Origin of the sequence: Streptomyces axinellae (genome assembly GCF_039532135.1) — a bacterium.
GTDB classification, from domain to species: Bacteria; Actinomycetota; Actinomycetes; order Streptomycetales; family Streptomycetaceae; genus Streptomyces; species Streptomyces axinellae.
The window spans coordinates 113,237-168,936 of sequence record NZ_BAAARJ010000019.1; the positions used below are offsets into that span (position 1 = coordinate 113,237).

General features: G+C 72.5%; 51 protein-coding genes, 2 pseudogenes and 1 riboswitch (2 of these 54 running past the window's edge). Of the genes and pseudogenes, 28 read left to right on the forward strand and 25 right to left on the reverse strand.

The features are described from left to right. The 10 genes from ABD339_RS26045 to ABD339_RS26090 form a co-directional block, all read right to left on the reverse strand. Positions 1 to 842 carry the 5' portion of an alpha/beta fold hydrolase gene (locus ABD339_RS26045; RefSeq protein WP_344569172.1) on the reverse strand. 475 nt of this gene lie to the left of the window's left edge, so only the first 842 of its 1,317 coding nucleotides appear in the window; the start codon lies at positions 840 to 842; the stop codon falls past the left edge of the window. A 130-nt stretch (positions 843 to 972) separates the two neighbouring features. Then, positions 973 to 2,091, reverse strand: a complete 1,119-nt coding sequence (cobC, locus tag ABD339_RS26050) for an Rv2231c family histidinol phosphate aminotransferase CobC (protein ID WP_344569173.1) — start codon at positions 2,089 to 2,091, stop codon at positions 973 to 975. Further along, positions 2,088 to 2,624: a cobalamin biosynthesis protein gene (locus tag ABD339_RS26055; protein ID WP_344569174.1), complete on the reverse strand. Its 537-nt coding sequence runs from the start codon at positions 2,622 to 2,624 to the stop codon at positions 2,088 to 2,090. The genes cobC and ABD339_RS26055 overlap by 4 nt, the downstream gene beginning before the upstream one ends. Continuing rightward, on the reverse strand, positions 2,621 to 4,102 hold the full coding sequence (locus ABD339_RS26060) for a cobyrinic acid a,c-diamide synthase CobB (RefSeq protein ID WP_344569291.1): 1,482 nt from the start codon (positions 4,100 to 4,102) through the stop codon (positions 2,621 to 2,623). The genes ABD339_RS26055 and ABD339_RS26060 overlap by 4 nt, the downstream gene beginning before the upstream one ends. A gap of 16 nt (positions 4,103 to 4,118) precedes the next feature. Beyond that, positions 4,119 to 4,724: a cob(I)yrinic acid a,c-diamide adenosyltransferase gene (cobO, locus tag ABD339_RS26065; protein WP_344569176.1), complete on the reverse strand. Its 606-nt coding sequence runs from the start codon at positions 4,722 to 4,724 to the stop codon at positions 4,119 to 4,121. Further along, entirely contained in the window at positions 4,724 to 6,874 is a 2,151-nt protein-coding gene (locus ABD339_RS26070; protein WP_344569178.1) for a putative cobaltochelatase, read from the reverse strand. Before ABD339_RS26070 ends, cobO begins: the two co-directional genes overlap by 1 nt. Before the next feature lie 301 nt (positions 6,875 to 7,175). Next, positions 7,176 to 8,798 (reverse strand): cobyric acid synthase, encoded by a 1,623-nt coding sequence (locus ABD339_RS26075; protein ID WP_344569180.1) that lies wholly within the window; start codon positions 8,796 to 8,798, stop codon positions 7,176 to 7,178. Continuing rightward, the gene (locus ABD339_RS26080) at positions 8,795 to 9,862 is read right to left on the reverse strand and encodes a cobalamin biosynthesis protein (RefSeq protein ID WP_344569182.1); all 1,068 of its coding nucleotides are present in this window, start codon (positions 9,860 to 9,862) and stop codon (positions 8,795 to 8,797) included. The genes ABD339_RS26075 and ABD339_RS26080 overlap by 4 nt, the downstream gene beginning before the upstream one ends. Before the next feature lie 183 nt (positions 9,863 to 10,045). Then, a riboswitch (cobalamin riboswitch) is annotated at positions 10,046 to 10,221 on the reverse strand. 164 nt (positions 10,222 to 10,385) lie between these two features. Continuing rightward, the gene (locus ABD339_RS26085) at positions 10,386 to 10,832 is read right to left on the reverse strand and encodes a (Fe-S)-binding protein (protein WP_344569183.1); all 447 of its coding nucleotides are present in this window, start codon (positions 10,830 to 10,832) and stop codon (positions 10,386 to 10,388) included. After that, positions 10,768 to 11,850, reverse strand: coding sequence for an enolase C-terminal domain-like protein (locus ABD339_RS26090; RefSeq protein ID WP_344569293.1), 1,083 nt, complete (start codon positions 11,848 to 11,850; stop codon positions 10,768 to 10,770). The genes ABD339_RS26085 and ABD339_RS26090 overlap by 65 nt, the downstream gene beginning before the upstream one ends. A 211-nt stretch (positions 11,851 to 12,061) precedes the next feature. Here ABD339_RS26090 and ABD339_RS26095 point away from each other — a divergent pair, with 211 nt between their 5' ends. Beyond that, a complete protein-coding gene (locus ABD339_RS26095) occupies positions 12,062 to 13,867 on the forward strand; it encodes a thiamine pyrophosphate-requiring protein (protein ID WP_344569184.1) in 1,806 nt (601 codons plus the stop codon). 101 nt (positions 13,868 to 13,968) lie between these two features. Here the strand turns inward: ABD339_RS26095 and ABD339_RS26100 are convergent, their stop codons facing one another. From ABD339_RS26100 to ABD339_RS26110, 3 genes and pseudogenes are all read right to left on the reverse strand, one after another. Then, positions 13,969 to 14,184 carry a hypothetical protein gene (locus tag ABD339_RS26100; RefSeq protein ID WP_344569185.1) on the reverse strand — a complete coding sequence of 72 codons (216 nt, stop codon included), beginning with the start codon at positions 14,182 to 14,184 and terminating at the stop codon, positions 13,969 to 13,971. 179 nt (positions 14,185 to 14,363) lie between these two features. Then, positions 14,364 to 15,710, reverse strand: a complete 1,347-nt coding sequence (locus ABD339_RS26105) for an inorganic phosphate transporter (protein WP_344569187.1) — start codon at positions 15,708 to 15,710, stop codon at positions 14,364 to 14,366. Positions 15,711 to 15,869: 159 nt separating this feature from the next. Next, positions 15,870 to 16,634, reverse strand: a pseudogene (locus tag ABD339_RS26110) (GH25 family lysozyme). Between the two features lie 528 nt (positions 16,635 to 17,162). Here ABD339_RS26110 and ABD339_RS26115 point away from each other — a divergent pair. The 5 genes from ABD339_RS26115 (at position 17,163) to ABD339_RS26135 (ending at position 23,279) form a co-directional block, all read left to right on the forward strand. Continuing rightward, positions 17,163 to 18,317 carry an alpha/beta hydrolase gene (locus tag ABD339_RS26115; protein WP_344569189.1) on the forward strand — a complete coding sequence of 385 codons (1,155 nt, stop codon included), beginning with the start codon at positions 17,163 to 17,165 and terminating at the stop codon, positions 18,315 to 18,317. Between the two features lie 390 nt (positions 18,318 to 18,707). Next, positions 18,708 to 19,961, forward strand: a complete 1,254-nt coding sequence (locus tag ABD339_RS26120) for a hypothetical protein (protein ID WP_344569295.1) — start codon at positions 18,708 to 18,710, stop codon at positions 19,959 to 19,961. Positions 19,962 to 20,247: 286 nt separating this feature from the next. Continuing rightward, on the forward strand, positions 20,248 to 21,846 hold the full coding sequence (locus ABD339_RS26125) for an ABC-F family ATP-binding cassette domain-containing protein (protein WP_344569191.1): 1,599 nt from the start codon (positions 20,248 to 20,250) through the stop codon (positions 21,844 to 21,846). 345 nt (positions 21,847 to 22,191) lie between these two features. Then, entirely contained in the window at positions 22,192 to 22,416 is a 225-nt protein-coding gene (locus ABD339_RS26130; RefSeq protein WP_344569193.1) for a helix-turn-helix domain-containing protein, read from the forward strand. Positions 22,417 to 22,499: 83 nt separating this feature from the next. Beyond that, on the forward strand, positions 22,500 to 23,279 hold the full coding sequence (locus ABD339_RS26135; RefSeq protein WP_344569195.1) for an enoyl-CoA hydratase/isomerase family protein: 780 nt from the start codon (positions 22,500 to 22,502) through the stop codon (positions 23,277 to 23,279). A 48-nt stretch (positions 23,280 to 23,327) separates the two neighbouring features. Here ABD339_RS26135 and ABD339_RS26140 read toward each other — a convergent pair whose 3' ends face one another. Continuing rightward, positions 23,328 to 24,284, reverse strand: coding sequence for a nucleopolyhedrovirus P10 family protein (locus ABD339_RS26140; RefSeq protein ID WP_344569197.1), 957 nt, complete (start codon positions 24,282 to 24,284; stop codon positions 23,328 to 23,330). Between the two features lie 185 nt (positions 24,285 to 24,469). On the opposite strand from ABD339_RS26140, the gene ABD339_RS26145 reads away from it, so the two are divergent. The 5 genes from ABD339_RS26145 (at position 24,470) to amaP (ending at position 27,105) form a co-directional block, all read left to right on the forward strand. Beyond that, positions 24,470 to 24,964, forward strand: a complete 495-nt coding sequence (locus tag ABD339_RS26145) for an Asp23/Gls24 family envelope stress response protein (protein ID WP_344569199.1) — start codon at positions 24,470 to 24,472, stop codon at positions 24,962 to 24,964. Between the two features lie 148 nt (positions 24,965 to 25,112). Beyond that, on the forward strand, positions 25,113 to 25,301 hold the full coding sequence (locus ABD339_RS26150) for a hypothetical protein (protein WP_344569200.1): 189 nt from the start codon (positions 25,113 to 25,115) through the stop codon (positions 25,299 to 25,301). Between the two features lie 4 nt (positions 25,302 to 25,305). After that, positions 25,306 to 25,752 (forward strand): Asp23/Gls24 family envelope stress response protein, encoded by a 447-nt coding sequence (locus tag ABD339_RS26155; RefSeq protein ID WP_344569201.1) that lies wholly within the window; start codon positions 25,306 to 25,308, stop codon positions 25,750 to 25,752. Then, positions 25,749 to 26,498, forward strand: a complete 750-nt coding sequence (locus ABD339_RS26160) for a DUF6286 domain-containing protein (RefSeq protein WP_425576096.1) — start codon at positions 25,749 to 25,751, stop codon at positions 26,496 to 26,498. The genes ABD339_RS26155 and ABD339_RS26160 overlap by 4 nt, the downstream gene beginning before the upstream one ends. Positions 26,499 to 26,508: 10 nt before the next feature. Then, entirely contained in the window at positions 26,509 to 27,105 is a 597-nt protein-coding gene (gene amaP / locus ABD339_RS26165; RefSeq protein ID WP_344569202.1) for an alkaline shock response membrane anchor protein AmaP, read from the forward strand. Between the two features lie 58 nt (positions 27,106 to 27,163). Here the strand turns inward: amaP and ABD339_RS26170 are convergent, their stop codons facing one another. From ABD339_RS26170 to ABD339_RS26185, 4 genes are all read right to left on the reverse strand, one after another. Continuing rightward, positions 27,164 to 27,943: an SDR family oxidoreductase gene (locus tag ABD339_RS26170; protein WP_344569203.1), complete on the reverse strand. Its 780-nt coding sequence runs from the start codon at positions 27,941 to 27,943 to the stop codon at positions 27,164 to 27,166. Positions 27,944 to 28,033: 90 nt separating this feature from the next. Continuing rightward, positions 28,034 to 28,996, reverse strand: a complete 963-nt coding sequence (locus tag ABD339_RS26175; RefSeq protein WP_344569205.1) for an SURF1 family cytochrome oxidase biogenesis protein — start codon at positions 28,994 to 28,996, stop codon at positions 28,034 to 28,036. Between the two features lie 25 nt (positions 28,997 to 29,021). Next, on the reverse strand, positions 29,022 to 30,074 hold the full coding sequence (locus ABD339_RS26180; RefSeq protein WP_344569207.1) for a DEDDh family exonuclease: 1,053 nt from the start codon (positions 30,072 to 30,074) through the stop codon (positions 29,022 to 29,024). A gap of 630 nt (positions 30,075 to 30,704) precedes the next feature. Beyond that, positions 30,705 to 31,799 (reverse strand): helix-turn-helix transcriptional regulator, encoded by a 1,095-nt coding sequence (locus tag ABD339_RS26185; protein ID WP_344569209.1) that lies wholly within the window; start codon positions 31,797 to 31,799, stop codon positions 30,705 to 30,707. Positions 31,800 to 32,087: 288 nt separating this feature from the next. Between ABD339_RS26185 and ABD339_RS26190 the strand changes: the two genes are divergently transcribed. After that, positions 32,088 to 33,215, forward strand: coding sequence for a winged helix DNA-binding domain-containing protein (locus tag ABD339_RS26190; protein ID WP_344569211.1), 1,128 nt, complete (start codon positions 32,088 to 32,090; stop codon positions 33,213 to 33,215). A gap of 121 nt (positions 33,216 to 33,336) precedes the next feature. After that, on the forward strand, positions 33,337 to 34,314 hold the full coding sequence (locus ABD339_RS26195; protein ID WP_344569213.1) for a sterol desaturase family protein: 978 nt from the start codon (positions 33,337 to 33,339) through the stop codon (positions 34,312 to 34,314). Positions 34,315 to 34,424: 110 nt separating this feature from the next. Here ABD339_RS26195 and ABD339_RS26200 read toward each other — a convergent pair whose 3' ends face one another. Then, a complete protein-coding gene (locus tag ABD339_RS26200; RefSeq protein ID WP_344569214.1) occupies positions 34,425 to 35,963 on the reverse strand; it encodes a S8 family peptidase in 1,539 nt (512 codons plus the stop codon). Between the two features lie 242 nt (positions 35,964 to 36,205). Here ABD339_RS26200 and ABD339_RS26205 point away from each other — a divergent pair. The 3 genes and pseudogenes from ABD339_RS26205 to moaA all read left to right on the forward strand — a co-directional run. Beyond that, a pseudogene (locus tag ABD339_RS26205) lies at positions 36,206 to 36,541 on the forward strand (DUF485 domain-containing protein); the annotation flags it as partial. Positions 36,542 to 36,618: 77 nt separating this feature from the next. Then, a complete protein-coding gene (locus ABD339_RS26210) occupies positions 36,619 to 38,265 on the forward strand; it encodes a solute symporter family protein (RefSeq protein WP_344569216.1) in 1,647 nt (548 codons plus the stop codon). A gap of 202 nt (positions 38,266 to 38,467) precedes the next feature. Then, positions 38,468 to 39,457, forward strand: coding sequence for a GTP 3',8-cyclase MoaA (gene moaA, locus ABD339_RS26215; protein WP_344569218.1), 990 nt, complete (start codon positions 38,468 to 38,470; stop codon positions 39,455 to 39,457). Here moaA and ABD339_RS26220 read toward each other — a convergent pair. The 3 genes from ABD339_RS26220 to tyrS all read right to left on the reverse strand — a co-directional run bounded on the left by ABD339_RS26220 (position 39,440) and on the right by tyrS (position 41,871). Then, positions 39,440 to 39,685, reverse strand: coding sequence for a hypothetical protein (locus ABD339_RS26220; protein WP_344569220.1), 246 nt, complete (start codon positions 39,683 to 39,685; stop codon positions 39,440 to 39,442). The two genes, moaA and ABD339_RS26220, sit on opposite strands and share 18 nt — an antisense overlap. 192 nt (positions 39,686 to 39,877) lie before the next feature. Next, positions 39,878 to 40,234 (reverse strand): DUF3099 domain-containing protein, encoded by a 357-nt coding sequence (locus ABD339_RS26225; protein WP_344569222.1) that lies wholly within the window; start codon positions 40,232 to 40,234, stop codon positions 39,878 to 39,880. Positions 40,235 to 40,452: 218 nt separating this feature from the next. Beyond that, positions 40,453 to 41,871, reverse strand: coding sequence for a tyrosine--tRNA ligase (tyrS, locus tag ABD339_RS26230; RefSeq protein WP_344569224.1), 1,419 nt, complete (start codon positions 41,869 to 41,871; stop codon positions 40,453 to 40,455). A gap of 203 nt (positions 41,872 to 42,074) precedes the next feature. Between tyrS and fabG the strand changes: the two genes are divergently transcribed. Together fabG and fabI are read left to right on the forward strand one after the other, a co-directional pair. Then, positions 42,075 to 42,779: a 3-oxoacyl-[acyl-carrier-protein] reductase gene (gene fabG / locus ABD339_RS26235; protein WP_344569225.1), complete on the forward strand. Its 705-nt coding sequence runs from the start codon at positions 42,075 to 42,077 to the stop codon at positions 42,777 to 42,779. Between the two features lie 2 nt (positions 42,780 to 42,781). Then, the gene (fabI, locus tag ABD339_RS26240; RefSeq protein ID WP_344569228.1) at positions 42,782 to 43,552 is read left to right on the forward strand and encodes an enoyl-ACP reductase FabI; all 771 of its coding nucleotides are present in this window, start codon (positions 42,782 to 42,784) and stop codon (positions 43,550 to 43,552) included. Between the two features lie 62 nt (positions 43,553 to 43,614). Here the strand turns inward: fabI and ABD339_RS26245 are convergent, their stop codons facing one another. Then, positions 43,615 to 44,259, reverse strand: a complete 645-nt coding sequence (locus tag ABD339_RS26245; RefSeq protein WP_344569303.1) for a FadR/GntR family transcriptional regulator — start codon at positions 44,257 to 44,259, stop codon at positions 43,615 to 43,617. Between the two features lie 125 nt (positions 44,260 to 44,384). Between ABD339_RS26245 and ABD339_RS26250 the strand changes: the two genes are divergently transcribed. The 4 genes from ABD339_RS26250 to ABD339_RS26265 all read left to right on the forward strand — a co-directional run bounded on the left by ABD339_RS26250 (position 44,385) and on the right by ABD339_RS26265 (position 47,028). After that, positions 44,385 to 45,779 (forward strand): CynX/NimT family MFS transporter, encoded by a 1,395-nt coding sequence (locus tag ABD339_RS26250; RefSeq protein WP_344569230.1) that lies wholly within the window; start codon positions 44,385 to 44,387, stop codon positions 45,777 to 45,779. 17 nt (positions 45,780 to 45,796) lie between these two features. Further along, a complete protein-coding gene (locus ABD339_RS26255) occupies positions 45,797 to 45,913 on the forward strand; it encodes an SGM_5486 family transporter-associated protein (protein WP_344569232.1) in 117 nt (38 codons plus the stop codon). A gap of 255 nt (positions 45,914 to 46,168) precedes the next feature. Continuing rightward, positions 46,169 to 46,393 (forward strand): hypothetical protein, encoded by a 225-nt coding sequence (locus ABD339_RS26260; RefSeq protein ID WP_344569234.1) that lies wholly within the window; start codon positions 46,169 to 46,171, stop codon positions 46,391 to 46,393. Between the two features lie 119 nt (positions 46,394 to 46,512). Further along, complete coding sequence (locus tag ABD339_RS26265; protein WP_344569236.1) at positions 46,513 to 47,028, forward strand: SixA phosphatase family protein; 516 nt, start codon at positions 46,513 to 46,515, stop codon at positions 47,026 to 47,028. A 287-nt stretch (positions 47,029 to 47,315) separates the two neighbouring features. Here ABD339_RS26265 and serB read toward each other — a convergent pair whose 3' ends face one another. Continuing rightward, positions 47,316 to 48,560, reverse strand: coding sequence for a phosphoserine phosphatase SerB (gene serB, locus ABD339_RS26270; protein ID WP_344569238.1), 1,245 nt, complete (start codon positions 48,558 to 48,560; stop codon positions 47,316 to 47,318). On the opposite strand from serB, the gene ABD339_RS26275 reads away from it, so the two are divergent. The 5 genes from ABD339_RS26275 to ABD339_RS26295 all read left to right on the forward strand — a co-directional run bounded on the left by ABD339_RS26275 (position 48,559) and on the right by ABD339_RS26295 (position 54,298). Continuing rightward, positions 48,559 to 48,690, forward strand: coding sequence for a hypothetical protein (locus ABD339_RS26275; RefSeq protein WP_344569240.1), 132 nt, complete (start codon positions 48,559 to 48,561; stop codon positions 48,688 to 48,690). The genes serB and ABD339_RS26275 overlap by 2 nt on opposite strands. Positions 48,691 to 48,928: 238 nt before the next feature. Next, complete coding sequence (locus tag ABD339_RS26280; RefSeq protein ID WP_344569242.1) at positions 48,929 to 51,733, forward strand: ABC transporter ATP-binding protein/permease; 2,805 nt, start codon at positions 48,929 to 48,931, stop codon at positions 51,731 to 51,733. A gap of 329 nt (positions 51,734 to 52,062) precedes the next feature. Next, the gene (locus ABD339_RS26285) at positions 52,063 to 53,265 is read left to right on the forward strand and encodes a GAF domain-containing sensor histidine kinase (protein WP_344569244.1); all 1,203 of its coding nucleotides are present in this window, start codon (positions 52,063 to 52,065) and stop codon (positions 53,263 to 53,265) included. Further along, positions 53,258 to 53,896, forward strand: a complete 639-nt coding sequence (locus ABD339_RS26290; protein ID WP_344569246.1) for a response regulator — start codon at positions 53,258 to 53,260, stop codon at positions 53,894 to 53,896. Before ABD339_RS26285 ends, ABD339_RS26290 begins: the two co-directional genes overlap by 8 nt. A 156-nt stretch (positions 53,897 to 54,052) precedes the next feature. Beyond that, positions 54,053 to 54,298, forward strand: a complete 246-nt coding sequence (locus tag ABD339_RS26295; protein ID WP_344569248.1) for a chaplin — start codon at positions 54,053 to 54,055, stop codon at positions 54,296 to 54,298. A 175-nt stretch (positions 54,299 to 54,473) separates the two neighbouring features. Here the strand turns inward: ABD339_RS26295 and ABD339_RS26300 are convergent, their stop codons facing one another. Further along, a complete protein-coding gene (locus ABD339_RS26300; protein ID WP_344569250.1) occupies positions 54,474 to 55,307 on the reverse strand; it encodes a hypothetical protein in 834 nt (277 codons plus the stop codon). Between the two features lie 105 nt (positions 55,308 to 55,412). Between ABD339_RS26300 and ABD339_RS26305 the strand changes: the two genes are divergently transcribed. Then, a protein-coding gene (locus ABD339_RS26305; protein ID WP_344569252.1) for an ABC transporter ATP-binding protein crosses the window boundary here: on the forward strand, positions 55,413 to 55,700 show its beginning. 504 nt of this gene lie beyond the right edge of the window; only the first 288 of its 792 coding nucleotides appear in the window; it begins with the start codon at positions 55,413 to 55,415; its stop codon lies off the right edge, out of view.

Below are 55,700 nucleotides of genomic sequence, written 5' to 3' on the forward strand. Positions count from 1 at the left end.
GCCAGGGAGACCTGGGCCCGCACCGCTTCCAGGAAGGTGTCGGACAGTTCGGGGCCCGAAGCGCCGCGGATCCAGGCGTCCTCCAGCAGATAGTGCAGGGCATCCGAGCCGCTGGTCTGGCCGAGCAGCATGCCCACGGTCTGGAACCGCTCGACGGTCAGCGGGCTGCCGTCCGGCAGCCGTACCTCGTGACCGGACAGATGCTCGACAATCCGGTGCACCGCTTCGACGTCCTGCGGATAGCGGACGTAGTGGGCGGTGTTCTTGGCGGCGACCCTCGGATACGCGGCGCGGTAGACGTCCTCGGCGCCGGCGCGCAGGCCGGGCAGGCCGCCGGTCACGAAGCACGCTTCGAGCCCCTCCGGCGCGTGGGAGAGGTAGGTGAGCGTGCAGAAGCCGCCGAAGCTCTGGCCCAGCGTCGACCACCTGTGCCCCTCGCCCAGCAGGCTGCGGCGCACCGCTTCCGCGTCCTGGACGATCGCGTCCGCGCGGAAGCGGGCGAGATAGGCGGCCTGTTCCGGGGCGCCGCCCCGCAGCGCGAGGGACTGGCGGTTCACGGGCGTGGAGCGGCCGGTGCCCCGCTGGTCCAGGAGCAGCACCCGGTAGTGCCGCAGCGCGGTCCCCAGCCAGGAGTCCGGGCCCACCGGCCGGGGTGCGCCGTGGCCGGGGCCGCCCTGGAGGAACAGCAGCCACGGCAGGTCGTCCTGGTGTTCTTTTCCGGCCGCCACGACCTCGCGCGCGTACACCTCGATCCGCTCGCCGTCGGGTCGGCCGTGGTCCAGGGGGACGGAGAAGACGTGGTCGGTCAGCACGGTGCCGGGGTGCCGCAGGGTGGCGGACACGGGTACCTCCTCGGTGGCGGACGGTGGCAATGGCGACGGGCGGGGATGAACAGGGCGAACGGCAACGAACGCGGGTGGGTGCCGGGACCCTTGGCCGAGCCGGAGGCGGTCGGAACGTGTCGGCAGGCGGTCAGGTTCGGTCGAGCACCTTGTGGAGCGCGTTGACGAACTTATCGGTCGTCGTCCGATCACGAACGGCCACCCGGAACCAGCGCGGCCCCAGCCCTGGGAAGGTGTCCCCGCGCCGCACGGCGAAGCCCCGCTCGCGCAGGCGTTCCCGTACTGCGTCCGCGTCCGGATGCCGCAGCAGCAGGAAGGGCCCCTCCGGTTCGGGGGTGGCCTCCCGCAGGCCCGCTTCCCGAAAGGCGGCCAGCCGGGCGCTCAGATACGCGCGGTCGTCGGCGAATCGCTTGGCCGCCTCCTCCGCCTCGGCCAGTGCCTCCGGGGCGCTGCACGCCTCGGCGGCCGTCAGCGCGGGCGCCGAGACCGGCCACAGCGGCTGATGGTGGGCCAGCGCGCGCACGGTGGCGGGGTCGCTCAGCGCGTAGCCGACGCGCAGCCCCGCCAGCCCCCACGTTTTGGTGAGGCTGCGCAGTACCACCGTCCGCCCCGGCAGCCGCTCCAGGAGGGGTACCAGTGAGGCGTGCTCGTCCGGTACGGCGTCCATGAACGCCTCGTCCACGACCAGCGTGCGCCCCTCCCGGGCGAGTCGGGCCAAGGCGGTGGCCGGATGGAGGACGGAAGTCGGGTTGGTGGGGTTGCCCACCACGACCAGATCCGCTTCCTCCGGTACAGCCTCCGGCGTCAGCCGGAACCCGTCCTCGGGGCCCAGCAGCACCCGGCCGACGGCGTGCCCGGCGTCGCGCAGGGCCGCTTCCGGTTCGGTGAACTGCGGGTGCACGACCACCGGATGCCGGGCCGGAAGCGCTCGTGCCACCAGGACGAACGCCTCGGCCGCACCCGCCGTCAACAGCACCCGGTCCGCCGCCAGCCCGTGCCGCCGGGCGACGGCCGTCAGCGCCGCGCCGTCCTCCGGGTACGCGGCCAGCGTCGCCAGCGAGGCGGCCAGCCGCGCCCGGAGCCATGCGGGCGGCGTGCCGGCGCGCACATTGACGGCGAGGTCCACGAGCCCCGCCCCGTCCCCCCGGACCTCCACGTCCCCGTGGTGCCGCAGGTCCGGGCCATGCGCGTCCGTGGCGTCGGCGTGCGCCTTCGTGGCGTCGGCGTGCGCGTGACCGGGCGCGTTCATGATGCCTCCGCGTGGTTCTGGTCCCCGGCGGCGCGTACGTCGGATGCGCCGAGCGCGGGGGCGTGTGCGAGGGCGGCCGTGGCCCGTGCCGGAGCGCCGTGCGGGGGGCGGGACTTGGTCTTCGGCGCGAGCAGTGCCGCCGCTGCCCCCGGGGGCCCTTCGGCCGCGTCCGTCCCCGCGCCCCGCGCGGCCAGCAGTGCCGCCGCCTCGGCGACCGAGGGGGTGCCCAGGGCCGAGTGGGAGAAGGCGGAGGGGTGGGGCACCCGGACGCGGGCCAGCTCCGTGGGCCCGTACGTCAGCAGCGGCACCGACAGCCGCGCGGCCAACGCCAGGAGGGCGGGCTCCCCGGCCCGTGCCGCGACGGTGGCCAGCGCCGTGACGTCCCGTTCCGCCCGCCCGGCGTCCGCGAGGAGGCGCCGTACGAGGTCCCGCACCTCCGCGGGCGGCACCCCCTGGCAGGCGCCCACGCCGACGGCGACTCGGCGGCCCGCGCTCCCGCGCGCGTCTCCACGCGCCTCCCCGGGCGCGTTCACGCGGCGCTCGCCGCGCTCGCCGCGAAGCGCCGTGCCAGCTGGGGCGCGGCGGCCCAGTGGACGTGCAGGTATGAGGCGTGCACCTGACCTTGGACGTACCCCTCGACGCGCCGCTCGGGGCGCACCAGCCCCCAGGCGGGCACCTCGCCGGTGCCCGGTTCCAAGGCCGTGCGGTGGAACTCGTGTCCCCGGACGCGCGTGCCGGCGGACGCCAGGACACTGTCGGCGACGGCCACCGCCTCCCGGTAGCCCAGCGTCAGCCGCTCCGTCATCCGTCCCGAGGCCGCCAGCACTCCGCACATGGGCGCTCCGTCCAACTCCCGTGCCAGATACAGCAATCCGGCGCACTCGGCTGCCACCGGGCCGGTGAAAGCGCCGATCTCCTTGCGCAGCGGCTCGTTCGCCGACAGCTCCGGCGCGTACACCTCGGGGAAGCCCCCGCCGATGACCAGGCCCGAGGTGCCGCGCGGCAGCGCCTCGTCGTGCAGCGGGTCGAAGCCGACGACCTCGGCGCCTGCCGCGCGCAGCAGTTCGGCGTGCTCGGCGTACGAGAAGGTGAAAGCGGGCCCGCTCGCCAGCGCGATGCGCGGCGCGGGGCCGCCGGCGCGCGGCGGCGGGGTCGCTGGGACGCCTCTCCCGTACGCCAGTTCCCCGGCCCCGGCGCTTCCAGGCGTGGCGCTTCCGGCCCCGGCACTTGCGGACGTGGCGGGGCCGGCAGCGGCAGTCCCGGCCGACAGCCCGCCCGCCTCGGACGTCTCGGCTACTGGATCCCACGCCGTATCGCCGAGCGGCGGCGCCTCGCGGGCCAGGGCCAGCAGCGCGTCCAGGTCGCAGCCCGCGCGCACCCGTTCGGCGAGCGCGGACACCGACTCGACGGCCTCGGCCCGCCGTTCGGCGACCGGCACCAGCCCCAGGTGCCGGGAGGGGGCGCGCACCACCTTCGTACGGCGCAACGCGCCCAGCACCGGCACGCCGGAGCCCTCCAGCGCCTCCCGCAGCAACTCCTCGTGCCGGTCGGAGCCCACCTTGTTCAGCACCACGCCCGCCACCCGCACCTCCGGATCCCAGGAGGCGAAGCCGTGCACCAGCGCTGCCACCGAGCGCGACTGCGAGGAGGCGTCCACGACCAGCACCACCGGCGCCCGCAGCAGCTTGGCCACATGCGCGGTGGACGCGGTCTCGCCCTGCCCGGCCGCGCCGTCGTAGAGGCCCATCACGCCCTCCACGACGGCCAGATCGGCACCGGCGGCGCCGTGCCCGAACAGCGGTGCGATCCGCTCGGGCCCGCACAGGTACGCGTCCAGGTTGCGGCCGGGACGCCCGGTGGCGAGCGTGTGGTAGCCCGGATCGATGTAGTCGGGGCCGACCTTGTGCGGGGAGACGGCCAGGCCCCGGGCGGCGAAGGCGGCCATCAGGCCCGTGGCCACCGTCGTCTTGCCGCTCCCGGAGGAGGGCGCGGCGATGACCAGGCGCGGCATACGGATCACGCGGGCCTCACCACTCGATTCCCCGCTGGCCCTTCTGGCCCGCGTCCATGGGGTGCTTGACCTTGGACATGTCGGTGACCAGATCGGCCGCGTCGATGAGCGCCTGCGGCGCGTTGCGACCGGTGATGACCACATGCTGCTGCCCCGGCCGGTCGTTCAGTACGGAGACGACCTCCGCCACATCGACCCAGCCCCAGTGCATCGGGTAGGCGAACTCGTCCAGCACCAGCAGCCGGTAGGTCTCCGCCGCCAGGTCCCGCTTGACCTGCTCCCAGCCCTCGCGGGCCGCCGCCTCGCTGTCCATCTCGTCCTGCGCGCCGCGCTGGATCCACGACCAGCCCTCGCCCATCTTGTGCCAGGCCACGGTGCCGCCCTCGCCCGAGTCGCCCAGCACCCGCAAGGCGCGCTCCTCGCCGACCTTCCACTTCGCCGACTTGACGAACTGGAACACCCCGATCGGCCACCCCTGGTTCCAGGCGCGCAGCGCCAGCCCGAACGCGGCCGTCGATTTGCCCTTGCCGACGCCGGTGTGCACGGCGACCAGCGGCCGGTTGCGGCGCTGTCGTGTGGTGAGGCCGTCCTGGGGTACGACGCTCGGCTGTCCCTTCGGCATTACGCGGCCCTCCGTGAGTCCGTGGTGTGGCGTACGAGTTCGGAGACGGTATCGGCGCGCAACTCCGCCAGGGTGACGGCGGTGCCGCCCAGCTCCCCGGCCAGCTCCCGCGCCAGGCCGAGCCGCACGTGCCCGGCCTCGCAGTCCACGACCACCGAGGCGACGCCCTCGGCGGCCAGCAGCCGTGCGGCCTGCCGGGAACGCGCCACGGGCTCGGGCCCGCCGGTGGCCCGGCCGTCGGTGACCGTCACCAGCAGCGGGCGGCGCGCCGGATCGCGCATCCGCTCGACGCGCAGCACCTCGCGAGCCCGCAGCAGCCCGGCGGCCAGCGGGGTGCGCCCGCCGGTCGGCAGCGACTCCAGCCGGGCCGCCGCCGCCTCGACAGAGGAGGTCGGCGGCAGCGCGACCGCCGCCTCGCCGCGCCGGAAGGTGACCATGCCGACCTTGTCGCGCCGCTGGTAGGCGTCCAGCAGGAGGGAGAGCACCGCGCCCTTGACGGCACCCATCCGCTGCCGCGCCGCCATCGAGCCGGAGGCGTCCACGACGAACAGCACGAGGTTGCCCTCCCTGCCCTCCCGGACGGCCTCGCGCAGATCGTCCCCGCGCAGCAGCAGTCCGCTGCCGGTGCGGCCCCGCGCCCGCTGGTGCGGGGCCGCCGCATGCACGGTCGCGGCGAGGTGCAGCTTGGTCAGCGTGCCGCGCGGACGCCGGGCGCCCGTCGTACGGCCGTGCGCGGTACGCGCCCGCGACCTGCGACCCGCCGCGCCCTCGCCCAGCCCGGGAACGGTGAGGGTGCGCGCCTTGAACGGCTCGCCCGCGCTGGTGGCGGCCTGCTCCCGCGCGGGTGCCCCGGCGGCGGACTCCGGCTCCCCACCGGGCTGTTCGGATGCCGGCTGTTCGGCGGGCGCCGGTTCCGCCGACGTCTGCTCGGGCAGGGAGGGTTCCCCGGCGGGCGGTTCGGCGGGGCCCTCCGGGAGGCCACCGCCATCGGGGCCACCATCCGGTCCGTCATCCGGTCCGCCTTGTTCCGGGCCACCATCCGGTCCGTCCGGTTCCGGGCCACCATCCGGTCCGTCCGGCTCCGGGCCACCATCCGGTCCGTCCGGCTCCGGATCGTCATCCGGGCCCTCGTCCGGTGTGCTGTTCTCCTCCAGCGTCCGGTCGAGCTTGTCCTCGTCCAGGCCCGGCGCGTCGAACGGGTTCCGCCGCCGCCGGTGCGGCAGCGCCAGCAGCGCCGCCTGGCGCACATCCTCGGCCGCCACCTCGGTGCGCCCCGCCCAGGCCGCCAGCGCGGTCGCCGTACGGGCCATCACCAGGTCGGCCCGCATGCCGTCCACCTCGAACGCGGCGCAGGTGGCCGCGATCTGCCGCAGCGCCGCGTCCTCCAGCCGCACCTTCGGCAGCAGGGCGCGCGCGGTGGCGATCCGTTCGCGCATCGTCTGCTCATCGCCCGCCCACAGCCCCGCGAACCCCTCCGGATCGTCGTCGTAGGCGAGCCGGCGGCGGACGACCTCCACCCGCTCGTCCGTCTCGCGCGAGGCCGCCACCTCGACGGTCAGTCCGAACCTGTCGAGCAACTGCGGACGCAGCTCGCCCTCTTCGGGATTCATCGTGCCGACGAGCAGGAAGCGGGCCGCGTGCCGGACGGAGACGCCCTCGCGCTCCACATACGAGGCGCCCATCGCGGCGGCGTCCAGCAGCAGGTCCACCAGGTGGTCGTGGAGCAGGTTGACCTCGTCCACGTAGAGCACGCCCCGGTGCGCGTCGGCGAGCAGGCCGGGCTCGAACGCCTTCACGCCCTCCGACAGCGCCCGTTCGATGTCGAGCGCCCCTACGAGCCGGTCCTCCGATGCGCCGACCGGCAGTTCCACCATCCGCGCGGGCCGCGCCTCACCCGGGCCCGCGCCCTCGTGCGGTCCGTCCGGGCAGCCGGGGTCAGGAGCGGCGGGGTCGCAGGAGAAGCGGCAGCCGGGCACGACATCGACGTGCGGCATCAGTGTCGCGAGCGCGCGCACCGCCGTGGACTTCGCGGTCCCTTTCTCGCCCCGCACGAGGACTCCGCCGACCTGCGGGGAGACCGCGTTGAGGAGCAGGGCGAGCTGGAGGTCCCGCATGCCCACAATGGCGGTGAACGGGTAGGGGGTGCTCACGCGGCTGTCCTTTCGTCGAGGTGTCGTCGAGGTGCGGTCGGAACGCGGGGGTTCGTGGCGCCTGGGGAGTTCGTGGGTCTGGCGGGGTCGGCAGGACCGACGGGGCGGACGGGGTCGGCCGGTCTGGTGGGATCGGCAGGGCAGGCCGGACCGGTGGTGCCGGCGGGGTGAGTGGGCCCCGGGGGGACCGGCGCGGCCTCGTGCCCCGGGGCCGCACCGGCCGGCGTCCCACCGGCCGGCGTCGCTCCGGCCAGCGTCCCACCGGCCGGCGTCGCTCCGGCCGCCGCCCCGCCCGGCGCTCTCACGGCGCCCCCGGCGGGATGAACGGCAGCCCCGCCGGGGCGCCCTTCTCGATGAGGCGCAGCAGCGCGTCCGTGTCCGCGTGCTCCTCGATCAAGTCGCCAAGCCTGTCGAGCTGTTCCTCGCGCAGCGCGGCGAAACCGGTGTCGGGCGCGGGTACGAAGGCGCGGCCCGCGTCGGCCGCGACACGGCGCAGGAAGGCGCGCCGGAAGCCGTCCGACTCCAGTGAGCCGTGCCAGTGCGTACCCCAGACCGAACCGGACCGGCAGCCGTCGAGGAAGGGCGTGCCGCCGCTCACCTCGGCCACCCCGTGGTGGATCTCGTAGCCCTCGGCCCGCTCGCCCAGCGCCGTGCCCTGCGGGCGGGCCAGCGTCTTCTCCCGGTGGAACCGGACCCGGACGGGCAGCAGGCCGAGCCCCTCGACGGTCCCGGCGCGCGATTCGACCTCGTCCTCGATGCGCTCGCCCAGCAGCTGGTAGCCGCCGCATATGCCCAGCACCGGGCGGCCCTCGGCGGCGCGCCGGGCCAGTGCGCCGGCCAGGCCGCGTTCACGCAGCCACCCCAGCGCCTTGACGGTGCCGCGCGTACCGGGCACCACCACCAGGTCGGCGTCGGCCAGTTCCTCGGGACGGTCGCTGAAGCGCACCACGACGCCGGGCTCGGCGGCCAGCGCGTCCACGTCCGTGAAGTTCGACATCAGCGGCACCGGAAGGACCGCGACCCGCAGCACATCGGCACCGTGCGGCGGCGCGCTCGCCGCCTCGCGCACGGCTGCGCGCAGTGACAGGCGCAGCCCGTCCTCCTCGTCGATGCCCAGCCCGTGCTGGAAGGGCAGGACGCCGAGGGACGGGCGTCCCGTCAGCTTCCGCAGCATCTCCAGGCCGGGCTCCAGCAGCCGCACGTCGCCCCGGAACTTGTTGACGAGGTAGCCGGCCAGCAGCGCCTGGTCCTCCTGCGCCAGCAGCGCCGTCGTCCCGAACAGGGAGGCGAAGACGCCGCCCCGGTCGATGTCGCCGACGACCAGCACGGGCAGCCCGGCCGCGCGGGCGAGGCCCATGTTGACGATGTCGCTGCGCCGCAGGTTGATCTCGGCGGGGCTGCCCGCGCCCTCGCAGATCACCGCGTCGTGCGTCCGGCGCAGCTCCTCCAGGGCCTCGACGACCGGCGCCAGCAGGTCCTCGCGGCGCCCGTACTCGCCGAAGTAGCCCGCCGCCGACATCTCGCCGACGGCCTTGCCCATCAGGACGACCTGGCTGGTGCGGTCGCCGCCGGGCTTGAGCAGGACGGGGTTCATCAGCGCGCTGGGCTCGACCCGGGCCGCCGCCGCCTGCATGGCCTGGGCGCGGCCGATCTCCGCGCCGTCGCGCGTGACAAAGGAGTTGAGGGACATGTTCTGCGCCTTGAACGGGGCGACACGGATGCCCTGGCGTGCCAGCCAGCGGCAGATGCCCGCCGTCACCACGCTCTTCCCGGCGTCCGAGGTCGTCCCGGCGACCAGCAGGCCGCCCCCGGTACGTCCACCCCCGGTACGGCCACCCCTGGTACGTCCGCTTCCGGAACGCGCGTCGCCGGTACGTCCGTCCCCTGGATGTCCGCTCTCGCCGCGTCCGCCCCCGGCGCTCATCGCGCACCCCTCTCGTACCTGTGGTGCCTCTCGTACCTCTCGTGTACGCGGCGCGCCATGGCTCCGGCGAACGCGGTGCTCGCGAGCGCCAGCAGTCCGACCCGGCGGGAGAGGCGCACCGCGCGGTCGATGTCCCCGGCGCGGACGGCGCGCCCGGGGGAGTTGAGCACCGGACGGTGTTCGGTACGGCCGCCGTAGGAGAGCGTCCCGCCCAGCCGCAGCCCCAGCGCCCCGGCGAACGAGGCTTCCACGGGGCCCGCGTTGGGGCTGGGGTGACGGTGCGCGTCGGCCCGCCATGCCCGTACGGCGCCGCGCGGGTCCGGACCGGCGAGCGCGGCCAGGGCGGCGGTCAGCCGCGCGCCGGGTCGCCCGGCCACATCGTCCAGGCGGGCCGCCGCCCAGCCGAATCTGCGGTGCCGCGAGGAGCGGTGGCCGACCATCGCGTCCAGCGTGTTCACCGCGCGGAACCCCGTCAGCCCCGGGACCCCGGCAAGCGCACCCCATACGAGGGCGCCCACCACTGCGTCCGAGGTGTTCTCCGCGACCGACTCGACTACGGCGCGCGCCACCGCCGCCTCGTCCAGCGTCTGCGGATCGCGCCCGCACAGCGCGGGCAACAGCTCGCGGGCCAGCTCCAGATCGCCCGCCTCCAGCGCGGAGCCGACGGCGCGCGCCGCGCGCGCGAGACCGCTCCCGCCGAGCACGGTCCAGGTCGCCAGAGCCGTCACCACGACGGGGGCCGCGCCGCGCGGCCTGGGCGCTGTGTCCCCGGCGCCCTCTGCATACCCGCTGTCCTCGCTGCTCTTGCTGCCCTCGCCGCCCCTGCCGTTCCCGACGCGTCCGGCGGCTGCGGCCAGGACGCCTCCGAGGGCCGTGGCGCCGCCCGCGCACAGCGCGGTGTAGAGCGCGCCCACCGCACGGTTGTCCCGCCACATCAGCCGCTCGGCAGCACCCGCCGCCCGGCCGAAGGCGGCCACCGGATGACCGCGCCGGGGGTCGCCGAACAGCGCGTCGGCCGCGAACCCGAGGGCAGCGCCCCACACCTGGGCATCGGAAGGCCGCATCGTCAGCGTGCCGTGGCGCCTCGGAGGGGACCGGCGGCGACGGCGCGTGGCCCGCCGCGCGAGCGCGCCCGGACAGGGGAGCGCGGCGCCGCACTCGCGGCACGAACGGGAACGGGAGCAGAGACGGGAACGGCGGCTGAGCCACGCATGGTGTGTGTCCTCACTCAGGGTCCGCGCCCTGGCTCGACTCGACCGGCGGCGAGAGTCTCCTGGCTCCCCGGATCCGCGCGGGCCCCGCCTTCCAGCCCCAGCGGGCCGTGGCTTTCTGGGTGCGCTCCCCGGTGACAGTGGCGGGACCGCGCCGGATTCGCACCGGCTTCCTCTCCATGCCGCCGTTTGGCACCGGAAGTCCACCATGCCCGTGTGAACCCGTCAACTCGCCCTTGACCTGCGGGGAGATTGTGTGAGCGGACACACCACGGGTCCCGCGCGCGGCGGCACACGCCACCGCGCGCGTCAGTCCGCCCCCGGCCTGCCACCGCCGCGCGTCAGTCCGCCGCCGCTACGGCGCCGGTGTGCCCGCTCACCTCCGCCGTCGGCGCGCTCCGTACCGCACGGCGGCGTACGCCGCGCCCAGGGCCGCGACGGCGGTCGCCACCCCGGCCGCTCCGGTGACGAGCGCTCGGGCGGACGGGGTGTGCCGGGTGGCCGTGCCGTCTGTGCCGCCCGAGTCGCCGTGCGCCGGGCCGTCCAGCCCCCGGGCGAGGGCCTCGGCCAGGTGGAGGGCCCGGCGGTCCGTATCGCCCTGCTCGATCTGGGTGCGGCAGCTGAAGCCGTCCGCGATGACCAGGGCTTCGTCGGCGGTCTCCCGGACGGCCGGCAGCACACCCTGTTCCGCCACGGTCATGGACAGCTCGTAGTGGTCCTTCTCGAAGCCGAAGTTGCCCGCCATTCCGCAGCAGCCCTCATCCAGCACTTCGGCGTCGATCCCGGCCCGCCGCATCAGTTCCCGGTCGGCGTCCGTCTTCATCACCGCGTGCTGGTGGCAGTGCGTCTGCACGGTGGCGGCCCGCTCCACCGCCGGCGGCTGCCAGTCGGGGGCGCGGTGCAGCAGGAGTTCGGCGAAGGTGTGGAACTGCCCGGCGAGGCGCTTGATGTCCTGGTCGTGGGGGAGCAGTTCGGGCGCGTCGGCGCGGAAGACGGCCGTGCACGAGGGCTCCAGGCCGACGATGGGGGTGCCCGCCTCCAGCCACGGCCGGAGGGCCCGGACGGTGCGGCGCAGCGCGCGCTTGGCGACATCGAGCTGGCCGGTGGAGATCCAGGTGAGCCCGCAGCACACAGCCGAACCACCGCACGTCCCAGTCCCCGGCCAGCCGCCGCGCCCAGTACAGGGCCTCTTTGCGGCCGAGCGCGCCGTTCGCGTCGGCGAACAGCTCCGTGTCGGCGCCGATCGCCTCCCGCACGGCGGTCAGCCGCCGCGGGTCCTCTTCGGGGCGTCGCGAGGTCTTGAGCTTCACCCGCGGGATGCCCTGCTCGACCCAGCCGGCGAGCTGCTCGGCGAGGCGGCCGGTGGGGTAGTTGGTGAACCCGCCGCTGCCGTAGACCGGCACCCGGTCATGGAAGGCGGGCAGGACCCGGAAGAGGGGCAGCTCCAGCAGCCGGGCCTTCAGATCCCACAGGGCCACATCCACGGCGGAGACGGCCATGGCGCCCACCCCCGAGCGGCCCGCGTTGCGCACGGCGGCGGACATCCGGTGCCAGGCGGCGCCGGGCGCGAGGGCGTCGCCGCCTGGCAGGACGGCGGCGAGCTGGGATTCCACGAAGGCGGCGACCGCCACGTCCCCGTAGGTGTAGCCGATGCCGGTGCGGCCCCCGGCGTGCGCCTCGACCACGATCACGGTCGTCGCGTCCCAGCGCAGCGTGCCGTCCTCCTCCCATCCGTCGGGCCCGTCGGTGGGCAGCCGGAAGGCGTGCACGTCCAGCCCCTCGATCGCCACCCCGCCCTTGGCGTCCGGCCCGCTCCGGGACGTCACCGCGTCCTCGCCCATCAGCTCGTCCAAGGCAGTCTCCGCTTGTTCACCGGCAGCCCGGTGGTTCCTCCCGCCTCGGGCCGGACACACCGCGTGCACCGCACATCAGTACCTCTCCAGGGCCGGCCGAAACAGCCTGCGGACGCGACGGCAGCCGCCGGTTTGCGCGGGCGTGTCCCGTGGGACCCGGGGCGAGACCCTCAGTCGATCGTGTGGATGGGGCAGAGCCATGGCACAGCAGGTAGCCGACTACGTTCTCGCACGGCTCCGCGAATGGGGCGTTCATCGCGTCTTCGGCTTTCCCGGTGACGGAATCAACGGCATGCTCGGGGCCTTCGACCGTGCCAAGGGTGATCCGGAGTTCATCCAGACCCGGCACGAGGAGATGGCCGCGTTCATGGCGTGCGGGCACGCCAAGTTCACCGGCGAGGTCGGCTGCTGTACGGCGACCTCGGGGCCGGGCGCCGTCCACCTGCTCAACGGGCTCTACGACGCGAAGCTGGACCATCAGCCGGTGGTGGCCGTGGTCGGCCAGCAGAAGCGGCTGGCGCAGGGCACCCACTACCAGCAGGAGATCGCCCTGGAACAGCTCTTCGCGGACGTGTCCGAGTACTGCCAGATCTGCATGGATCCCGGTCAGGTCCGGCATGTGATCGACCGGGCCTTCAAGACCGCGCTGACCACGCGCGGTGTGGCCACCATCATCCTGCCCGAGGACATCCAGGAAGCCGAGGCGCAGCCCTCACCGCCCAAGACCCACGGCTCGGTCTTCTCCAGCGTGGGCTGGAGCCGGCCGCGGATGCTGCCCGACAAGGAGGAGCTGCGCAAGGCGGCGGACGTCCTCAACGAGGGCGGCAAGGTCGCCATGCTCGTCGGTCAGGGGGCGGCGGGCGCCGAGGCCGAGGTGGTCGAGACGGCCGAACTCCTCGGTGCCGGCGTGGCCAAGGCGCTGCTGGGCCGGCAGGTCGTCTCCGACGACCTGCCCTTCGTCACCGGCCCCATCGGCCTGCTGGGGTCCAAGGCGAGTGACGAGATGATGCAGAACTGCGACACCCTGTTCATGATCGGCACCAGCTTCCCCTACGCCGAATGGCTGCCCGATGAAGGAAGCTGCAAGGGCGTCGAGATCGACATCGACGGCCGCATGATCGGTATCCGCTACCCCATGGACGCCCACCTCGTCGGTGACGCGAAGGAGACCCTGCGGGAACTGCTCCCGCTGCTGCGCCGCAAGGAGGACCGCTCCTGGCGCGAGAAGATCGAGGAGAACGTCCGCACCTGGAACACGGTGATGGAGAAGCGGGCGGGGCAGAGCTTCGACGGCAAGATCAACCCGCAGGCCGTGGCCCACGAGGTCTCGCCCCTCCTGCCGGACGGCGCCATCCTCACCGCCGACTCCGGCTCCGCCACCAACTGGTGGGCCCGCCACATCAAGCTCCGTGACGGCATGCAGGCGTCGCTGTCCGGGACGCTGGCCACGATGGGCCCGGGGGTGCCGTACGCGATCGCGGCGCGCTTCGCCTACCCGGACCGCCCGGTGATCGCCTTCATCGGAGACGGCGCGTTCCAGATGAACGGCATGAACGAGATGATCACCGTCAAACGGTACGCGGAGCGCATGGCCGGCTCCGCACCGCTGATCTTCTGCGTCCTCAACAACCAGGACCTCAACCAGGTGACCTGGGAACAGCGCGCCATGGGCGGCGATCCGAAGTATCCGGGCTCCCAGACCATCCCCGACTTCCCGTACGCGCAGTACGCGGAACTGGCCGGGCTCAAGGGCATCCGGTGCGAGGAGCCGGGCAAGGTCACCGGCGCCTGGCAGGAGGCCCTGGCGAGCGACCGGCCGGTCGTCCTGGAGTTCGTCGTGGACAACGAGATCGCGCCGATTCCCCCGCACATCATGAAGGAGCAGGCGAAGAAGGCCGTCAAGGCCGGGATCCGCGACCCGGAGCGGACCGGCATCGCCACCCGGGGGGTCCGGCAGAAGCTCAGCGAGGTCTACGAGAACCTCCCCGGCCGCAAGCAGGACTGAGCACCCGCCGCTTCGTACGGGGCGGGCAGTACAGCAGTCCGGCCGGGCCGCCAGTGGGGGCGGCCGGGCCGGACTCCTCGTTCCGTGCGGCGACGCGGCGGCTACGCCGCGATGATGTAGATCCCGAAGGCGACCGCCGCCAGGCACAGCGCGTAGCAGGCGTACGCGCCGGTACGGGCCAAGGCGGTGGGGCCGCCTCCCGCGGCGCCACGGGTGGCGTGTCCGACGATGCCGAGCGTGAAGACGCCGACGAGTCCGACGGTGGCGATCAGACTGACTCCGAAGACTTGGCCGAGTGCGGCCCAGTCGATGCTCATGCGGTCTTCCTTCCTGACCGGGGGGTGTCTGTCAGATGAGCGCGGGAGAAGGAGCGGCGTCCGGTGCGTGCGATCGCAAGGCGCCGGAGTGTCCTTGTGGCGGAGCTACTCGGGCGGTTCGGCAACGCCGCGAGGGCGCGTGCCAGGCGCCGCGACGCCGCGGGCATGTGCCAGACCCCCTAGGAGAGGCTCGTCGCGGAGGCGGGGCGGCTGCCGGACCGTGCGGCCTCCGGCTGCGCGCGCTCCTCGGCCCCCGCGGGCGCGCCCACTCCGGCGGGCGGCGGAGGCGGCGCCACCGCCTGCACGGCGGTGGTGACCACCCCGACGGGTTCGGGCTCGGCCACGGGCGGCGCCGAGGCGGTCGCCGGAGTGGCCGCACCGATTCCGCCGACGCCGCCGCTCACGCCGGCCTCGTTGACGTCGCTCACGTCGTTGACGTTGGTGTGATCGACCGGCTCGCGGCGCGAACGGGCCCAGATGGCGCCGCAGATCGCGAGCGTCAGCACGGCGACCACCGCCACGCCCCAGTCGCCCTGGTCGGCCAGGGCGGCGGCGCCCGCCGCGACCAGCGCGGCGGCCGGCAGCGTCAGCGCCCAGCCGACGACCATCCGGCCCGCCGTGGACCACCGCACCACGCCGCCCTTGCGGCCGAGCCCCGAGCCCATGACGGCACCCGAGCACACGTGTGTGGTGGAGAGGGAGAAGCCGATGTGCGAGGAGGCCAGGATGGTGGCCGCCGCGCTGGTCTGCGCGGCGAAGCCCTGCGGCGGCGTGATGTCGGTGATGCCCTTGCCCATGGTCCGGATGATGCGCCAGCCGCCGAGGTAGGTGCCCGCCGCGATGGCCAGGCCCGCCGAGCAGATGACCCACACGGGCGGGTCGGAGCCGGGGGCCAGGGCGCCGCCGGTGACCAGGGCCAGGGTGATGACGCCCATGGTCTTCTGCGCGTCGTTGGTGCCGTGCGCCAGGGAGACGAGCGCGGCGGAGGTGATCTGCCCCGCGCGGTATCCCTTGGCGGTCTGCCCCTCGTCGGCGTTCCGGGCGACGCGGTAGGTCAGCCGGGTGGCGCACAGGGAGGCGATTCCCGCGACGAGCGGTGCGGCGAGTGCCGGGATGAGCACCTTCATGACGACGACATCGCCGTTCACGGCCCCCATGCCGACCGAGGCGACCGTCGCGCCGATCAGGCCGCCCATCAGCGCGTGCGAGGAACTGGAGGGGAGGCCGGCCAGCCAGGTCAGCAGGTTCCAGATGATCGCGCCGACCAGCCCGGCGAAGATCACTTCGGGCCGGATCCCGGAGCCTTCATCGATGATTCCCGAGGAAATTGTCTTGGCCACCTCGACGGACAGGAAAGCGCCGACGAGGTTGAGGACCGCCGACATCGCCACCGCGATCCTCGGGGCCAGTGCCCCCGTGGAGATGGTGGTGGCCATGGCGTTGGCCGTGTCGTGGAAGCCGTTCGTGAAGTCGAACACCAAGGCCGTGACGATCACGATCCCGATGAGAAGCGTGATGTGTTCCATTCACCAGGCACAATCAGTTCGGAGGGCAGTGACGTCGTGAACGTAAAGACGGTGGATGAACGGAAGGTGAACTGGGGCGGGCTTCGAGGTGTCACCCCCCGATGCCTGTTGTGAGCGCCCGGAAGCTCTCCTTCCGAACCCGGCCGAGGAGCCAGTGTCTCAGCCCCGGGCGTACTTTCTGAGCTGGGACATCGTGCCGTTGAAGAGGTCCTGGTCGCCGGGCAGCCGGCCCTTCCCCGCGTACTGCCAGATGGTGCGCGTGCGCCATCCGCCGGGCAGGGGTCCGGCCCTGTTGCTCCAGTCGGCCAGCCACAGCGGGTGTTTCGCGGCGAACTCCGGACTGTTGCCGGTGCAGATCCGCCACCAGCGGGTCGAGGTGTACAGGGCGGGGTAACGCCCCGTCAGCCGTACCAACTCCTGGCTGAAGGAGCGGATCCAGGCCCGCATCCGAGCGGGGCCGAGCCCCTGACGGGTCTTGCCCTACGCGGCCTCCAGGTCGACGGCGGGCGGCAGTGTCTCGCCGTCGGCCTCCCAGTCGCCGCCGCGGCGTACGAAGTAGGCGGCCTGCTTCTCGCCTGACGAGGTGGCGGGGCGGGCGAAATGGTAGGCGCCGCGCAGGATGCCGGCGGACTCGGCGCCGTCGTACTGCTGCCTGAAGCGCGGATTGCGGTAGCCGGTGCCCTCGGTGGCCTTGACGTAGACGAAGCGTGCCCCTTTCGCGTGGGCGCTCCGCCAGTCCACGGCGCCCTGGTAAGAGGAGACGTCGTGTCCTCTGGGCTTGCCGGTGGCCTCGGCGGCTCCGGGTGCCTCGGCGAGCGCGGTCCCGGTGAGGGTGAGCGCGGCGGCGGTGAGCGTCAGCGCGCGCAGCCGGTGCGGCGGCGGCCGGCGGTACGGGTCAGGACGTCTCTCGATGGTGCAGTACATGACAAATCCCCTGCCGGTGATGCTGGGTGCGGTGAGTGTGATGGACTGCCCCTCTCCGGCTGAAGCTCTGAAGGCGGGCTATCCGGCCTATTCCCGCTGTTACGGCACTAAAGCTCCGTAATGCGGCGGCTCTGGTGGAGGTAGGGCATATGCAGAACGCCTCGCGCCACCCGAGGACACGGCTGACCGCCCGTCAGCGGCGCTTCGGTGCCGGAGGGTTCGGCGAACCCCGGGGGCCTCGTCACTCCTCGTGCTGGGGTTTATCGCACCGTTGCTACCGAAGTGCGAACCTGAGCCGCCCGCGAATCCCGTGCCGGCCCGCACCCCCTGCTCCGCCGCCTCTCGGCCCGTCACCCAGCGCCACCAGCTGGCGCACAGGCGCATACCCGGCGCCCGACCGACTGCCCACGCGCCGTACCCCGGCCCGGCCCGGTCCGGGGTACGGCACCGGCACTCCGGCGTGGCGTTCGTCACCCGGCGGGGATCTCCCGCTGGCCAGGGGATCCGATCGCATCGACACTGGAGGAGATGGGTCTGCGAACGGCGGCTGTGGCCGCCACCTCCGTGCTCGGTGCCGGTACGGCCGCCCTGGCGGCCGGACGGTACGCCGCCGACGCCGCGCTGCGGCCTCCGCGCCGCAGAGCCGACGGCACGGGGCCGCCCCCCGTCGGCTTCGAGGGCACGCGGCTGACGGTGCACTCCCACGGCGACGGCAAGATCGCCGTCACCCGCTCCCTGGCCGCCCACCTGCCCGGCGTCTACGGGCTCACCGGCCGGGGCACCCACGCCGTCGTCGGGCGGGTGCTGGACAGCGAGGCCGAGCAGGCGCATGTCCACGTCGTCGTCCGCGAGCTGGACAGCATCAGCCGCGGCCAGCTGACGACCGGCAGTACCGTCCGCCTCACCCCGCAGGTGTACATCGGCGACCCGGGCGAGGCCCTCGGGCTGGAGTACACCGAGGTCGAGATCCCCGGCGAACTCGGCACGCTGCCCGCCTGGTTCCTGCCCGGCGACCGGAGCACCTGGGTCATCACGGCACACGGCCTCGGCGCCACCCGCGAGCACCCCATGGTGATGCTCCCCTTCTACCGCCGTCAGCGCCTGCCCGTGCTCAACCTCGCCTACCGGGGCGACCCGGGGGCCCCGGAGCCGCTGGACGGCATCAGTCACCTCGGGGACACCGAGTGGCGCGATCTGGACGCCGCCATCCGGTACGCGGTGCGGTACGGCGCCCGCCGCGTCATCCTGCACGGCTGGTCCAGCGGTGCCACGATGGCCCTGCACGCGGCCCTCAACTCCTCGCTGCGCGAGCGCGTTTCGGGCCTCGTGCTCGACTCGCCCGTCCTCGACTGGCAGCGCACCCTGCGCGCCCTCGCCGGAACGCGCGGCACCCCCCGCGCACTGATGCCGTTGGTCATCCGCGCCGTCCAGGGACGCACGGGCCTGCCCGAGGGGCAGCTCGCCGCCATCGCCGACCCGGCCCGGCTGCATGTGCCGACTTTGCTTCTGCACGGCCCCGACGACACGATCGCCCCCTGGGACAGCTCCCGCGTGCTGGCCGACAGCCGGGAGGATCTGATCACCCTCCACCGGGTCACCAAAGCCCCGCACGCCGCCATGTGGAACGCCGACCCCGACGACTACGAGGAAAAGGTCCGCCGGTTCATCACCCCCCTCATGTGACCTTGCCCCAGGTCCCGCCGCAGGGTCCTCACGTCCCTGCCGGATCACAGCTGTGAACGGGTGGCACGCGCCTTCACAGGCGTGCCACCCCCGCCCCGCGGCCCCGCGACGAGCACGGCCGAAGGGCCCCGCGGCGGCCCCGAGATGCCGAGGCGCCGGGGACGAAACCCCCGTACACCGGGCACCGCACCGGGCGAACGCCCCGTGAACGACCGGAAACGGCACCCCAGGTTTGGGTTTCCCGAGCACACCGTGAAGACTGCTCCTGTGACGTCGTCCCGTACACCGCGAGACAACCGGCTCCGCCTCGTCCCCCGACAGCCTGTCGCCGCCGCCAGGCGCACTGTGAGCACCCGGCGCTCGCGCAGCACGCCCCCGCCCCCGGACGGAGTGCTCCCGCGCGAGCAGCTCGCCCGGCACGCGCGCGCCTCCCTCGCCGACGCCGTCCGCGTCGCCCGCTGGACCGCCCGTACGGGCCTGCCGCCCCAGACCGGCCCCGAGGCCGAACGGGCCGCGGCGGCGCTGCGGATGAGCGTGCCGCTGGTGCGCACCCACTGGGACCGCGCCCGGCTCGCCGGATTGATCGAACTGCACGGCGACGGCACAGCCCGCGCCGGCTGGCGGCTGCGGGCCTGGGACCGCGACGACAGCGCCGTACTGCGCGGCTGGGTCGCCCTCTTCGACGCCTGGTCGCTCGCCCACCCGCCGCCGCTGCCGCATGGACAGGGCCTGGTCGCCGAAATCGTCGAGGCGGCCCCGCAGTTCCTCTCCGTGATGCATCTGTCCGGAGGCCCGGTCACCTTCGCGCTGCTGCACGACCTGCTCGCCCAGCGCATCGCCGAACTGCGCGCCGAACGCGACCCCGAGGCCGGCCAGGACGTGGGAGTGGCCCTGCCGGGGCTGCTCGACTGGGCGCTGGACGGGCTGTCCGCCGTGGGCGCCCTCACCCGCTGCCCGGACGAGGAGACCGGCGTACGCCAGGGCTCGGCCGTACTCACCCCGCTCGGCAACTGGGCGGTGTGGACGAAGCTGGAGCAGATCTGCGTCGCCGCCCAGAGCCCGGCCGGCAACATCGAACGCTCTGCCGAGGAGATGCTGCGCGGCTGCGCCCGGATGACGCCAGGGCCGGCCCGCGACGAGTACCGCGCCTGGCTGGCGGCCCGCCCCACAGGCCCGGCCGTCACCGAACTGCTGGAGGCCGCACGGGGCGAGGACGCGCTCATCCGGGGCCTGGCCTTCGAGGCGCTGCGCGTGGTGGGCGCACCGGCCGAGGACGCGGTCACCGAGTCGGCGGGCGAGCCGACCCTGCGCCCCTACGCGCTGCTCTGGCTCGCCGAGCAGTCCGGCACCGACCCCGAGGACCTGGCGGGCGGGGCACCCGGAGTGCTCACCCGCGAGGAGGCCACCTGGCTGTGGGTGGACACCGCAGCCGCCGTCACCGACCACGGCGAGGAACAGCTCCTCGTCGATCACCTGGGCACCGCCGTACAAGGCTCGGTCCCCAGGCTGCTGGAGGACATCCGCGCCATCGGCCACCCCCGCACGGTGCAGGTCCTGGTCGCCCTCGCCGCCGCCCACCCCGACCCGGCGCTGGCCAAGGCCGTACGCCGGGCTGCCTTCCAGGTGCACACCGGAGGCGAGTAACCCTCCGGACTCCCGGCCCGCCGCGGGCGTGGACGTCCTCCTCCGGGGCGCCCCCCGGCGCGCGGCCGAGTGAGCCGGGTGGGAGGGCGGCCCCGGAGAGGCCGGGAAATCGGGTTGCGGCCCGCCGTTAGACTGGGTCGTATGCCTTACCTCCTTGTGCATTAGACGTGCGTACTTCTGCACGCTGTCGCCGCGCCGCACTCCGCGCGGCAGGTCCAGCGGTGCTCTCCGCCTCTTCGCCGCACCTTTCGTACGTACGTCCGCCGTCCCGCCTTGGAGTCTTCCAGTGATCACCGCCACCGGCCTTGAGCTGCGCGTAGGAGCCCGCGTCCTCATCGAGTCCGCCACCTTCCGGGTCGCCAAGGGCGACCGCGTCGGGCTCGTGGGCCGCAACGGCGCCGGCAAGACGACCCTCACCAAGTGCCTCGCGGGGGAGGGCACCCCCACGGCGGGCAGCATCACCCGGTCGGGCGAGGTCGGCTACCTCCCGCAGGACCCGCGTACCGGAGACCTCGACGTCCTCGCCCGCGACCGGATCCTGTCCGCGCGCGGCCTGGACGTGGTGCTCCGCAAGATGCACGAGAACGAGCAGCGCATCGCCAACGGCCAGGGCGCCACCCGCGAGAAGGCGATGAAGAAGTACGAGCGCCTGGAGACCGAGTTCCTCACCAAGGGCGGCTACGCCGCCGAGGCGGAGGCCGCGACCATCGCCGCCAGCCTCGGCCTGCCCGACCGCGTACTCGGCCAGCCGCTGCACACCCTCTCCGGCGGCCAGCGCCGCCGCGTCGAGCTGGCCCGCATCCTCTTCTCCGACGCCGACACGCTCCTGCTCGACGAGCCGACCAACCACCTCGATGCCGACTCGATCGCCTGGCTCCGCGACTTCCTCAAGACCTACCGCGGCGGCCTGATCGTGATCTCCCACGACGTCGATCTGATGGAGTCGGCGGTCAACAAGGTCTTCTACCTGGACGCCAACCGCTCCGCCATCGACATCTACAACATGGGCTGGAAGCAGTACCTCACCCAGCGCGAGGACGACGAGAAGCGCCGCAGGCGCGAGCGGGCCAACGCCGAGAAGAAGGCCGCCGCGCTCAACTCCCAGGCCGACAAGATGCGGGCCAAGGCCACCAAGGCCGTCGCCGCCAAGAACATGGCCCGCAGAGCGGAGCGGCTGCTGTCCGGGCTGGAGGGCGAGCGCCAGTCCGACAAGGTCGCCAAGCTGCGCTTCCCCGATCCCGCGCCCTGCGGCAGGACCCCCCTGATGGCGGAGGACCTGTCGAAGTCCTACGGCTCCCTGGAGATCTTCACCGGGGTCGATCTGGCCATCGACAAGGGCTCCCGCGTCGTCATCCTCGGTCTCAACGGCGCCGGGAAGACGACGCTGCTGCGGATGCTGGCCGGTGTCGAGGAACCGGATACGGGCAAGGTCGTACCCGGCCACGGGCTGAAGCTGGGCTATTACGCACAGGAGCACGAGACGCTGGATCCGGAGCGCACCGTCCTGGAGAACATGCGCTCCTCCGCGCCCGACATGGACCTGGTCGCCCTCCGCAAGACACTCGGCTCCTTCCTGTTCTCGGGCGACGACGTGGACAAGCCGGCCAAGGTGCTCTCCGGCGGCGAGAAGACCCGGCTGGCCCTGGCCACGCTCGTCGTCTCCTCGGCGAACGTCCTGCTGCTGGACGAGCCCACCAACAACCTCGACCCGGCCAGCCGCGAGGAGATCCTCGGCGCGCTGCACACCTTCACCGGCGCAGTCGTCCTTGTCACCCACGACGAGGGCGCGGTCGAGGCCCTGGAGCCCGAGCGCATCATCCTGCTGCCCGACGGCGTCGAGGATCTGTGGGGTCAGGGCTATGCCGACCTCGTCGCTCTTGCTTGATCCACCCCTTATGGATCATTCGGCCGACGGTTGATCCTTCATCTGAGTGAGTGCGGCTCGTACCCCGGCGCGGCCCGGCGCCGGGTGTGCCCTTTTGTGGCATGCGCCTCCCCTCTTCCGGCGCCCGGACCAGGCGTGGCCCTGACCTGGGCCTTCCCGGAGGGTGGTGCGCGCCGGGGGCGGGACAGCCGTGCCGGGGCCCGGCAAAGCGGTCTCCTCCCCGTCCATGACGAGCGCGTATGCACGTGCACTCTCTCCGTGAAGACCTTGCCGAATGGGTGGCCAGATGTGGGAGGAGGGGTGATCATGAGAGTCACAGAGCGCACTTCCCATGAGGAGGCACGGGTGGCCGAGACTCTGAAGAAGGGCAGCCGGGTGACCGGCGCCGCGCGCGAAAAGCTCGCGGCAGATCTCAAGAAAAAGTACGACTCCGGAGCGAGCATCAGGGCCCTGGCTGAAGAGACGGGCCGCTCCTACGGGTTCGTCCACCGGATGCTCAGTGAGTCCGGCGTGACCCTCCGTGGTCGCGGCGGAGCGACACGGGGCAAGAAGGCAGCCTCCTCCTCCTGAGCGGGGCGGAGGGTTCCGAGCGTACTCGCCGGTGGTTACTCTTCAGTTAACAAAACTGCGGAGTAGCCACCGGAGGAAGTTCGATGACCCTGCTCGACAAGGACGGCGTCCACGTCTCCGTCGATGGCGAGACGGCCACGGTCACGCTCGCCAACCCGGCCAAGCGCAACGCGCAGACGCCCGCGATGTGGCGGGCGCTGGCCGAGGCGGGCCGGGTGCTGACAGGCGGGATCAGGGTTGTCGTGCTGCGTGGCGAGGGCAAGTCGTTCTCCGCCGGGCTGGACCGGCAGGCGTTCGAGCCCGAGGGTTTCGAGGGCGAGCGGTCCTTCCTGGACCTCGCGCACGGCTCCGACGAGGAACTGGACGCCGCCATCGCCGAGTACCAGCGGGCCTTCACCTGGTGGCGGCGCCCCGACCTGATCAGCGTCGCCGCCGTGCAGGGGCACGCCATCGGCGCCGGATTCCAGCTGGCACTCGCCTGCGACCTGCGGGTGTGCGCGGAGGACGCGCAGTTCGCCATGCGCGAGACCAGCCTCGGGATCGTCCCCGACCTGGGCGGCACCCACCCCCTCGTGAGCCTCGTCGGATACGCCCGTGCGCTGGAGATATGCGCCACCGGCCGCTTCGTGCACGCCGCGGAGGCCGACCGGCTCGGCCTCGCCAACCTCGTCGTCGCCCCCGAGGAACTGGCGGGCGCCGTCGCCGACCTGACAGCGGCGCTCCTCGCGGCGCCGCGCGACGCCGCCGTGGAGACCAAGGCGCTGCTGGCGGGCGCCGGGGCACGTACCTACGACGAGCAGCGCGCCGCCGAGCGCGCGGCGCAGGCCCGGCGGCTGCGCGACCTGGCGGGCCTCGGCGACTGAGCCGGTTCAGCCGCCGCGCGCCGCGCCGCCGCTCTCCGTCTTGTGCTGTCAGGCGGGGCCGACCCCGGTGATCAGTACGGCTACGGTTGCCGGACCGTCGCCACCCTGGGCCAGAGCCAGGTGCGCCGCCGTTCGCACGGCCCGCGCCACCCCGATCGCGCGGTGGCCGGGAGCGAGCGCGAACTGGATCAGTACATGCCTGCCGCCATGACCGGAGCCCGCCTCCTGCGCGTTCCGGCCGGGGGCCGCGTCCGCCTCCGCCTCCGTTCCGGCTTCCGTTTCCGCCGCGCCGCCGGAGTCCGCCGGGGTGACGGTCACGGCGCGAGGGCGCGGCCCGCCCGAGGAGAGGGCGAGGGGCGGACCGAGTACCGGAGTCAGCCGGTCCACACCGTCCACCGCGAGCACCGCCGCTGCCACCTCCTCCGCGAGGCCCCCGGACCCGACGAACGCCCGCGGCGCACCGGATGGAGCAGCGGCGGCCCGCGCACCGGATGAAGTGTCATGCCCGTTCGCACCGGATGCCGCAGCGGCAGGCGGGTACGGCTCGTCCAGCAGCTCCGTCACCCGCAGGTCCACCGTCCTCAGCGGGAGGCCCCACTCGCGTTCCGCCGCCGCCAGCAGCGCGTGCCGCAGGTCGTCGGCGACCGCCGGCACCGGCCGGTCAGCGGGGACGGCCAGGTCGGCGGTGAGGGTGAGCGGCCCCGGGGGAAGCGCGCTGGGCGGCGGAGGAACCGCCGCGGGACCGGCCGTCTCCGCGTCGCTGAGGTCGAGACGTACCCCGCTCAGCCGTACGCCGGGCACCGCGCGGGCAGCCGCTCCGCCGAGCGCCGTGGCGGCTGCCGCCTCGGTCACCCACGCGCCGTCCTCGGCCTCGCCCAGCGGCAGCAGCCGTCCCAGGCCGAGTTGGTGGCGTACCGCCCGAGCCAGCCGGGTTGTCGCCCGTGCCGCGGCCGTCGTGCCTGTCGGCCCGGCCGATTCCGCCGCGCCCGCCGTCTCCGCTGTCATGGGCCCCACTTCCTCCGCGCCGCGGAAACCGTCTCTGCCTGACCTCCAGCCTTCCGCACCGCACGGGTGGCCCGCCCGTCAGTCACTCGTTCGGTCGGCATACGCGGGGCCGGTCCGCTCGGGCGCGCTTAATGTGGGCAACGGGAGCGGCAGGCCGCTCCGAACCTCCGAAAGGGGTGCGGGAGATGTCCGAGACCAGCACGTCCAACCGCTCCGAAGGCACTGGGCAGGACACGGACGCAGCCGGCAAGCCCGAGTCCCAGCGCCGTGGGGGAGGGGCGCCCGCCTCCCGTGGCCGCACCACCATCGCCGACGGTGTGGTGGAGAAGATCGCCGGCCTCGCGGCACGCGACGTGGTCGGGGTGCACGCGATGGGCGGCGGCATGGCGCGCACCTTCGGCGCCGTGCGCGATCGTGTCCCCGGCGGGGGAAAGGCCGTCGCCAGAGGGGTCAAGGCCGAGGTCGGCGAGGTGCAGACGGCGCTGGACCTGGAGATCGTCATCGAGTACGGCGTCTCCATCGCCGATGTGGCCCGCACCGTGCGGGAGAACGTGATCTCCGCGGTCGAGCGGATGACGGGCCTCGAAGTGGTCGAGGTCAATATCGCGGTGAGCGACGTCAAGCTGCCCGACGAGGAGGACGATGAGGACGAGGACCAGGACCGGCCGCGGTTGCAGTAGGCGCGGCAAGTGCGGCAGAGCAGATGCGGCAAGTGGCGGCAGGCGCAGTAAGCGCAGCGGGTCAGGTCAGGGCGGTGGAGACCGCTGATTCCGGCGGGGTGAACGCGCGCCGCGCGGGCCGGCGCGGTGCCGAGCGAAGGAGCGCACGATGAGCATGGCCCTGATCGGCTTGATCGCCGGTATGGCGCTCGGCTTCGCCGGGTATTTCGGCGGCTTCGGCGCCTTCTTGCTGGTCGCGGCGCTCGGCGCCGTCGGCTTCATCGCGGGGAGGTTCCTGGACGGGGATCTGGAGCCCGGGGACTTCTTCCGTGGCCGGAACGACGAACGCCGCAGGTGATCCGGTGACCGAAGAGGAGGTTCCGGCGGGCGCGCGCGGATCGACGAGTATCGCCGACCGCGTGGTCGCCAAGATCGCGGTCCAGGCGGCACGCGAGGCCCTGCGCGGCGACAGCCCGGAGGGGACCGGCGGGCCCCGGGAGGCTACCTGCCCCGAGGGCGCGGGGGAAGCGGACGGGGGGAGCGGCGGTGGGCGCGGCAGCGCGCTGCCGGACGGCACCCGCCCCGCGCCCCGGGCGACGGTCACGGTGCGCGAACAGTCGGCGCGGGTACGGGTCGCGCTGGAGCTGGGCTACCCCTCGGACATCGGTGCGCAGTGCGGTGCCGTACGCCGCCGCGTCGCGTTCCGGGTTCGCGAACTGGCCGGCATGGAGGTGCCCGACGTCGCCCTCGAAATCGAGCGGCTGCACTCGGTGCATCTCAAGGGCAAAGGTCCGCGGAGGGTGACGTGAGCGATCCACACGAGGATCCGGCCGGGCGCGGAAATCCTGCGGGGGCCGGGGCCGGGGCCGGGGCCGGTGCGGGTGCCGGTGCTGGCTCCGCTTCCGCTTCCGATACCGGTTCCGCTTCCGGTACGACCTTGGCGAAGGCGCCGCCTGGTGGGCCGGGGCCGGAGCACACGTCGCCCTCGTCGTCCGCCGGGGAGGGCCGTCGGGGCGGGGCGGGCAGGTTCTGGTCGGTGCGCCGTGCGCCCGCGTCCTTGGCCGCGGTGGTGCTGCTCGCCGGCCTCGCCGTACTGCTCTACGACGTGGTCTCCGTGCGGGCCGGACAGCCCGGCATGGCCTGGCGCCGTACCCTCTCCGACGAACTGGCCGGCACCCGTGTGGATGACACCGCCGTGCTCGCGGGCGCCGCCGTCGCCGCCCTCCTCGGGCTGTGGCTGCTCGTGCTGGCGCTCACTCCGGGTGAGCGCTCCGTGCTGACGATGCGGCCCGATGTGCCGCAGGTGCGCGCGGGGCTGGAGCGGTCGGCCGCCGCGCTGGTGCTGCGGGACCGGGCCATGGAGGTCCCGGGTGTGCGGTCCGTACGCGTCAAGGTCAAGCGGCACAAGGTCAAGGCGCACGCCCAAGCGCACTTCCGGGACCTGGACGAGGTGCGCTCCGACCTCGACGCCGCGCTGGAAGAGGGCATCGAACAGCTTGGCCTGGCCCGGCGGCCGGGCCTTTCCGTCCATGTGAGACGACCGGCGAAACGGTGAGGCGAGAGCGATGCTGCGGATCGTGAACCGGGTGGTGACCGCGCTGATCGGGCTCGTACTGCTGGCGCTGGGCCTGGCCGTGCTGTGCGGAGGGCTGGGCCTGCCCCGCAGCTGGGGCTTCTCCATGCCGTCCGGATGGCCGTGGACCCACGGTGCCGACGTGCTCCTGAGCGACCACAACCGCACCAAGTGGCAGGACCAGGGCTGGTGGTGGCCGGTCGTCATCGCCGTGCTCGCGGTGCTGCTCGTGCTCACGCTGTGGTGGCTGCTGGCGCAACTGCGGCGGCGCAGACTCCGCGAGGTGCTGATCGACAGCGGCGACGGCGGGGGAGCGCAGCTGCGGGGCCGCGCCATGGAGGACGTCATCGCGGCGGAGGCCGAGGCGCTGCCCGGGGTGGACCGGGCCAGGGTCACCCTGACCGGCCGGCGCACCCGGCCGCGGGCCCGTATCGGACTGCTGCTGGCGGCCCACGCGCAGCCGGGCCCCGAGGCACACCGGCTGCGCGCGGAGGCGATCGAACACGCCGTGGTCTCGGCCGGACTCGACGCGCTGCCCGCCGAGGTCAGGATGCGTTCGGCCCGGCACCGTGCCGAACGGGTCAGCTGAGACCGCAGCCTGACGCCCGGCGCCGACCTGCCCGGGCGGACCTCTTTCCGCCGGGCGCTCAGAAGCCGTGCAGGGCGCCGCCGTCCACCGGGAGCATCACGCCGGTGAGGTACGAGGCGGCGGGCGAGAGTACGAAGGCCGCCGTGCGGCCGAACTCCTCGGGCGTGCCGTAGCGGCGCAGCGGGATGCTGTGCGAGTTGCGCTCGCGTGCGGCCTCGCCGTCGCCCGAGAGCGAGTCGAGGTACTGCATCCGTTCCGTACCGATCCGGCCGGGCATCAGGCCCAGCACCCGGATGCCGCGCGGGCCCAGCTCGTTCGCCAGCGTCTTGGCGAAGCCGGCCAGGCCCGGTCGCAGCCCGTTGGAGAGGGTCAGCCCGGGGATCGGCTCGTGTACGGAGCCGGAGAGCACGAAGCCGATCACGCCGCCGTCCTCCAACTCGGCCGCCGCCGCGCGTGCCAGCCGTACGGCGCCGAGGAAGACACTGTCGAAGGCCGACTGCCACTGCTCGTCCGTCAGCTGGTCGGCGGGGACGCCCGCGGCCGGCCCGCCGACGCTGATCAGGAGGCCGTCGAAGCGGCCGAACCGCTCGCGGGACGCCTCGATGAGCCGGGCCGGGGTCTGCGGATCGGCGTTGTCGGCGGCGACGCCGACCGCGCGGCCCTCGCCGCCCGACGCCTCGACGCCGAGCTGGGCGGCGGCCTCCTCGGCGGACTTCTCGGTACGGCCCGAAATGACCACCTTCGCACCCTCGGCCAGCAGTTGGGAGGCGGTGGCGAAACCGAGGCCACGGGTGGCGCCGGTGATGACGTAGGCGCGGTCTGTCAGTCCAAGATCCATGGGTGCAGTCTGCCGCAGTGCGGCGCGCGGGTGCAGACCCGGTACCGGCCGGGAACGGCAGCGGGCGCGCGCGCACGCACCGGTACCGGCCTACTCGCTGACCGGCTCCGGCTCCTTCGCGGCGCGCCCTTCGGCAGCGTGCGCCGGGCTCTCCCCGGACGCCTTCGCGGCGCCCTCTTGTCCGGCGCCTTCTCGTCCGGCGCCCGCGCCATCGGCGGCGTGCCCGGTGTCGTTGTGCTCGCCGGATTCGGTGGGCTCGGTGGGCTCGCCAGGCTCTCTCGATGGGGGTGTTGTCGCCGCCCTCCGGCGCTCCTGCGCCTCGCGGCGTACCAGGATGATCCAGCCCACCGGGACGGCGCCGGTGAACAGCCACCACTGCACCGCGTAGGCCATGTGCGGGCCGATGCCGCTGTGGTCGGGCTCGGGGAGCAGTTCGGGCTGGTTGCCCTGCGGCTTGGGGACGGTGGCCGTGAGCTGGATGAAACCGCCGAGCAGGGGGCGGCCGAGCGCCTTGGCCTGCTGCTTGCTGTTGATCAGCATCACCTGGCGGTCGGGCAGGCCCTTGGTGTCCTTGATGCCGCTGGCCGCGGTCGTCTCGTCCGGCATGAGCCTGCCCTTGACGGTGACCTCGCCTTTGGGCGCCGCGGGGACGCTGGGGAAGGCGGTCAGATCGCGGTCGGCCTTGATCCAGCCCCGGTTGACGAGGAGCGGCGGACCGTCCTTGCGGATGAGGGGGGTGACGACGAAATAGCCGATGGTGTCGCCGTCGGAGCCCGTGCGGTGCCGGACGACGACCTCGTGCTTCTCGTCGTAGGTCCCCCGCGCGGTGACCGTACGGAACTTGTCGTCGTCGGCCGGCCCCTGCCGGGTGCTCGTGAGCTTGCCGACCGGCACGGTGGGTGCCGACAGGCTCGCGGCCACCTCCTCGTTGCGCGCGACCCGGCTCTCGTGGCGGTGGAGCTGCCAGAAGCCCAGCTTGATCATCGTGGGGATGAGCACGAGGCCGAGCAGGGTGAGGATCACCCACTGCCGGGTCAACAGGAAGCGGTACACGTCTACTGACGGTACTCGCAGGCCCTCAGCGGCCCGGCGCGGGGGCCACGTCCTGGAGGAGCTGGCTGAAGGCGGCCTCGTCGATGACCGGGGTGCCGAAGGAGCGGGCCTTGGCGACCTTGGACGTGGGAGAGTCCGGCTGGTTGGTGACCAGGACGCTGGTGAGGCGGGAGACGCTGGAGGCGATGTGCAGCCCCGCCGCGATCGCCCGGTCCTCCAGCAGCTCGCGGTCCACGGAGGTGTCTCCCGAGATCGCCACGCGCATCCCCTGCACCAGCCGCCCCTCCGGCTCGTACCGCCCCGGGTTGGGGTAGGGGCAGGCCGGGCGTTTGCGGGAAGGGCGCCAGGTGGGGGCGTAGCCACTGCCTGCGGACCGGTATCCGGCGCCGGCCCCGCCGCCCGGGCTGCGCGGCACCACGGCGTCCGACCACTCGCTGAGCGGCTGGCAGGCCAGCAGCGGCAGCCGCACCTCCTTCCGCGCCGCCAATTGGAGGCTGGGGCGGAACGCCTCGGCCAGCACCCGGGCGTCGTCCAGCGCGTGGTGGGCCTGCTGCTGGGTGACGCCGTAGTGCGCCGCGAGGGACTCCAGCTTGTAGTTGGGCAGGGGGAGGGCCAGCTCTTTGGACAGCGCGATGGTGCACAGACGCTGGCGGACCGGCGCCTCCCGGCTGCTCCTGGCGTACTCTCTGGCGATCATCGACCAGTCGAACAGGGCGTTGTGCGCGACCAGGACGCGGCCCGCCAGCCGGGCCGCGAACTCCTCGGCGATCTCCCCGAAGAGCGGCGCGTCGGCGAGGGCTTCGGCCGTCAGCCCGTGGATCCAGGTGGGGCCGGGGTCACGCTGGGGGTTGACCGGCGTGTACCAGTGGTCCTCGACCTCGCCTCTGGCATCCAGCCGGAAGACGGCGGCGGACACTATGCGGTCGTCGCGCGCGAGCCCCGTCGTCTCGACGTCCACCACCGCGTAACCGTCCGGATAGCCCGCCGGCCATGTCAGGGGCGGGTGGGCGTCGGCGGCGGGCTGAGCGGGGATGCGCTCCGACATCCCGTGGGGGTGTGCCGTCTGGTCTTCGAGCATGGTCACAGAGAATACGGGTCGGTACTGACAGTGCCGGAGGGGCGCCCGCTTCCCGGGCCCCGGGGAGCGCGTCCGTGAACGTGCCGAGGAGTGTGTCCGAAGGGCACGTCCGCGGGCCGTGCGCATGCCCCGCACGCCCCGCCGGCATGCGGGTCCAGGCGGGGGAGAAGGCTCGTGGAAAGCGTCAGGAGCTGTGCGGTACGGGGCGCTTCGGCTGTTGCCGACGGCCCGAACAGGCCCCAACTCCCCGACATCCACAGGCTTCTCGGCGCCTCCGCCGTTCCGTCGCCGCTTGTTCCCGACGGCTCCGCGGTTCGGGTTCACCGGCGCGCCGGGCGGGCGCGCGTTCGCCGTCGCGCTCCACCAGGACGTGACCGATGACGGGGTACTGGACGGGGCGCACGGGCTCAGCGGCCCGCGCTCGCGCGGACCAGCGGCGTGCACCTCCCGTGCGGGCGCCGGCCGCGCCGAGAGGAACACCCGCCCCGTCAGGCCCCGTTCGAGCACCATCGCGGTCAGACGCGGGCGGGCACGCAACCTTCGGTGCGGGGCGCGGGCGACGAGCCCCGCCCTGGCATCCGGTGGCCGCGTCCGCGTCCGGTGGGCGGGGCGGGGCCCGGGTCGCCGCTCTCAGTGGCCCGGGGACGGCGGTGCGGACCCGGCGGGGCCGCCTGCCGCCGCGTCGGCGTAACGGCGGGCCAGGCGGGCGCAGGCGGCCTTGAGTTCGGGCGGGCCGACGACCTCGATGGCGGCGTCGAATCTGCCGATCTCGGCGGCCAGACCGGTCCAGGACCACGAGCCCAGGACGAGTCGGCAGCGGTCCGGGCCGAGTTCCTCGACGACCCCGTCCGGGGCGAAGCGGGATACGAAGGCGGCCGGCAGGTCGAGGATCACCTCGCCCCGGCAGAGCCGGCCGCCCGCGCCGTCACTCGGACCATCCGGGCCGCCCGAACCGTCCGGACCCTTCGGCCGGTTCGGGCCGTTTGGATCGAACGAGCCCTGGAACCTGTCGGCGACGAAGGCGGCCACGTCGCCTCCCGGCACTTCGCGCGGGGCGAAGCGGGGGCCGGTGGGGGTGCGCGGGGTGATCCGGTCGGCGCGGAAGGTGCGCCAGTCGTCGCGGTCGAGGTCCCAGGCGACCAGATACCAGCGTCCGCCCCAGGTGACGAGGTGGTGCGGCTGCACCCGGCGCGGCGGAACCGGAACGCGGTCATCCGCGTCGGCTGCTGGCGGGTACGCGCGGGCGTAGTCGAAGCGCAGCACCTCGCGGGCGTGGACGGCGGCACTGAGCGCCATGAGCACGCCGCTGTCGGCCCGGGGCTTCGGCCGGACCGCGGGCCGCTCGACGGCGGTGACCTGGAAGGTGTCGATCCGGTGGCGCAGCCGGGCGGGCATGACCTGCCGGACGGTGGTCAGCGCGCGTGCCGCGGCCTCCTCGATACCCGCGCCGGTGGCGGCGCCACTCTGCAGTGCGAGGGCGAGGGCGACGGCCTGCTCGTCGTCGAACAGCAGCGGGGGCAGCTCCGTGCCGGCGCCGAGCCGGTATCCGCCCTCCGGCCCTTTGGCCGCCACGATCGGATAGCCGAGTTCGCGCAGGCGGTCGATGTCGCGGCGCACGGTGCGGCGGCTGATATCGAGCCGCTCGGCCAGCAGCGCGCCCGGCCAGTCCCGGCGGGTCTGGAGCAGGGAGAGTAGCGAGAGCAGTCGCGCCGAGGTCTTCTGCATGCGGCAATCCTGCCCGAAGAAGCGGCCAGATTCTGTCCGCTTCCCGTGCGACCGTGGATCACCGAGCGGTGCCGGGCGGACGCCGCCGGCCCGCTGAACCGCCGGTCCGCTGAACCGCCGGACCAGCGCCGGCCCGCTGAACCGCCGGACCAGATGACGCGAGAGGCCAGGAGCCAGCCATGCCCGTCGAGGCCGTGACCCACCTCAACACCCAGGACCCGCACGGCAGACCCTGCGCCCCACCGCCTCGCGGCGTCTCCTCCCGCGGCCCCGCGCGGCGGTGACCCGGTGACCGTCCTCGACGACCGCGCCCTCAACCGCGCGACGCTCGCCCGGCAGCTGCTGCTCGACCGCGCCGACCTTCCTGTCCTCGATGCCGTCGCGCACCTCGGCGGCCTCCAGGCGCAGGAACCGCAGGAGCCGTTCGCCGGGCTCTGGTCGCGGCTTCGCGCGTTCGGCCCCGCGGGCCTCTCGGATCTGCTGACCGGGCGGCGCGTGGTGCGGACTCACCTCATGCGCCGCACCGTCCACCTCGTCACCGCCGAGGACGCACTGGCCTGGCGGGCCCGGCACGGCGCCATGCTGCGGCAGCGGGTGCTCGGGGTCTACCGCCGCGAACTCGACGGGGTGGACCTCGACGAACTCGCGGCGGCCGGCCGGGAGGTGCTGGCCGACGGCGTGCCCCGCTCGATGTCCGAGCTGGCGCGGGCGGTCGCCGACCGCTGGCCGGAGCCGGGCGCCAGAGCGCTGGGCGAGATGCTGGTGGCCGCGCTCATCCCCATGGCACAGCTGCCCCCGCGCGGTCTCTGGCGCACGAAGGCAGGGGCGCGCAACCTTCCGCCGGCCATCTGGCTGGGGCGCGAGACGGATCCTCCGGAGCCGGATCCGGACGGCTCCGATCCGGTGGGGCAGGCCCTGGTACGGCGCTATCTGGCCGCGTTCGGCCCCGCCGCTTCGGCCGACCTGCGCGCCTGGTCAGGACTGGCCGGGCTCCCGGCGGCGGTCGCCGCGCTGCGCGGGGAACTGGTCACCTTCCGCGACGAGCGGGGCCGGGAACTGCTCGACCTGCCGGACGCCCCGCGCCCCGATCCCGCTGGCCCGGCGCCGGTGCGGTTCCTGCCGGCGTTCGACAACGCCCTGCTCGGCTACCACGACCGCCGCCGGATCGTCGATGACGCCCATCGCGGCCTCTCCGTCGCCGGAGCGCGCGTCGTGCTGGTCGATGGCCGGGTCGCGGCGACCTGGAGAGTCGAGGCGGGCACCGTACGGGTGACCCCGCTGGTCCGCTTCACCCGGGCCGACCGCACCGCCGTCGCCGAAGAGGGGCACGCGCTGGCGGCGTTCCTCTCGGACGGCGGGAGCGACCGCGTACGGATCGACAGCGACAGCGGGCAGACCGGCGCGGCTTCCGGCTGACCGCCCTCCCCCGTCATGGGCGCCTTCGCCGGAGACCCTGGCTCGTACCGCGCGAGCACACCGCATACTCATCGGTAACAGACCCTGGCGGCGGCCCGGGAGGGCGGCATACCTTGCTGACATGCCGTCCAGCCTTCCCGATGTCGTGCTCTGGTCGATCCCCGCCTTCGTGCTGCTCACCGTCCTCGAAATGGTGAGCTACCGCCTGCACCCGGACGAGAACGCGGCCGGATACGAGACCAAGGACGCCGCCACCAGCATCGCCATGGGGCTGGGCAGCCTCGTGTTCGACGCGCTGTGGAAGGTGCCGATCGTCGCGGTGTACGCGGCGGTCTACGAACTGACGCCGCTGCGCGTGCCCGTCCTGTGGTGGACGCTGCCGCTGATGCTGCTCGCGCAGGACTTCTTCTACTACTGGTCCCACCGGGGCCACCATGTGATCCGCATCCTGTGGGCCTGCCATGTGGTGCACCACTCCAGCCGGAACTTCAACCTGACCACCGCGCTGCGCCAGCCGTGGACGACCTGGACGGTGTGGCCGTTCTACGTGCCGTTGATCGCGCTGGGCGTCCATCCGGCGGCGCTCGCCTTCTGCTCCTCGGCCAACCTCGTGTACCAATTCTGGGTGCACACCGAACGGATCGGGAAGCTGCCCCGTCCCATCGAGTTCGTCCTCAACACGCCCTCGCACCACCGGGTCCACCACGCTTCACAGGGCGGATATCTCGACCGCAACTTCGGCGGGATCCTGATCGTCTGGGACCGGATCTTCGGCTCTTTCGTGCCGGAGACCGACAGGTGTGTGTTCGGACTGACCAAGAACATCGGGACGTTCAACCCGCTGCGCGTCGCCACCCACGAGTACGCGGCCATCGCGCGGGACCTCCGCGCGGCCCAGGACTGGCGCGAGCGCGCGGGGCGCGTCTTCCGGGGGCCGGGCTGGAGCCCCCGGCGCACGTACGGGCAACCAGCGCGGGCGGAGGCGACGGCGCATGCCGAACTGCCCCACCAGCGAGCCGAATCGCCGCGCAGCCGCGTCGAATCCACGCATGGCCGAGCCGAATCGCCGCGCCTACGAGCCGAATCGCCGCGCCCATGAGCCGGACTGTCCCGCCCGCGAGCCGAGTCGCCACCCCGCATGCCGAAGGGGCCGGGCCGTCGAAACGGTCCGGCCCCTCCCTCAGCCCGACTCCGTGAGGTGCGCGCCCGTCACTCGGTGACGGCGGCCAGCGCGTCCACGAGGCCGTGTCCGTTGAAGCTGTTGTTGCCCTTCAGCCCCGTGCACTTGGCGGCGTAGGTGCCCTTGCCGTCGGGGTCGTAGCCCGCCGGGCACGGCAGGGTCTGGGCCTGTGCCTTCAGACGCCAGGCGACCTCCTGCGGTGTGGCCTTGGGGTGGGTGCTCTTGATGAGCGCCGCCACGCCGGCGACCTGCGGGCCGGCCATCGAGGTGCCCTGGAGGTAGGCGTAGTCGCCGCCGGGCATGGTGGACAGGACGCCACCGTCCTTGGCGGGCTCGTCCGGGGTCTGGTACCTGCGGTCGCCGCCGGGGGCCGTGACGTCGATCTGTTCTTGGCCGTAGTTGGAGTAGTAGGACTTCAGGTTCGCCGGGCCGGTGGAGCCGACGGAGACCGCGCCGGGGAGCATCGTCGGCACGTCCGGGCAGGCCGCCGGGTTGACGGTGCGCTGGACCGGTGTCGAGTCGTCGGGGCTGGTGTCATCGACGATCGAGGTCGAGGCGAGGTCGTGCGAGGAGTTGCCGGCCGAGCTGACCGTGGTGACGCCCTTGCCCTGGGCGTACTTGACGGCACGGCCCACCGAGTCGGCGATGGCCTTCTGGTCGGGCTGGTCGCCGCAGTTGTAGAGCCACGGGTCCACGTAGTAGCTGTTGTTGGTGACCTGGACGCCGTGGTCGGCCGCGTAGACCATCGCGCAGACGACGGCCTCGCTGTAGAACATCGAGGTGTCGGGCTCGCTCACCTTGAGGGCCGCGACCTTCACACCGGGGGCCGCACCGGCGACGCCGACGCCGTTGCGGGGCGCCGCGATGATGCCGGCGACATGCGTGCCGTGGTAGTCGTTGGCCGGGTCGTAGGGGCGCCAGGCCCCCGGCGAGGTGTCCGGCTTGCCGCCGACGCAGTTCGCGGACTGCTTGGCGGAGAAGTTGGCCTTCAGGTCCGGGTGCGTGTCGTCCACGCCGGTGTCGATGACCCCGACCGTGACCTTCTTGCTGCCCTCGTCGATCTTGGCCGCCTTGTCGGCCTTGATGGCCCGCTTGTCCCACTGGAGGGACTCCAGGGGCTCCTGCCCCTGGGCCTTCGCCTGGGCGAGAACCGCCGCCTTGGGTGCCTTCACGAAGACGGGCTTGCCCACCTCGGTGGTGGCCGCGGCCTTGAGGGGGGCGGTGCGTGTGGCACCGGCCGAATCGACTCCCTCGACCGCACGGAGGGTCTGGCCGAAGTCCGGGTTCGTGGAGTGGGCGACGATCACGCCGATTTTCTTGTACGCCGTGACGACTTTGCCGTCAGCCTTGCGTATTTCCTTCTTGACCCGTTCGACGGTACCCGGATCGGTTTCGGTGTTGACGACGTAGCTGAGCTTCTCACCGGCCTTCGCCTTGGGCCCGGCGTCGTCCTGGGTGGCGTTCTGCGCGTTCGCCGCAGCGGCCCCCGCAAGGCCCAGTGACGCGGTCAGCACCAGTCCCAGCGGCAGGGCGAGGAGGCGCCGGCGTCTGGAAGGTCTCGAATCCATGGGGTCTCCATGTCGTCTGAAGTTGTTCACAGACGACGGAAGTTATCCCTGAGAGGCATACAACTGCAATGGATTGATGGAGAAAGTCCGCAGCGCGTGCACTCCCGGGACCGCTCCTATGCGTTTCCGCTACCGCCCCCCTGTTGCGGTGCCTGGGGAAGATCTACGATGCGCGCACCGTACGGCCGGAGAGACTTCCGTCACATTCCCGCTCCCACCCACGCTTCTTGTCTGGAGTCACTGTGGACACCGCCCCAGAACACGCGAGTTCCGGCCCGCCGGGCAGCCGGGATTACACGGACGTGCAGCAGAGCGCCGAGTTCGGCGAACTCCGCAACCGCTACCGCTCCTTCGTCTTCCCGCTCACCGTCGCGTTCATCGTCTGGTATCTGCTCTACGTCCTGCTCTCGAACTACGCGGGCGGGTTCATGGGCACCAAGGTCGTCGGCCATATCAACATCGCGTTCGTCTTCGGCCTCGCCCAGTTCCTGACGACCTTTCTCATCGCCTGGTGGTACTCGCGGTTCGCCGCCGTGAAGCTCGACCCGAAGGCCGAGGCGCTCAAGACCCGGCTGGAGAGCGAGAACGCCCAGCGGCAGGAAGGCCCGCAGCGGGAGACCCGGCAGCAGGACACCCCCGGCAAGGAGGGCGACGCATGAGCCTGACCCACCAGCTCGCGGTGCCCACCGCCCACCTCGCGGCCGAGGGGGCCAGCGAACACCGCCCGCTGATCATCAGCCTCTTCTCCGTCTTCGTCGTCGCCACCTTGGCCGTCACCGTCTGGGCGGGCCGCAAGACCAAGGACGCCACCGACTTCTACGCCGGCGGACGCTCCTTCACCGGCTTCCAGAACGGTCTGGCCATCTCCGGCGACTACATGTCGGCCGCGTCCTTCCTGGGCATCGCGGGCGCCATCGCGCTGGCCGGGTACGACGGATTCCTCTACTCCATCGGCTTCCTGGTCGCCTGGCTCGTCGCTCTCCTGCTGGTCGCCGAGCCGCTGCGCAACTCCGGCCGCTACACCATGGGCGATGTGCTGGCCTACCGGATGCGCCAGCGCCCGGTACGCACGGCGGCCGGCGTCTCCACGATCATCGTCTCGATCTTCTACCTGCTCGCCCAGATGGTCGGCGCCGGAGCGCTGGTCGCGCTGCTGCTCGGGATCACCGGTGAGACGGGCAAGAACCTGATCGTCGTCTTCGTCGGCATCGTCATGATCCTCTACGTGACCATCGGCGGGATGAAGGGGACCACCTGGGTCCAGATGATCAAGGCGTGCCTGCTGATCGGCGGCACTTTGATCATCACGTTCATGGTCTTCCACAAGTTCAACTACAACCTCTCCACGCTCCTGGGCGCGGCGGCCGAGAACAGCGGCAAGGGCAGCGCGTTCCTGGAGCCGGGACTGAAGTACGGCGCGACCGCGACCTCGAAGATCGACTTCATCTCGCTGGGCATCGCCCTGGTCCTGGGCACCGCCGGCCTGCCGCACATCCTCATCCGCTTCTACACCGTGCCCACCGCCAAGGCCGCGCGGAAGTCGGTGAACTGGGCGATCGGCATCATCGGCGTCTTCTACCTGATGACCATCGCGCTCGGCTTCGGCGCCGCGGCGCTGCTCAGCCCGAAGACGATCACCGACTCCAACGCCGCGGGCAACACGGCGGCCCCGCTGCTCGCCCAGGAGATCGGCGGCGGCGCCGACTCGACCGGCGGGGCCATCCTGCTGGCGATGATCTCCGCGGTCGCCTTCGCCACCATCCTCGCCGTCGTCGCCGGACTCACTCTCGCCTCCTCCTCGTCCTTCGCGCACGACCTGTACGCCAACGTGATCCGCAAGGGGCAGGCGACCGAGAAGGAAGAGGTGCGCGCGGCCCGCGTCTCGGCCGTCATCATCGGCGGCGTCGCCGTCGCGCTGGGTATCTTCGCGGGCAAGCTGAACGTCGCCGGCCTGGTCGCGCTGGCCTTCGCGGTGGCCGCCTCGGCGAACTTGCCCACGCTGCTCTACAGCCTCTTCTGGAAGCGCTTCACCACCACCGGCGCGCTCTGGTCCATCTACGGCGGGCTGATCTCCTCGGTGCTGCTGGTGTTCTTCTCGCCGGTGGTCACCGGCAAGGAGACCTCGATGTTCCCCGACGTCGACTTCGCGTGGTTCCCCCTGGAGAATCCGGGCCTGATCTCCATTCCGCTGGGCTTCCTGCTGGGCTGGGCCGGATCGCTGCTGTCGAAGGACGAGGCGGCGGGCGGTAGGAAGTACGCCGAGTTGGAGGTCCGCTCCATGACAGGCACCGGCGCGCATTAGCTTTCGCCGACGGGTGGGACGGGGGCGGGATGGGGCGTCCCGACCCCGTCCCACCCGAGACCGGTGCCGCCGGCACGCTTCTGCGACCTGTTCCCGGGACGGAGCCTCGCACCTGCGAGGCCGGATTCGGCGCGGCTGTCCGTTGTCACAGGCGTGGCTTACGCTGCGAAAGCGAATCAAGCACCTCGGGAGGGATGTCAGCATGCTGCTCGACACCTACGGCAGGGTCGCCACGGACCTGCGCGTCTCGCTGACGGATCGCTGCAACCTGCGCTGCACCTACTGCATGCCCGAGGAGGGCCTGCAGTGGCTGGCCAAGCCCGAGCTGCTCACCGATGACGAAATCGTCCGGCTGGTCGGCATCGCCGTCACCGAGCTGGGCGTCACCGAGGTGCGCTTCACCGGCGGTGAGCCCCTGCTGCGCCCGGGCCTGACGGGCATCGTCGAGCGCTGCGCCGCGCTCACCCCGCGCCCCCGGATGTCCCTGACCACCAACGGCATCGGCCTGGAGCGCACCGCCGCCGCGCTGCGCGCCGCGGGCCTGGACCGGGTCAACGTCTCGCTGGACACCCTCAGTGCCGAGACCTTCCAGCGCATGACCCGCCGCAAGCGCCACGCCGACGTGCTGCGCGGCCTGGCCGCGGCCCGCGCGGCCGGCCTCACCCCGGTGAAGGTCAACGCCGTCCTGATGCCGGGGCTGAACGACCAGGAGGCCCCCGACCTGCTGGCCTGGGCGCTCGATGAGGGCTATGAGCTGCGCTTCATCGAGCAGATGCCGCTGGATCCGCAGCACGGCTGGCAGCGCGACGGCATGATCACCGCGGGCGACATCCTGGCCTCCCTCCGCGCCCGCTTCCGGCTCACCCCGGAGGGTGAGGACAAGCGCGGCTCGGCTCCGGCGGAGCGCTGGCTGGTGGACGGCGGCCCGCAGCGGGTCGGCGTCATCGCCTCGGTCACCCGCCCCTTCTGCCGCACCTGTAACCGCACCCGGCTGACGGCCGACGGGCAGGTGCGCACCTGCCTGTTCGCGGAGGAGGAGTCCGACCTGCGCGGCGCTTTGCGGGCCGGGGGGACCGACGCCGAGGTCGCCGAGCTGTGGCGCAAGGCCATGTGGGGGAAGAAGGCGGGCGCCGGGATCGACGACCCGTCGTTCGTTCAGCCGCAGCGCCCCATGTCAGCCATCGGAGGCTGACTCCCACTCCGCCAGCGGCACGGTGTCCTTCAGGAAGCCGCGTGCGCCGAGGAACTTCGAGAGGTGCTCGCGGTGTGCCTCGCACGCCAGCCACGTCTTGCGGCGCTCGGGAGTGTGAAGCTTCGGGTTGTTCCAGGCGAGCACCCACTCGGCGGGCTCGCGGCACCCTTTGGCGGAGCAGGTGGGAGTCTCGGGGCCCTGGTCGGTGGGCGAAGCGGAGGGGATCACCCCTCCATCATCCACCAGTGCCCGGACATTAAACGACGCCGGGCAGCCACGGGGGGAGCCGCCCGGCGTCGGTCCATCGCTCCGACGGGGGATGCGGAGCGCAACTGAAGTATGGCATGTGTGACCGGGCCGAGTGCACCGGAACCGCATGATTGATCTGAGGTTTTCTTGAGCTTTGTGCGAAGACCCAGATCAACTGCGGTCGTCCGACGGCCCGTTCGAGGCTCGGGGGGCCGCTTCCGGGGCGGTTTCCGCCACGTCCAGCACGGGTCGCGGCGGGTGGGCGAGGACCGTGGAGGGCAGCGAAGGCACGTTCTCCCGGCCCGCGTTGGCGATCACCACCGAGACGTACGGGAGCAGCGCGCCGAAGACCAGCGTCACAATGGCCAGCGGACGCTCCACGTTCCACAGCACCACGGTCAGCAGGACGGCGGCGGTGCGGATCAGCATCGAGATCACGTAGCGGCGCTGTCTGCCACGGACGTCCGCCTGGAGTCCCTGACGCGCGCCGGTGATCCGGAATACCTCCGCCTGACGCTGCTTCCGCATCGCGCTTCACCACCTGCTCGCCACGCCGTTCCCCATGAGCCGTACACGGGGATCCGGACCCTTCCACGGTACGCCCCGGCTGCGTCGCCTTCGAGACCGGGGCGGCGGCCGGGGAGGACCGCCTGACCTGCGTACCGCGTCCCGTACGAGGGTCCTTCAGCGTGCGTAGCCCGGCCGCAGTCGTGCCCCGTCCGGGGGAGACTCCCGCCGGTGAACGGTCACAGCCCCCGGATCTCCGCGACCTTGCGCCCCGCCTTCAGGTACACCGCGTCCGGAGCGTCACCGGCTGAACCGGTGACCTTTTCGCGGACCACCTCGGCGAGCGGGCGCAGCGCGTCGGCCTCCGGCAGCACGACCGCCGTCTGCCCGGCCCCTTCCGTCTCGATGATGAGGCGCAGCCCGTTCTGCTTGGCGATCCTGCGCGCGGCCGAGGCGCTGGGCGTGAACTCCAGCACGCGCGTCAGCACCGCCGCGATGCCCTCCTCGCCGTGCTCGGCCACCTCCACCACCGGCAGCGAGCCGACATCGGTGAAGGACTTCCTGGAGAACTGCGCGACGAAGCCGGCACGGGCCTGCATCGCCGCCGGCACCCCGTGCAGGGCCGCGACGACCTCGCCCGCCAGGATCTTCTTCAGGTCCATCGGATGCAGCGAGCCCGCCTCGATACGGCCTGTCGCCCGCTCGATCTCCGCGTCGGTCCACTCCGTCCAGGCGCGCAGGTAGGGCACCATCAGCCGGTCCGGGATCGACATGATCTTGCCGAAGACCTCGCCCGGCGCGCTGCTGAGACCGACGTAATTGCCCTTGGACTTGGACATCTTGGCGCCCGAGCCGTCCGTGCCCTCGACCAGCGGCATCGTGACCACCAGCTGCGGCTGCTGGCCGTACGCCTCCATCACCCTGCGGCCCATCTGGAGGTTGAGCAGCTGATCGACGCCGCCCAGCTCCACATCGCAGCGCAGCTCCGCCGAGTCCAGCGCCTGGGCAATCGGGTAGAGCAGCTCGGACATCATCAGTCCCGAGCCCTCCGAGAGGCGGTTGCGGAAGTCCTCGCGCTGGAGCAGCGAGGAGACCGGTACCTGCGAGAGCAGGCTCAGCAGCTGCGGCAGGGTGAAGGAGCCCAGCCACGCGCTGTTGTTGACGAAGCGCACCTTCTCGAAGTCGAAGAAGGGGCGCACCTGTTCCTGGTAGCCGGACAGATTGCGGGCGATGTCGTCATCGGTCAGCGGCGGACGCTCGGCCGTACGGCCCGAGGGGTCGCCGATCTTCGCGGTGAAGTCCCCGATGAGCAGCGTGACGTCGTGGCCCATGCGCTGGAAGCGGCTCAGCACGATGACCGGCACCGCGTGGCCCAGGTGCACATCGGCCCCCGTCGGGTCGATGCCCAGCTTGATGTGCAGGCCCCGGCCCTCGGCGGCGCGCTCCTCGATGCGCTCGGCCAGCTTCTCCACCGACGGCAGAAGCTCCACCGTGCGGGCCCCGATCAGCGCCGCCTGCTCCTTGGCGGGCAGGTCGCTCAGGTCCAGATAGCGCCGCGCCCCGGTCTCCGCGAGCAGGCGCTCGACGGTTTCGTCGGTGGAGAGGTCCTGTGCCAGCAGCTCGCTGGCGCGCTGTACGGAGTCGCCGAGGCGTGTCACGTCACTGTCCTGGGGTGGTGGATCCGATGGGTCCTGGGAAGTCTATGCGCCGCGCGTCTCCGCCCGGACGCCGCGCGTTCTGTAGAGACCCGACAGGACCCCGCGCGGGCCCCTGTCCATGCCCGAGTGCCCGGCGGTCACTGGCGCCGGATAGGTTCTCCCTTGCGACAGACGAAAGCAGAAGCAGAAAGGGTGGTCACACCTTGAGCCGCTCAGTGCTCGTGACCGGGGGAAACCGCGGGATCGGCCTCGCCATCGCGCGGGCCTTCGCCGAGGCGGGCGACAAAGTCGCCGTCACCTACCGCTCCGGTGAGCCGCCCGAGGGCTTCCTCGGCGTCAAGTGCGACATCACCGACCCGGAGCAGGTGGAGCGGGCCTACAAGGAGATCGAGGAGAAGCAGGGCGCTGTCGAGGTACTCGTCGCCAATGCCGGGGTCACCCGCGACCAGCTGCTGCTGCGGATGTCCGAGGAGGACTTCACCTCCGTCATCGACACCAACCTCACCGGCACCTACCGGGTCGTCAAGCGCGCCTCCCGCGCCATGCTGCGCGCCCGCAAGGGCCGCATCGTGCTGATCTCCTCCGTCGTCGGGCTGATGGGCCAGGCCGGGCAGGCCAACTACGCCGCCTCCAAGGCCGGCCTCGTCGGCTTCGCCCGCTCGCTCTCGCGGGAGCTGGGCTCGCGCAACATCACCTGCAACGTCGTGGCCCCCGGCTTCGTCGACACCGACATGACCCGGGCACTGAGCGACGAGCAGCGCGCCGACATCGTCAAGCAGGTGCCGCTGGGCCGCTACGCCGAGCCCGACGAGATCGCCTCCTCGGTGCGCTTCCTGGCGTCCGACGAGGCCGCGTACATCACCGGAGCCGTCATTCCCGTGGACGGCGGATTGGGCATGGGTCACTGAACATGAGCGGAATCCTCGCCGGCAAGCGGATCCTTGTCACCGGCGTCATCACCGACGGCTCGATCGCCTTCCACGCCGCGAAGATCGCCCAGGAGCAGGGTGCCGAGGTCCTCCTCACCGGCTTCGGCCGGCTCTCCCTGGTCGAGCGCATCGCCAAGCGGCTGCCCGAGGCCGTGCCCGTCATCGAGCTGGACGTCAGCAACCAGGAGCACCTGGACGGGCTCGCCGACAAGATCCGCGAACACTGGGGCGCCGACGCGCGGGTGGACGGCATCGTGCACTCGATCGCCTTCGGCCCGCAGGGCGCCTTCGACTTCCTCGGCGGGACCTGGGATGACGTCGGCACCGCCGTGCACATCTCGGCGTACTCGCTCAAGTCGCTCACGATGGCCTGCCTGCCGCTGATGAGCGAGGGCGGCTCGGTCGTCGGCATGACCTTCGACGCGCAGATCGCCTGGCCGAAGTACGACTGGATGGGCGTGGCCAAGGCGGCCCTGGAGTCCACCAACCGCTACCTCGCGCGGGACCTGGGCCCGAAGGGCATCCGCTGCAACCTCATCTCGGCCGGGCCGATCAAGTCCATGGCCGCCAAGTCCATCCCGGGCTTCGAGGAGCTGGCCGACGTGTGGAACCACCGGGCCCCCATCGGCTGGGAGCTGTCCGACCCCGACCCGGCGGGCCGCGGTGTCGTCGCCCTGCTGTCGGACTTCTTCCCCCGCACGACCGGGGAGATCGTGCACGTCGACGGCGGCGTGCACATGATGGGCGCGTAACGGCCCCGCCGTACAGCTCGACAGCCCGGAACCCGGGTCGCCTGTGTGGCGGCCCGGGTTTCTCAGTTCCCGGCCGGTTCCAGCCCGTGCCCCCACTCCACCGTGTGCGAGGCGGCCTCGCGGGAGGCCGCCTCGGGGTCGCCCTCGCGGACCGCCGTCAGGAGACGGGCGTGGTCCATGTAGCCCTCGGGGCGCAGTTCGTCGCCCACGTCCTTGCGCAAGAACGCGCGCAGTACCTCGCCCAGGTCCGCGTAGACAGCCGTCAGCACCTCGTTGTGCGAGGCGGAGACCACCCCCATGTGCAGGCTGCCGTCCGCGTCGATGAAGCGGTCCACATCGCCCGACTCCCACGCGGCCTCACGCCGCTCCAGCAGCCCGTCGAGCTGCCGCAGGTCCGCCTCCGTACGCCGCCGCGCCGCCAGCCGCGCGCCCGCTGTCTCCAGCGCGGAGCGCAGCTCCGCCACATGGTGCAGGTCCGCGCCCTGGAACCTGCGGTGCATCACGCCCGCCAGCTCACTGGTCGCCACCACATAGGTGCCGGAGCCCTGGCGGATGTCCAGCAGCCCGTTGTGCGCCAGGGCCCGTACGGCCTCCCGCACCGTGTTGCGGGCCACGCCGAGCTGCTCGACCAGCTCCGGTTCGGTGGGGATACGCGAGCCGACGGGCCACTGGCCCGAGGTGATCTGCTGACGCAGCGTCGCGATCACTTGATCGGCCAGCGGAGCGCGCTGCGGGGCCGAGAGCACGGGAGGGGCTGAGGGCACGGGGGCTGAGGGCGTGGGAGGCGAAACGGATTGGCCGCGATTCATCCCATGATTCTATGATGGTGCGCATGGCCTTGGCAGACGACAGCGCAGAATCCACGGATCTCAGAACCCGCACCGCCCCCGAACCCGCCCCCCGGACCCCCGGCGCCGCCCACGCCCCCGCGCCCCCGCCGGCGCGCTCGGCGGGGGCGGGCGCGGGCCCGGCGCTCTCGCCCTGGATGTCCCGCCTCCTCGTCGTCAGCCTCGTGATCGCCGCGCTCAACCTGCGGCCCGCCATATCCGGGCTCGGCCCGCTGCTGGAGGAGGTCCGCGACGGCCTCGGCATGAGCGGCACCGTCACCGGGCTCCTCACCTCCGTGCCCCCGCTCTGCTTCGCCGTCTTCGGCGGCCTCGCCCCCCGGCTCGCGCGGCGCGGCGGCCCGGCCGCCGTGGTGCTGGCAGGCATGGTGGCGATCACCATCGGGCTCGTGCTGCGGCCCTTCGCCGGGGGCACCGTCACCTTCCTGGCCGCCACCGCGCTGGCGCTGATGGGCATCGCCGTGAGCAACGTGCTGATGCCCGTGATCGTCAAGCACTGGTTCCCCGACCGCGTCGGCTCCATGACGGGGCTCTACTCCATGGCGCTGGCCCTCGGTACCGCGGGCGCTGCGGCCGTGACCGTGCCCATGACCGACGCGCTGGGCGGCAGTTGGCGTCTGGGCCTCGGTGCCTGGGCCGTCCTCGGTGCCCTCGCCGTCATCGTCTGGGCCGTGGTGTGCCGCCCCCGTACGGCCCGCACCCCCGAGCCCCAGGCCGTGGAGGAGGCCGTCCCCGAGGAGACGGAGGAGGGCGAGGCACGCACCGAGAGCCGCGCCGCCTCCCACCCGGCGGCGGAGCCCGCGCTCCGCATCGCCAAGTCGCCCACCGCATGGGCCCTCGGCGTCTTCTTCGGGCTCCAGGCGTCCGCCGCCTACATCACCATGGGGTGGCTCCCGCAGATCTTCCGCGACGCGGGCGTCTCCGCCTCGGCCGCCGGACTGATGCTCGCCGTCACCATGGGCATGGGTGTCCCGCTCTCCTTCGTGCTGCCCAAGATCGCGACCCGGATGCGGCACCAGGGCCCCCTGGTGCTCCTGCTCGGCGCCTGCGGCCTGGCCGGATACGCGGGGCTGTGGCTGGCCCCGGCGTCGGGTGCCTGGGTGTGGGCGCTGGTGCTCGGGATCTCCAACTGCGCCTTTCCACTTGCCCTCACCATGATCGGCATGCGCTCCCGTTCGCACAGCGGCGTCGTCAAGCTGTCGGCCTTCGCACAGAGCACCGGATACCTCATCTCCATCCCCGGCCCGCTTCTCGTCGGTGCCCTGCACGACTTCAGCGGCGGCTGGGGCGTTCCGCTGCTGCTGATGGCGGCACTGATGCTGGCCCAGATGGCGACGGGGCTGCTCGCGGGCCGGGACCGGGTCATCGAGGACGGACGCTGAGTGCGACACTGACTGACATGCCAGTTCTCGAACCCCATCCGCCGAATCCGCAGAAGAAACTGCTCATGATCTTCGGCGTGATGATCGCCGTCACGGTCGTCATCGGCGTGATCGCCAGCATCGCGGCGCCCTGACCCCGGGGGAGGCCCGGCCCCGTGGCGCTGGGACGAAGCGCCGCCACGCCTCGGCCGTAGCACCCGGCCATCCCTGGACGAGGCATCCGGCCACGCTGGGATGAAGCACCGCCGCCCCCGAGGTGGGCTAGCCCTACCTCCCCTAGGGGTGCTGGCTCAGGGGCGACTGGGGGGCTCACCTGATGGTCCCGCGCCTCGCCGCTCCGTACCTTCGAAGAGCACGAGCGAAGACCACGGAATCCGGAGGCGAGCCTCATGACGGCCCCCGCGCACCTCACGAGCGACCGCAGCGGGCAGCGCGCCCCGGCCGACGGGGTGCAGACCCGGCTGCCCTGGTGGGGCCTGCTGCTCCCGGCCCTGGGTTTCGCCCTGCTGATGGTCCTGCTCGTCGGCGGAGGCGAAGCCGGGGCGGCCACCCGCCGCGGTCAGAGCCCGGTCCTGGCCTTCTTGGCCCAGCTGCGGGACATATTGCTGGGCTGAGAGCCCATGGCACCGGCCTCTCCGGTCTGAGTGCCCGCCGGGTCACCGTCCGTCACCCGCGCCGGAAGCTGTCCCAACACCCCGCGACCGTCAGCGCGTTTCGTGCGAAGCTGGGAAACATGAGCGTCGATGTGCCCCGCAATATCGTCCTTCTCCGGCACGCCAAGGCCGACTGGCCACAGGTGGCGGACCACGAACGCCCCCTCGCGGAGAGAGGCCGCCAGGACGCCCCCGCGGCCGGCGAGTGGCTCGCCGGGCACGGCTTCAACCCGCAACTCACCCTCTGCTCCACGGCGACCCGCACCCGTGAGACGTGGAAGCTCGCCGTCCATCAGCTCCCGCACCGTCCCAAGACGGTCTACGAGGACAGGCTCTACGACGCGCCTCCCGGCCAGATCATCGAAGTGATCAACGAAACCTCGGACGAGGTAACGGACTTGCTGGTCATCGGCCACAACCCCGGCATACAGTCCGTGGCCGAACTCCTCACCGGCACCGCCGAGGACGAGGCGCGCGAGCGGCTCTCCCGCGGCTTCCCGACGGCGGCCGTCGCAGTGCTGCGGCACACGGGCTCCTGGAAGTCCGTGGAGTCCGGCGGCGCCCATCTGACGGAGTTCTGGGCCCCGCACGAATAGGGCTGTCCTCCCGCGTCCGTTGCCCGCGCCGTCCCCCTGCCCCTCCCGCTCCTTCGCCGCGACGGCGAGGAGTGCGGGGCCGGGGTACGGCACTCCTCGCCCGGCAGCGGTTCGCGCCGACCGGATCCGCTGGGCCACTGACCGGGTCGGGCCACTGACCCGACAGCGGGGTGAGCGCCGAGCGGGAGAGGCGCTGCGCTCAGACGTGAGGGACGCTTTGATCAGCGGCGAGGGACGCTGCGCTCAGACGTGAGGGACGCTGCGCTCAGCGGTGAGGGACACTGCGCTCAGACCTGCGCCGGGCCCGGTTCGTCGTCCACGTCGGCCGCCTCGACCTCTTCGCGAGTGATGCCGAGGAGATAGAGCACGGTGTCGAGGAACGGCACGTTCACCGCCGTGTGCGCCTTCTCGCGCACCACCGGCTTGGCGTTGAAGGCCACCCCGAGGCCCGCCGCGTTCAGCATGTCCAGGTCGTTGGCCCCGTCGCCGATGGCGACGGTCTGGGCCAGCGGAACCCCGGCCTCCGCAGCGAACCGCCGCAGCAGCCTGGCCTTGCCGGCGCGATCGACGATCTCGCCGGTGACCCGCCCCGTCAGCTTGCCGTCCACTATCTCCAGCGTGTTGGCGGAGGCGAAGTCCAGCCCTAGCTCGTCCCTGAGCACGTCCGTCACCTGCGTGAAGCCCCCGGAGACGACGCCCACCTGGTAGCCGAGCCGTTTGAGCGTACGGATCAGCGTGCGCGCGCCGGGGGTCAGCCGGACCGCGTCGCGCACCTTGTCGACCACCGAGGCATCCAGCCCGCCCAGCAGCTCGACCCTCGCGTGCAGCGACTGCTCGAAATCCAGCTCGCCGCGCATCGCCCGCGCGGTCACCTCGGCCACCTCGGCCTCGCAGCCCGCGTGGACGGCGAACAGCTCGATGACCTCGTCCTGGATGAGTGTGGAGTCCACGTCCATCACCACCAGCCTCTGGGCCCGCCGCTGGAGCCCCGAGGCGACCACGGCCACATCCACGCCGTACTTGGCCGCCTCCAGCGCCAGCGAGGTGCGCAGCAGCGATGTCTCCGTACCGGAGACATCGAACTCCACGGCGAGCACCGGGTACTTCGCGAGCCGGAAGATGCGGTCGATGTTGCCGCCGGTCGCGGTGATGCTGGCCGCTATGGCGGCCGTCGATTCGGCGGTCAGCGGGTGGCCCAGCACGGTGACGTGGGAACGCCCCGTGCCGCGCGGCCGGTTGTCGCCGGTGCCTGAGATGATCTCGGCCGTCATGCCCATGGACTCCGCCCAGCTGTGCACGGTGGCGCGCAGCTCACCCTCGGTACCCGTACCTGCGTTGGGGGAGGTGACCAGCGCGCACAGGGTGATGCGGCCACGGGTGACGAGCTGCTCGATATCGACGACCTCTACGGCGTAGGCCGCGAGGGTGTCGAAGAGGCCGGCGGTGATGCCGGGCCGGTCCTTGCCGAAGATCTTGACGAGAAGCGTCGGGGTGTCGGCGTACGACGGAGGCGGGGCCAAAGGTGCGCTCATGGTCCTCTCAGATTACCGCCGCCGGGCCCGCGCCCTCCTCCCCCTGTCCACCCGCTGGGACGCCCGCCGCAAGGCCCCCGTCGGCGCCCTGGGCGGCGCCGTGACGGGGAAGCGGAGAGTGTCCGGATGACGGCGGACTGTTCCTGATCATCGGCATCCGTCAGCATCAGTCGGCATCATTCGTGATCTGGATGGTTGCGCGTGAGCATCCGCTGTCCAGGCCCGATTCACCCCCCGGCAACCGTCACAGCCTTGCCCCTGTCTCACGGCCCGGCTTCCTGTCGGACGTCCGGGCCTGGAATAGTTCCCCACGATGTTCGCCATCCCTAGACTCCCTCAGCGCAGGGGGTACCTCGGGGGACAACTTTGTGGGGCATGGAGTGCCGGAACTCGTACTGGAATTGAACGGACAAACCTGGACGCTCGATCCGTCCAGGACATATACCCTCGGCCGTGATCCGCAGGGGGACGTGGTGATCGAGGACGCCAGGGTTTCCTGGCGGCACGCCACGGTGCGCTGGGGAGGGCGCAGCTGGGTCATGGAGGATCCCGGCAGCACGAACGGCACCTATGTGCAGGGACGGCGGATCCAGCAGCTGGAGCTGGCCCCCGGAATGAGCGTCCATCTGGGCAACGCCACCGACGGCCCGCGGCTCGGTTTCGGCGCTGCCGGCGGCCGGCCACCCGCGGCGGACCCGTACGGCGCCCAGGGCGCCGCACCGGAGCAGCACCACCAGGCGGCGCCCCAGCAGCCCGGCCCCGGCGGCCCGGGCGGCCCCGGCGCGGGCTGGAACCAGCAGCCGCACCAGCAACAGGCCCATCAGCCTCAGCAGGGCCAGCAGCCTCAGCAGGGCCAGCAGCCCGGCTGGCAGCAGCAGGCAGCGCAGATACCGCACCAGCAGCACATGCAGCAGGCGCCCCCGCAACAGCACGCACAACAGGCGCCCCCGCAGCAGCAGTACGCACAGCAGGCGGCGCAGCACCAGGCTCCGCCCCAGCAGTACGCGCAGCCGAACATGCCGCAGCAAGGCGGCGGCCCCGGCATGGCGGCCCCGATGGGCGGCGTGCCCGGCGGCCAAGACCCTTACGGCCAGGGCCGGAACCAGCACGGGCAGCCCCAGCAGGGCGCGCCGCAGGCCGCGGGGGGCGACCGCAGCCCGACGACCTTCCACCAGCTCTCCCTCGGCCGCATCATGCGCATCGGCCGCGCGCTGGAGAACGAGCTGGTCGTCTCCGACCTCCAGGTCTCCCGGCACCACGCGGAGTTCCACTCCTCGCCCGACGGGCGCTGCGAGATCCGCGACCTGGGCAGCCACAACGGCACGTACATCAACGGTCAGCCGATGCCCAAGTCCGGTACCGCGGTCATCACCCCGCAGGACATCGTCGGCATCGGTCACTCCACTTTCCGGCTGGTCGGCGACCGCCTGGAGGAGTTCGTCGACACCGGCGAGGTCTCCTTCTCGGCCCGCCACCTCACCGTCAAGGTGGACGGCGGCAAGGTGATCCTCAACAACGTCACCTTCGGCGTTCCGGAAAAGTCCCTGATCGGCGTCATCGGCCCGTCCGGCTCCGGCAAGTCCACGCTGCTGCGCGCGCTGACCGGTTACCGTCCCGCCGATGTCGGCGAGGTCCTCTACGACAACCGGAACCTCTACAAGCAGTTCGCCGAACTGCGCCAGCGCATCGGTCTCGTTCCGCAGGACGACATCCTGCACAAGGAGCTGAAGGTCCGCACCGCGCTGCGCTACGCGGCCAAACTGCGCTTCCCCGGCGACGTCGCGGAGGCCGAGCGCAACGCGCGGGTGGAGGAGGTGCTGGCCGAGCTGAAGCTCGACATCCACGCGACCAAGCGCGTCACCTCGCTCTCCGGCGGCCAGCGCAAGCGGGTCTCGGTGGCCCTGGAGCTGCTCACCAAGCCGTCGCTGATCTTCCTGGACGAGCCCACCTCCGGCCTGGACCCGGGCATGGACCGCGACGTCATGCAGCTGCTGCGCGGCATGGCGGACGACGGCCGCACCGTCCTGGTCGTCACCCACTCCGTGGCCGAGCTGCGGCTGTGCGACAAGCTGCTGGTGATGGCCCCGGGCGGCGGCGTGGCCTACTTCGGCCCGCCCGAGGAGGCGCTGAACTTCTTCGGCTACGACTCCTGGGCCGATGTCTTCTCCGCCTTCGAGAACTACCGCGACTACGACTGGATGGGCCGTTGGCAAGGCTCGCAGCACTACCAGATGTACGCGGCGGACATCGATGCGGCCCAGCCCCAGCAGGACCCCTACGCGCTGCAATACCAGCAGCAGGCGTTGCAGCCGCCGAGCAAGCTGCGGAAGCACCAGAGTTGGGGCTCCCAGCTGTGGACCCTCGTCAGCCGCTATGTCTCGGTGATCTCGGCCGACCGCTCCTTCCTGGTGCTGTCCTTCGTCACGCCGCTCATCCTGGGCCTGGTCAGCACCCTGATGCCGTCCGACTACGGCCTGACGGCGCCACCGTTGAAGACCAACCGCGACGCCGGCCCGATCCTGCTGATCCTCGCCATCGGCGCCTGCTTCTCCGGAGCGGCGAACTCCGTGCGTGAGCTGATCAAGGAACGGGTGATCTATGAACGGGAACGGGCCACGGGCCTGTCCCGGTCCGCGTATCTGATGTCCAAGGTCATCGTCCTGGCGGTCGTCGCCGCCATCCAGGGCGTGCTGATGTGCGTGGTCGGCTTCTACCCGCGCGACCTGCCCGACGAGGGCCTGCTCATGAACAACCCGGCCGTGGAGATGGCCCTGGTCATGATCGCGCTGGGCGGCACCTCGATGATGTTCGGCCTGATCATCTCCTCGCTGGTGAAGACCTCCGAGAAGACGATGATCCTGCTGGTCCTCTTCGCCGTCGTCCAGGTCGTGTTCACCGGTGTGCTCTTCAAGCTCTACGACAGCCCCGGCGTCGAGCAGTTCGCCTGGCTGATGCCCTCCCGGTGGGCCATCGCGGGCCTGGGTGCCACCGTCGAGCTGGGCCGGATGATGCCGCAGGACAAGGACGACCCGACCAACACCGATCCGCTGTGGGACCACACGCTCAGCCAGTGGACGATCGACGTCGGCGTCCTGGTGCTGATGGGCATCCTCTGCGGCTTCGTCGTCATCCGGCTGCTGCGCCGGCATGAGCCGGAGATCATGCGCAAGTAAGCGCACCTCCGTACCGCACATTCGTACCCGCACATTCGTACCCGCCCAGGCGGACGCGACCGCGATACGGAACGGAAGGGCGGCTTCCCCTCATGGGGGGAGCCGCCCTTCCCCGTCAGCCCTCCTGCGCCGTTTCCGTCACCCCCTGAACCGGTGACGGTCGCGCGACCCGGCACCGCCCCTGCGCCCGCGCCCCTCCACCCTCCCGTCCCCACCCCCCGGCCTCCGCATCCGCCCCCGGCTTCCGTCCACAGTCCTAGGACCAAGGACCGCCCGACACCGGCCGTCGTCCGATCCGCCGCCACGGACCCGCCGGTACGGTGATCCGCATGGTCCCCCGCTCAGGGCTCGCCGCCGTCAGCGCCGCGCTGCTCGCCATGAACCGGCAACTGGAGGTGCGTGACGTCCTTCAGACGATCGTCGCCTCGGCCCGCGAACTGCTCGGCGCCGAGTACGCCGCCCTCGGCGTCCCGGACGACCACGGCGGCTTCGCCCAGTTCGTCGTCGCCGGCGTGAGCGAGGAGGAGTGGGAGGCCATCGGGCCGCTGCCGCGCCAGCACGGCATCCTCGCCGCGATGCTGCACGAGGCCACCCCGCAGCGCCTCGCCGATGTCCGCAAGGACCCGCGCTTCGGCGGCTGGCCCTCCGCGCATCCGAAGATGGCCGACTTCCTCGGAATGCCCATCGCCGACGGCGAGGAAGTCCTCGGCGCGCTCTTTCTCGCCAACAAACCCCGCTGCTCGGGCCGCCGACCCGCACACCAGGCCGAGGAACGGCCCGAAGGCGGGACCGCGGGCCCGGCTGCCGACGAGCGGCCCTGCGCCTTCACCGTCGCGGACGAGGAACTGCTGCGCCTGCTCGCCCAGCACGCCGCCATCGCACTGACCAACGCCCGCCTCTACGAGCGCAGCCGCGAGCTGACCATCGCCGGAGAGCGCGCCCGCATCGGACACGACTTGCACGACGCGGTCTCCCAGAAGCTCTTCTCCCTCCGCCTCACCGCCCAGGCCGCCGCCGCGCTCGTCGATCGCGACCCGGCCCGCGCCAAGGCGGAGCTGCACGAGGTGGCCCGCCTGTCGGCCGAGGCCGTGGACGAGCTGCGCGCCGCCGTCGTCGAGATGCGGCCCGCCGCACTGGACGAGGACGGCCTCGTGGCCACCTTGCGCACCCAGGCCCAGATCCTCGACCGGGCGCACACCGCGGAGGTCACCTTCGCGTGCGAGGGCGTACGGGCTCTGCCCTCGGCCCAGGAGGAGGCCCTGCTGCGCGTGGCACAAGAAGCACTGCACAACGCATTGCGGCACGCGGACGCGGCACACGTGCGGGTCACCCTCGTCCGCCGCGGCCCCGGCGCCGTCCTCACCGTCACCGACGACGGCGCCGGCTTCGACCCGGGCGCCGTACGCACCTCGGGCCGCCACCTCGGCCTCGTCTCCATGCGGGACAGGGCAGGCGGCGTAGGCGGCAGACTCACCGTCCTGTCGGAGCCCGGCAAGGGCACCGCTGTCGAGATGGAGGTGCCCGGTGGCTGACCCGATCCGTGTGCTGCTGGTCGACGACCACCAGGTCGTACGCCGCGGACTGCGTACCTTCCTGGAGGTGCAGGACGACATCGAGGTCGTGGGCGAAGCCTCCGACGGCGACGAGGGAGTGGCCCGCGCCGAGGAACTGCGCCCCGATGTGGTGCTGATGGACGTCAAAATGCCCGGCACCGACGGCATCGAGGCCCTGCGGCTGCTGCGCGAGCGCGGCAACCCGGCCCGCGTCCTCATCGTCACCAGCTTCACCGAACAGCGCACCGTCGTCCCCGCCCTGCGCGCGGGCGCCGCCGGATACGTCTACAAGGACGTCGATCCCGAGGCGCTCGCCGGCGCCATCCGCTCCGTGCACGCGGGCCATGTGCTCCTCCAGCCCGAGGTCGCCGGAGCGCTGCTCTCCGACGACCAGGGCGGCGGCAGCGGACGCGGCCCCTCACTGACCGAGCGGGAGCGCGAGGTACTCGGCCTGATAGCGGACGGCCGCTCCAACCGCGAGATCGCCCGCGCGCTCGTGCTCTCGGAGAAGACGGTCAAGACCCACGTCTCGAACATCCTGATGAAGCTCGACGTGTCCGACCGCACCCAGGCGGCGCTGTGGGCCGTCCGGCACGGGATGACGGGCTGACGAGCGAGGACCCTGGCGGACGGTTCCCGTCCGGCGTGAAATTCATACCGTCGTGTGGTCGTCATCTTTTCCGCGCATCCTCAATGGCGATGACCCGTTCTCCATGGCGCGCCGCGGCGTCAGGCCGCGGCACAGTTCGCTAGAAGGGTCAGCACAGTGAAGAACCTGAAGAAGGCCGCAGCCGTGACCATCGCGGCCGGTGGCATCCTCGCCGCGACAGCGGGCGCCGCCTCCGCGACCGGCGGCGCCGCCGCCCACGGTGGCGCGGCCCACTCGCCCGGCGTGGGATCCGGCAACCTGGTCCAGGTCCCGGTGGATGTCCCGGTGAACGCCACGGGCAACTCGGTCAACGTCGTCGGCGTGCTCAACCCCGTCTTCGGCAACCACGCGCGGAACATCTGACGCGGACGCCCGCAGCAGGGCATCCGGCGCAGAACCTCTGACGCGGAACCTCCGCTTGCCTCGGCGTCCGGGCACACCACAGCGGCGGGGCCCACGGACCACCAGTCCGTGGGCCCCGCCGCTGTCGCTCTGCCGCGCCGCTGCCGCACCGGCCCGCCCACCTCGCCCCGAGCGGTCAGGGCAGCCCTTCCTCCCGGCGCCGCTCCAACTCCTCCGCGTACGCGTTGTACGCCGCCACCTGGGCACGCCGAGCCGTACGCTCCACCGGCCGCAACGCCTCGGCGCGCGCCGCCATCTCAGCGGCGCTCACCGCCCCGCCGTGCGCCCTCCCGTCCCCGCCGTCCCCGTACGCGATGGACACCAGCGCGGCCACCCGCTGCGCCAGCTCCAGCACCCGCACGGCACGCGGCGGATACCCGGGCGCCAGCAGCTGCCGCCCCGCCGCCAGCCGGGCCCGGTACGCCTCCAGCGCCGCGTCGGCCACCGGACCCGAGCCCGCCACGTCCAGCCGCGTCAGCACCTCGGTGGCCTCCCGCATCGCCTCCGCCAGCTCCCGCTCCGCCTCCCCCAGCGAGGGAACGTCCGCCGGCGGTGCCTCCCGCACCGGCAGGCACTCCCACACCACCTCCGTGTGCACGTCCTGCGGCCCGGCCCCGCCGTCCGGCGGGCCCGACTCGTACACCGCCGGCACCAGCCCCAGCGCCGTCCCGTGCACCAGCACCGCCTCCTCGGCCGCCACGGCACGCGCGTTGAACTCCGGCGGCCCGCTCAGCCCCAGCGGATGCCCCGGCACCGGCAGCGCCACCCGCAATCCCGTGGCCCCCAGCGCCCGCAGCCGCCCCAGCGCCAGCGTCAGCCCCGCCTCACCCCCGTCCGGCTCCGGAAGCAGCATCCGGTGCCGCGCGTCCTCCTCCACGATCCGCTCGGCCGCCTCATCGGGCGAGACGAGACCGGCCAACAGCGCGTTTCCCCAGGCGGCCAACCGCCCCGAGCGAGGTTCCTTGAGCATGAACCAAGCCTAGGGAACGGAGCTCGTACACGGTGGCGTAGGTTTTCCCCTGGGGAATGTGCCCACAGGCACCTAAACGCGACTGCAATAGGAGACAACGCGCTCATGAGCGAAGTACTGGAGCTGGTGGACGTATCCGTGGTCCGCGACGGACGTGCTCTGGTGGAAGATGTCTCCTGGTCGGTCAAGGAGGGCGAACGCTGGGTCATCCTCGGCCCCAACGGCGCGGGCAAGACCACCCTGCTCAACCTCGCCTCCAGCTACCTCTTCCCGACCTCCGGCACCGCATCCGTCCTCGGCGAACGACTCGGCGCCGTCGATGTGTTCGAGCTGCGCCCGCGCGTGGGCATGGCCAGTATCGCCATGGCCGAAAAGCTGCCCCGCCGCCAGACC

Coding starts and splice junctions, on each gene's coding strand:
- serB (WP_344569238.1), bottom strand. CDS start 48,560: ATGAGCGCACCTTTGGCCCCGCCTCCGTCGTACGCCGACACCCCGACG.
- ABD339_RS26145 (WP_344569199.1), top strand. CDS start 24,470: ATGTCCGAGACCAGCACGTCCAACCGCTCCGAAGGCACTGGGCAGGAC.
- cobC (WP_344569173.1), bottom strand. CDS start 2,091: ATGAACGCGCCCGGTCACGCGCACGCCGACGCCACGAAGGCGCACGCC.
- ABD339_RS26300 (WP_344569250.1), bottom strand. CDS start 55,307: ATGCTCAAGGAACCTCGCTCGGGGCGGTTGGCCGCCTGGGGAAACGCG.
- ABD339_RS26090 (WP_344569293.1), bottom strand. CDS start 11,850: ATGGGCGAGGACGCGGTGACGTCCCGGAGCGGGCCGGACGCCAAGGGC.
- ABD339_RS26085 (WP_344569183.1), bottom strand. CDS start 10,832: ATGAAGACGGACGCCGACCGGGAACTGATGCGGCGGGCCGGGATCGAC.
- ABD339_RS26260 (WP_344569234.1), top strand. CDS start 46,169: ATGACGGCCCCCGCGCACCTCACGAGCGACCGCAGCGGGCAGCGCGCC.
- ABD339_RS26250 (WP_344569230.1), top strand. CDS start 44,385: ATGGCCTTGGCAGACGACAGCGCAGAATCCACGGATCTCAGAACCCGC.
- amaP (WP_344569202.1), top strand. CDS start 26,509: ATGCTGCGGATCGTGAACCGGGTGGTGACCGCGCTGATCGGGCTCGTA.
- ABD339_RS26275 (WP_344569240.1), top strand. CDS start 48,559: ATGGTCCTCTCAGATTACCGCCGCCGGGCCCGCGCCCTCCTCCCCCTG.
- ABD339_RS26285 (WP_344569244.1), top strand. CDS start 52,063: ATGGTCCCCCGCTCAGGGCTCGCCGCCGTCAGCGCCGCGCTGCTCGCC.
- ABD339_RS26255 (WP_344569232.1), top strand. CDS start 45,797: ATGCCAGTTCTCGAACCCCATCCGCCGAATCCGCAGAAGAAACTGCTC.
- ABD339_RS26265 (WP_344569236.1), top strand. CDS start 46,513: ATGAGCGTCGATGTGCCCCGCAATATCGTCCTTCTCCGGCACGCCAAG.
- ABD339_RS26170 (WP_344569203.1), bottom strand. CDS start 27,943: ATGGATCTTGGACTGACAGACCGCGCCTACGTCATCACCGGCGCCACC.
- ABD339_RS26060 (WP_344569291.1), bottom strand. CDS start 4,102: ATGCCGCGCCTGGTCATCGCCGCGCCCTCCTCCGGGAGCGGCAAGACG.
- ABD339_RS26135 (WP_344569195.1), top strand. CDS start 22,500: ATGACCCTGCTCGACAAGGACGGCGTCCACGTCTCCGTCGATGGCGAG.
- moaA (WP_344569218.1), top strand. CDS start 38,468: ATGCTGCTCGACACCTACGGCAGGGTCGCCACGGACCTGCGCGTCTCG.
- ABD339_RS26105 (WP_344569187.1), bottom strand. CDS start 15,710: ATGGAACACATCACGCTTCTCATCGGGATCGTGATCGTCACGGCCTTG.
- fabI (WP_344569228.1), top strand. CDS start 42,782: ATGAGCGGAATCCTCGCCGGCAAGCGGATCCTTGTCACCGGCGTCATC.
- ABD339_RS26210 (WP_344569216.1), top strand. CDS start 36,619: ATGAGCCTGACCCACCAGCTCGCGGTGCCCACCGCCCACCTCGCGGCC.
- ABD339_RS26080 (WP_344569182.1), bottom strand. CDS start 9,862: ATGCGGCCTTCCGATGCCCAGGTGTGGGGCGCTGCCCTCGGGTTCGCG.
- ABD339_RS26200 (WP_344569214.1), bottom strand. CDS start 35,963: ATGGATTCGAGACCTTCCAGACGCCGGCGCCTCCTCGCCCTGCCGCTG.
- cobO (WP_344569176.1), bottom strand. CDS start 4,724: ATGCCGAAGGGACAGCCGAGCGTCGTACCCCAGGACGGCCTCACCACA.
- ABD339_RS26100 (WP_344569185.1), bottom strand. CDS start 14,184: ATGAGCATCGACTGGGCCGCACTCGGCCAAGTCTTCGGAGTCAGTCTG.
- ABD339_RS26195 (WP_344569213.1), top strand. CDS start 33,337: ATGCCGTCCAGCCTTCCCGATGTCGTGCTCTGGTCGATCCCCGCCTTC.
- ABD339_RS26075 (WP_344569180.1), bottom strand. CDS start 8,798: ATGAGCGCCGGGGGCGGACGCGGCGAGAGCGGACATCCAGGGGACGGA.
- ABD339_RS26095 (WP_344569184.1), top strand. CDS start 12,062: ATGGCACAGCAGGTAGCCGACTACGTTCTCGCACGGCTCCGCGAATGG.
- ABD339_RS26225 (WP_344569222.1), bottom strand. CDS start 40,234: ATGCGGAAGCAGCGTCAGGCGGAGGTATTCCGGATCACCGGCGCGCGT.
- ABD339_RS26185 (WP_344569209.1), bottom strand. CDS start 31,799: ATGCAGAAGACCTCGGCGCGACTGCTCTCGCTACTCTCCCTGCTCCAG.
- ABD339_RS26115 (WP_344569189.1), top strand. CDS start 17,163: ATGGGTCTGCGAACGGCGGCTGTGGCCGCCACCTCCGTGCTCGGTGCC.
- ABD339_RS26150 (WP_344569200.1), top strand. CDS start 25,113: ATGAGCATGGCCCTGATCGGCTTGATCGCCGGTATGGCGCTCGGCTTC.
- ABD339_RS26140 (WP_344569197.1), bottom strand. CDS start 24,284: ATGACAGCGGAGACGGCGGGCGCGGCGGAATCGGCCGGGCCGACAGGC.
- ABD339_RS26180 (WP_344569207.1), bottom strand. CDS start 30,074: ATGCTCGAAGACCAGACGGCACACCCCCACGGGATGTCGGAGCGCATC.